Here is a 57,671-nt window from a genome sequence, read left to right as displayed (position 1 = left end):
GCCGACATCCGCTCCGGCCGGGCCGAACGGCTGGAGGGCGAGTTTCCGGTCGAGATCGCGCCGCTCGCCCGCGAGACCAATGCGCTGATCGACGCCAACCGCGAGATCGTCGAACGCGCCCGCACCCATGTCGGCAACCTCGCGCATGCGGTCAAGACGCCGCTCTCCGTCATTGTCAACGAAGCCAATGCGCATGAGCGCGACGCCTTCGCCGCCAAGGTGCTCGAACAGGCCGGAGTGATGCGCAATCAGGTGGCGCACCATCTGGAGCGTGCGCGCATCGCCGCGCGGCTCACTGTCGTCGCCACGGTCACCGATGTCGCGCCCGTCATCGAGGCGCTGCGCCGGACCATGGAGAAGATTCACCGCAACCGCGGCGTTGCCATCGATATCGATGCGAGTGCGGCGGCGAAATTCCGTGGGGAACGCCAGGATCTGGAGGAAATGGCCGGCAACCTGGTCGACAACGCCTGCAAGTGGGCGCGGTCACGGGTGCGTATCGAGGCCTCCGTCCGTCCCGCCGACGCAGTCCGGCCGGCGATGTTGCATATCGTGGTCGATGATGACGGCCGGGGACTGTCGGGCGAGGAGCGGATGCAGGCCTCGCAACGCGGACGCCGCCTCGACGAGACCAAGCCGGGATCGGGGCTTGGACTGTCGATCGTCACCGACCTCGCCGCGCTTTATGGCGGCAGTCTAATGCTTGGAACGGCGCCGATCGGCGGGTTGCGGGCCGAACTGGTGCTGCCCGCGGCATGAAGTGCGTGTCCGGTACGCCGAAGCGCTGGCCGCATCGCCGCAGTCCCGCCCGAATTGCCGGCTCCTGTGCGGCCGGACGCGGAAATCTACCCGGCGGGCGGGCGCCGGAGGGGGCATGAGCCAGACAAATACGCTTTTGATTGTGGTGGCGGCGGCGCTCGCCCTCGGCGCGTGCGACGTGACGAGTTCCGGCGGTCCCGACGGCCAAGGGCTTCTGGCCGGGCTATCAGGTCCGGCGGAACCGGCCGGCGATCCGGCGCGCGAGCGCGCGGCGGCGGCGACCGCGGCGGCGCTCGGCGGGCTGATCGGACCCAAACTCGGCTCGACCCTGGATGACGACGACCGCCGTCTCGCCTATCAGGCCCAGATGGATGCCCTTGAGCGGGGCGCCCCCGGCGCGCCGATTGCGTGGCGTAATCCGGAATCCGGCCGCCATGGCAATATCGTCGCAGGTCCCGCTTACCGGGTGAAGGGCGCGACATGCCGCGGCTACTCCCATACGGTCACGATCGGCGGCCAACTCGAAACCGTGCGCAAAACCGCGTGCCGGAGCGGCGACGGCAAATGGGCCGCGGTGGGCTGATCCGGCTGCGAGGCTGTATTAAAAGCCGTGCCTATCCTTATGTTGAAGCACGCCCTTTTTGAGATGTGGGTGTAACCCTTGGCGGCTGACGCGACGCTTTGACGGCAGAGGCGAAGTTTTCTGTTTGGGGGGCGACGGGTCTCTGTTCACGCCGAGCGGTATCCGTGTTCGGTCATGCCTCGGGAGACCCTCGCTTCGCAGACGCTCCGGCCTTCCTCAACGCATCCTTAATACCGCTCCTGTTATGACATGCCACGGGCCCTTCCGGCGCCCGCGCGATCGTTCGCGTCAAGATTTAAAGGCATGGACCAGGCCTCGATCGAACGGCTGAGGAATTATCTCGCTGAGCTTCCTCCGAAGTCGCAGGCCGTGCTGCTGCGGGAATTCGAGCGCGCCGTCGCGCGTGATGAAGACGTCGCGGTCGCCAGCTTTGTGCTCGGGGAACTTCGCAGGATCGTCCGCTGCCCGGACGATAGTGTGCGACCACGGCGCGAGGATCCGGCCCGGCTTCTGTTTCGTCCGCTGGAGCCGTTTCTCATCGAGGACGAGTCCGCGCCGCGCTCCGGGCAGATCCGACGCACCTCGCTCACGCCGGTCTGGCAATGGCTGGCGCAGGACGGCGCTCCCGATGCCGTGCGTGCGTTCGAGGCTGCGCTCGCGACTGAAGTCGCAGCCGCGTCCGACATCGAGGCGGCAGCTTGGACCTTGCAGGCAGCCGCCGCGGCCGCCATCCAGCGGGTGGCCGATAGCACTGATCGTCAGCGGAAGCTCGGCCGCATCGGCGCGCCCAGCGTTGCCGAAGATTTTGCTTCCATAGGAGCGGTCCTGAACGCTCGCGAAGCCCTTGAGACCCTCATTATCCGGCTGCCGGGTTTTATGCGGGTCCTCGGGGAGCCTCAGATTGCTCTTCTGATGCCCGCGCTCAATGTTCCTTCCCTGCTGACCCCGCTGGCTGCCCCGTTCGCGCTGTCGCTGGTGATGCAGCGGCTGGCCGCGTCGTGGCAGGTCATTCGCCTGGCGATCAAGTTCTCAGGCTCCGACGACGAATTTCGGGTGGCGGCGACGCCTTATGGCGCGGCGGTCACGCTGGTGCTTGAGGATTTGTCGCGGACCGCAGCCGGTCTGCGCGACGACATCCGCCGCGGCCGTTTCGAAAACGTGTCCGAGCATTTGAAGGCGGTGCACGATGGCATCCGGGGCCTGCGAACCGAACTCGATATCCGCGCCGATTCAGCCTGGGGCCGCCAGCTCGCGGCGATCAGAATCGATATTTCCAACGGCCTGCAATCGGAAATCGACAGCGTTTCCGGCCGGGTGCGGCGTCTGCTCCGCCAGCGGCCCGACAAGGACATTCCGCCCGGCGCGCGGATCGACCCGACCGAGGTGGAGGAAACCGCCGCGCTGATCGATTTCGTCGCGGTGTGTCGGACCTACGCCAGCGAACTGGCAATCAATGAAGTCACGATGCGTACCTACTCGGAGTTGCAGCAATACGTCGAGCGGGCCGCGCAAACCCTGGTGGAATCGCTTCGCAATGGCGATGAGCGCGCCCGCACATTCCGCCAGCAGCAGGTCAAGGCGACGATTCGTTTCTGCGAGATTCTGTTCGGCCATGACTATTCGACGCTAATGAGCCGGGCGGCCGAGAACGCGCTGGCGGCGGAGCCCAAGTCGTCGCGGGCCGGCTAAGCCCGTCAAGCGCACGTCTAAACCCGAACTTTCACTGAAATCAGAGGGTTGCCGGTGCTTCCCGCCGATTGTGCCGCAATTGTCAATTGCGTCCATTGTCCAGTCATGGTGTAACCCGCCCATCGGCCCGGCCGTTTCCTGCGCCGGGCTACGGGAACGCTGACGAGATGACGCTGTGGTTTGTGTTCGCGCTGATGACCGCTGGAGCGGTCTTTGCGGTGCTATGGCCGCTTGGCCGTTCGGCGAGACCGCAGACGCCAGGGGGCAGCGAGACCACCGTTTACCGGGATCAACTGGCCGAAGTCGGGCGTGATGCCGAAGCCGGTCTGATCGGCGCGCCCGAGGCGGCGGCCGCGCGGGTCGAAATCGGCCGGCGGCTTCTGGAGGCCGCCGATGCGGAAGAAGACCATCCGTCGCACGCGTCCAAACCCTGGCCGCGCCGCGCGGTGGCGGTCGGCGCGCTCGCCGGGATCCCGCTGCTGGCGCTCCTGATCTACCTGCCGCTCGGATCGCCGCAACTGCCCGATTTCCCGCTGGCGGAGCGCCTTCAATCAGCCGATGCATCGCAACCGCTCGAGAACCTCGTGGCGCAGGTCGAATCTCATCTTGAAAAGCATCCTGCCGACGGCCGTGGCTGGACCGTGCTGGCGCCGGTGCTCGCAAAACTCGGCCGCTTTGAGGACGCTGCGCGCGCCTACCGCAACGTAATCACTTATACGGGTGAAACGGCTCAGCTCCGCGCCGATCTCGGCGCCGCGCTCGCGGGGGCTGCCAACGGCATTGTCACCGCTGATGCGAAAAGCGAGTTCGAGCGCGCGGTCGCCCTCGATCCCAAGGATGCGAAGGCGCGCTTTTTCCTCGGAATGGCGGCCGAGCAGGACGGCCGCACCGCCGACGCCGTCACGATATGGAAGGCTCTGCTGGCCGACGCGCCTGCGGAAGCGCAATGGCGCGGCGCCGTGCAGGAGGCGCTGGCTCAGTTCGGGGACGGCGCGCCGCGTCCGACGGAAGAGGCGGTGGCTGCGGCCAGCAACATGAACGAGGCCGATCGTTCCGCGATGATCCACAAAATGGTCGACCGGCTTTCCGCGCGTCTGAAACAGGACGGCAACGACGTCGAGGGATGGCTGCGTCTGGCTCGCGCCTATATGGTGCTCAAGGAGCCGGAGAAGTCGCGCGTCGTGCGTGACGATGCCCGCCGTGCGCTCGAACGGAACGAAGCAGGGTTGCGCCAGCTCAACGAAGGGCTCAAGGCGCTCGGGATAGATGGATGATCAAGGTGTTCGCTTTCCGCGCAGGTGAAACGGCATGACACGCAAGCAGCGGCGGTTGACGATGATCGGCGGAGCCCTCGTGGTGCTCGGAATAGCGGCCGCGCTGGTGCTGAACGCGCTGCGCGACTCCATCGTGTTCTTCTCGACGCCGGTGATGGTCGCCGAGCACCACATCAAGCCCGGCCAGCGCTTCCGGTTGGGCGGGCTGGTGGAGACGGGTTCGCTGGTCCGCGGCGACAATCTCGCGGTCACATTCAAGGTATCCGACGGCAGCGCGACGCTTCCGGTCGCCTACAAGGGCATCCTGCCCGATCTGTTCCGCGAGGGGCAGGGCGTGGTCGCCGAGGGCGCGCTCGACGGTTCGGGCGTATTCCATGCTGACACCGTGCTGGCAAAGCATGACGAGACCTACATGCCGAAGGAGGTCGCGGACGCCTTGAAGAAGCAGGGCCACTGGAAGGACGACTACGGCGAACAGGCCTCCAGCAAGCCAGGTGAGCAGGCCTCCGGCAAACAGGGAGTGTCGCAATGATCGCCGAGGCGGGACATTATGCGTTGGTGCTGGCGCTCGGGCTTGCGCTGATCCAGTCCACGATTCCGATCATCGGCGCGAAACTGCACGACGGAGCGCTGATGAACGTCGCGCGCTCGACCGCGCTGGCGCAACTGGTGTTCGTCGGCGCATCTTTTTTCGCGCTGGTGACGCTGCACGTCGTGTCCGACTTCTCGGTCGTCAACGTGTTCCAGAATTCCCATTCGCTGAAGCCGATGATCTACAAGATCACCGGCGTCTGGGGCAATCACGAAGGCTCCATGCTGCTGTGGGTGACGATCCTCGCGCTGTTCGGCGGGCTGGTCGCCGCGTTTGGCAATAATCTCCCGCTGTCGCTGCGCGCGCATGTTCTGGCGGTGCAGGCCTGGGTCGCGACCGCCTTCTACCTTTTCATTCTGCTGACATCGAATCCGTTCGCGCGGATCGCCAGTCCGCCGATGGAGGGCCGCGATCTCAATCCTGTGCTGCAGGACATCGGGCTCGCGGTGCATCCGCCGATGCTTTATCTCGGCTATGTCGGATTCTCGATCGCGTTCTCCTTCGCCGTCGCCGCCCTGATCGAAGGACGCATCGATGCCGCCTGGGCGCGCTGGGTCCGGCCGTGGACGCTGATGGCGTGGATCTTCCTGACGCTCGGAATCGCGATGGGGTCGTACTGGGCCTATTACGAACTCGGCTGGGGCGGCTGGTGGTTCTGGGATCCGGTGGAGAATGCATCGCTGATGCCGTGGCTGGCCGGAACGGCGCTGCTGCATTCCTCGATTGTGATGGAAAAGCGCAACGCGCTGAAGGTATGGACTATCCTGCTCGCGATCCTGACCTTCTCGCTGTCGCTGCTTGGCACCTTCCTGGTGCGCTCAGGCGTGTTGACATCGGTTCATGCCTTCGCCACCGATCCGACGCGCGGCATCTTCATCCTGCTGATCCTGTGCACCTTCATCGGCGGCAGCCTGTCCTTGTATATCTGGCGCGCCTCCGCCCTGAAGCAGGGCGGGCTGTTCGCGCCGATCTCGCGCGAGGGCGCGCTCGTGCTCAACAACCTGTTCCTGACCACGGCCTGCGCCACCGTCTTCGTCGGCACGCTGTACCCGCTGGCGCTTGAGGTCATCACCGGCAACAGGATTTCGGTCGGCGCTCCGTTCTTCAACCTGACATTTGCTCCCTTGTTCGTGCCGCTATTGATCGCGGTGCCGTTCGGCCCGTTGCTGGCGTGGAAGCGTGGTGATCTGGTCGGCGCCTCGCAACGGTTGATGGCGGCCGGAATCGGCAGCATCATCGCAATGGCCGTGCTGTGGGCATGGACGCGCGGCGGCAGCACCTTCGCGCCGCTGGCGATCGGATTGGCGGTGTTCGTGATTCTCGGCGCGCTGAGCGATCTTGCCGAGCGCATCAACCTGTTTCGCACATCGCTTCCGGTATCGTTTCGCCGCGCCAAGGGACTGCCGCGCTCGGCCTGGGGCACCGTCTTCGCCCACGCCGGCCTCGGCGTGGCCCTGATCGGCATCGTCTGCGAAACCACCTGGAACACCGAATTCATCGCCTCCATGAAGCCGAACGACGTGGCGCAGGTCGGCGGCTACAGCCTGACCTTCGAGGGCACGTCGCAGCGGCAGCAATCCAACTATCGCGAGCAGACGGCGCGGTTTACCGTGAGCCGGGGCGGGGAGCCGATCGCGGTGATGACGCCTTCGAAGCGCAACTTCACCACCCGCGCAGCGTCGACCACGGAAGCCGCGCTGCTGACACGCGGCGCAAGCCAGCTCTACATTTCGTTGGGAGATACCGGCGCCGACGGCTCGGTTGCGGTGCGCATCTATCACAAGCCGATGGTGCTGCTGATCTGGTTCGGGCCGGTTCTGATGGCCTTTGGCGGCGTGCTGTCGTTGTCCGACCGCCGCCTGCGGGTTGGCGCGCCGAAGCCAGCGAAGGCTCTCCACGCCCTCCAGCCGGCGGAGTAGCGTTGTGTATGAGGTGATGCAAAAGACGCCGTTGCGGGGACGACTCAGCGCGGGTCAGAAGTTCGCGCGCATATTTGGCGTTCTTTTTCTCCTCGCGCTCACGATGGCGGCTCCCGCGCATGCGGTGCAGCCCGACGAGATCATGTCCAACCCCGCCCAGGAAGCGCGCGCGCGCAACCTGTCGCGCGAATTGCGCTGCATGGTGTGTCAGAACCAGTCGATCGACGATTCCTCGGCGCCGCTGGCGCGCGACCTCCGTCTACTGGTGCGCGAGCGCATCGCAAAGGGCGACAGCGATCAACAGGTGTTGGACTTTCTGGTCGCCCGTTACGGCGACTTCGTGCTGCTGAAGCCGCCCTTCGAGAAGAGCACGTTGCCGCTCTGGCTGCTGACCCCGCTGGTTCTGCTGGGCGGCGGACTCGCGCTCTGGGGATACAGCCGACGACGTTCGAAGGCGATGCAGGCGGCCGCGGATGCGCCGCCGCGACTGAGCGAGGAAGAAGAGGCAAGACTCGCGAAGCTGGTGGCCGACCCCGGTGAACCCGGTTAGCGCTTCGCCGCCATCATTCGCGCCGCCGCGGCCGGGATGGACGCCAGGACCGATGGCGTTATCGTTCAGCGACCGTCTGCTGCTGTTGCGACCGCAACTCGGAATGCCCCGGTAGGGGCGCGGAAAGTTCGCGCACTTGCCGTTTGGTCGCTGCAAGCCAGTGTTCAATGCCATGCAGTTGGGCTTCGAGTCCGGCCTTGACGGAAGGGCTGCTGATTAAAGTCAGATCCGCCCGTATCCTGGAATGCCTGCCCTCAAGAAGCGCGATTGCATGAGTCAGGCGGCCTATTGCTATTTCGTGAAGCGCAGCGAATTTCTCCCTGAGAAGCTCCGGCTTGAGCGGGGCACGACAGTCCCCTTCGACAGATAGAGCGTGCGACCGAGGTTCGGCAGCCTCGCTTTTTGAGATTTTCACCGTTTCACGGAAACGGTGAAAATCTCTGTATTTTTGTTCTGACGCGTTTTCTTCACGCGAACCGGCGCCTACTTCGCTTGAAAACGCTTTAGGGCCGCTCGTTCTGAATGCGACGACATTCGACATCGGAAAATGATCCTTCTACGCCACGATCCACATCGAGGCGCCATAAAGCTCAACGCACGCGATCGATCTTCTAGTATCAAACCTCAAGCGGCCGCGATCGCCGCAGCCTCTGCCGCAGCGCGCTGCATGCTGGCCGACATCTCGCCTGTCACGGTGCTCTGCTCCTCGATGGCGGCAGCTGTCGATGTCACGTATTCGCTGACGCTGTTGATCGCGAGCTTGATGGTATTGAGCGCGCCCGCCACGTCCGCGGAAATATCGTTGAGGCTGCCGATCTCGTGTCCGATCTTGTCGGTCGCCTGCTTGGCCTGATTGGCAAGATTTTTGACTTCCGCAGCCACCACGGCAAATCCACGGCCTGCTTCGCCGGCACGTGCCGATTCGATCGTCGCGTTCAGCGCCAGCAAATTGATCTGACCCGTGATGTTGTTGATCAGTTCGATGATTCCGCTCATCGACTGGGCGGCATCCGTAAGCCGCTTTGCCTGCGTATCCGCCGCGGCCACTTGCTCGACGGCGCCGACGGCACCCTCCCGCGACTTGCTCATGGCTTCCGAAATCTCGCGCACGGAAGCGTTCAACTCCTCGGCTCCAGCCGCAACTGACTCCATCATTCCGCGAACGCGTTCGTTGCCCATCCGGACAAGAACCTGCTTCGTGACATCGGCAGCATATTTCACCACCTTGAAGGGCTTGCCGCTCAAGTCGAGAATGGGATTGTAGGAGGCCTGGATATAAACCTCCCGGCCTCCCTTGCCGATACGTTTGAATTCTCCGGCCTGATAGCGTCCCTGATTGAGGTTTGCCCAGAATTCGCGATAGGCCGAACTGTCGCGCTCGGCCGGCTCGACAAACATGCTGTGATGCATTCCCCTGATCTCGCCCAGGACATAGCCCAGCGCGTTCAGGAAATTTGCATTGGCGGTGAGGATCGTGCCGTCCATGTTGAACTCGATGACCGCCTGCGATTTGTTGATGGCATCGATTTGTCCGGCGAGGTCGCTGAACTTCCGCTTCTGATCGCTGACGTCGGTCGCGAGTTTTACGACCTTGAGCGGCTTTCCCTTGTCGTCGAACACCGGGTTGTAGGAGGCGAGCAGCCAGAGTTCCTTGGCACCCTTTCCGATCCGCCTGTACTCGCCTGCCTGATATTCGCCGCGGTTAAGATTCGACCAGAACTCGCGATAGGCTGCGCTCTCCCGCTCCGCCGGATCGACGAACATGCTGTGGTGCCGTTCTTTGATGTCGGACAGCGTGTACTCGACCGCATCGAGGAAGTTCTGGTTCGCGGTGACGATCTTCCCATCCATCGTGAATTCGATGACGGCCTGGGCGCGACTGATCGCGTCGGACTGCGCGGCGTAGCCGAGGTTTTGCAGCCGCTGGCCGGCGTCGGCCCATTCCACGACGATTCCACGACGCTCGCCGCGCTCCATAAGCGGGGTTGCCAACAGATCGAAAACCCGGCCGCCGATTTGAACCATGGCGTGATAAGGTGACGTCAGGTTTTCCAGCAATTTTCGCTGATGCGCAGGATTCTTGTGAAAGATATCGATGTTGCTGCCGATCAGGCCGTCAACTTTGAAATTTGGCAGTTCCGTCCTGATATCGGTCTCGGCTTCCCTCAAAAGCGAGACGACCGCATTGTTCATGTAAACAATGTTCAGATCGCGATCCGCCACCATCACCTTCGCGGTTATGGCGTCGGTGGCCAAGGATTTTGCAATAGCGGCCTGCGCCTTCGAATGGTTTCCAGATCGGCGGATAAACACAACGTACTCCATTGTTCTTTTATAATACTTTCGTCGCCGGTGACCGCACTACGTCGCCCGCGATCCGGTGATGCGTGGGGCGGCTCACGGCAGCCGACGATGCCAGTGTTGGTGATTCAGAAGTTCGCTTCATTCTCCCTGCGAGCGCTTCAAGCGTACGCACGGGGCGAATTTCAGCTTCGGCTAGGCAAAACTACGTACAGATAATTTAAAATTGTCCGCCGGGTGATGCGCAATAATATTGATGCAGGTTAATTCGCTTCTTCGAAATCGAGGTCGCCGACGGAGCACAAGCGCTTCGCTTCTGTTTGCTCACGCGTTCTTGCCGGGCTCACTCGCCTGCAACGTTGTGTTCGGTTTCAACCATGCATTGCAGGTAATTTGATACTGTCGACAGTCCTCATCAACAATCTAAATTGGATGAGGGGCGTTTTGATTCTCCATAGGCTTGGAATGTTTTTCAATAAAATGCCATCGCCATCTGCAGTGCCCATTAATGCGGATTACGACCGAACCCGTCGGAATTCAGTTTAGACGCGTGCTCGGGTTATCGTGAATTCAAGCACCTTTACCGTTGTGGTTGCTGCTGCGCGCGTTCGCGCTGTCGATATCCTATCATCTGAATTTTTTAGAGCTACTTATGACGACCCTTTGGTCCTGTGCCGGTTGCCCAAACGGGGAAAGCGGCTTTTGTCGTGCGATCCAGCAAAATCCAGAAGCTGAACGTCCGCATGAAAAGCCGTCGTGGATACGTCATGCTGTGATCCCGGCAGGGCGACAGCTTCTTTTTCGCCGGTCGGCGCCTCCTGAACTTGTGGTTCTTTGCGAAGGCTGGGCGTTTCGCTTCATCCAACTTCCGAACGGCCACCGCCAGATATTGAATTTCCTGCTGCCCGGAGACCTGCTTTCGGTTGGTTCGGTATTTAACGAGGACAATCACTTCGCCGCAGAAGCGCTTACGACAATTCAAGTATGCAAGATGCAGGGCGAAGAGGTCAGGAAACGGCTTGAAGGAAATCCCGCGGCCATGCTTGCCCTGGCCAAGCATTGCTTGACGGATTTGAAAGCGCTTGACGAGAAAATCACCATTTTGGGGCGATATTCGGCGGAGCAGCGCATCGCATATTTATTTCTACATCTCATCGCGAGGATCGGGGACAGAAAAGTCATTCGCGATGAGAGTTATTCGTTTCCGCTGCGTCAGCGGCATATTGCTGACGCGCTGGGTCTGACGCCTGTCCATGTCAGCCGAACGATCAGTGCTTTCCGCGATCAGACCATTGCCGATCTGTCCGGTGGTGTCTTGAAAATCCTGAACATGCAGGATCTGGAGCAACTGGGTTCGATCCAGTTCTAACATTCACATCCGGTTTCAGCCGGTGTTTTTGCGAAGGCTGGAGGCGCGGGACCAGGAGCAACTATCAGTTTCCTGGTGGAGCGGATCTGACATTGGCATTGCGAGACCGCGGAAGTGGGTAGTGGATGTCAAATCGACTCCGCCAGGTGCACGGCCGTACGGCCCCGATCCGATTGAACGAGTCTGTTCGAACAAGTCTGTTCGAATGAGCCCTGCTCGAAAACCAGTCATGCGCCAAACAGCCGCACGAGGCGTCCGTCATGTTACCAAACATTAATCTCCCGGCCAGCGCGCGGTAAGGCGCAAATCCTCATCTTCAGGACATGAAGTGCCTGCCTTCGGCGCCATATCAATCTGCTTCTGGAGATCCCGCATGACCGTCAGACCCGACCACACGCCGCCCGCACCATTCAAGCCCGCCCGCCGCTTTGGGATCACCGCTCGCAAGTTCGCGTTGATGGCGTCCGTTGGCGCGGGCCTGGGTCTGGCTGCATACGGGTTCCTCCCCCCGATGACCAAAGCCGATCTCTTCACCAGTCCCGCTTATGCGCAGGTCAACCATGACGTGAGCAAGGTCGCCCAACCGATCGGCTTTGCCGACATCGTCGAGCGGGTGAAGCCGTCGGTGATTTCGGTCAAGGTCCGGATGAAGGATAAGGTTGCCAGCGGCGATGACGATTTGGAGTCGCCGTTCCAGCCTGGTTCGCCGATGGAACGGTTCTTCCGCCGCTTCGGGGGACCGGACGGCCTGCCGCCGGGCTTGCGCGGCCGGCACGGACATGGCGTCGTGACCGGGCAGGGCTCCGGCTTCTTCATTTCATCCGACGGCTACGCCGTGACCAACAACCATGTCGTCGACGACGCCGACAAGGTGGAAGTCACGACCGACGACGGCAAGACCTACACCGCAAAGGTGATCGGAACCGATCCGCGTACTGACCTTGCCTTGATCAAGGTCGATGGTGGCTCGAATTTCCCGTTTGCCAAACTGTCGGATGACAAGGCGCGGATCGGCGACTGGGTGCTTGCGGTCGGCAATCCGTTCGGCCTCGGCGGCACCGTGACCGCAGGCATCGTGTCGGCCAGCGGCCGCGACATCGGCAACGGCCCCTATGATGATTTCATTCAGATCGATGCGCCCGTCAACAAGGGCAACTCCGGCGGCCCGGCCTTCAACATGAAGGGCGACGTGATCGGCGTCAACACCGCGATCTATTCGCCGTCCGGCGGCAGTGTCGGCATCGCGTTCTCGATCCCGGCCAACACCGTCAAGAATGTCGTCGCGCAGCTCAAGGACAAGGGCTCGGTAAGCCGCGGATGGATCGGCGTCCAGATCCAGCCGGTAACGTCGGATATCGCCGAGAGCCTCGGCCTCAAGAAAGCCGAAGGCGCGCTGGTGGCCGAGCCGCAGGCCGACAGCCCGGCGGCCAAGGCCGGCATCCAGTCCGGCGACGTGATCACGGCTGTCAATGGCGCTACCGTCAAGGATGCGCGCGAACTGGCGCGGACCATCGGCGGCCTCGCGCCGGGGACGTCGATCAAGCTGAACGTCCTGCACAAGGGTACGGACAAGGTCGTCAACCTGACGCTCGGCACTTTGCCCAATACCGTGGAAGCGAAGGCCGATCGGAACGGCAATGATCGCGGGTCGCTGCATGGCAGCGACATTCCCAAGCTCGGGATGACGGTTGCCCCGGCGGCGTCTGTTGCGGGTGCCGGCACGGCCGGCGTCGTAGTCGTCGATGTCGATCCGAAGAGCGTGGCTGCGGATCGTGGCTTCAGGGAAGGGGACGTGATCCTCGAGGTCGGAGGAAAGAGCGTCTCCAGTTCGGCCGATGTGCGCGACGCCATCAAGGCGGCGCGCGCGGACAACAAGGACAGTGTTCTGATCCGGGTTCGCTCCGGCGGCACGCCGCGTTACGTCCCGGTTCCGATCGGGAAGGGCTAGTGGTCTGATTCTCCTATCAGGTCATGCCTGATCAGGACCACATGGGACCCCTGCACATGGGACCCCTGCAAGAGTTGGAAAGCGTCGCCGGCATCAGTCGCCCCCGCTGACGGCACTTTCCGGGGGGCGGGCGGAAAAGCCCGTCCCCCTTGGCCACCTTCCGATGGAAACAGCCCCCCTTCGTCGGAAGGACTAGGGCGGTGGAGTTGCCCCAAGCTCCACCGCCCGCTTTTTCCCGGATTGCGGGGTCTATCTCGCAGCCTTGCGCGTGGGCGACGGGCGCGCCATGGTCATGGAAAGACAACATCTTGGGCAACTCCAACAACCAGATGCGCCTGCTGATCATCGAGGACGATCGCGAGTCCGCGGACTATCTCGTGAAAGCGTTTCGCGAGGTCGGTCATGTCGCGGAGCTTGCCGGCGACGGCGAGGAGGGACTCGCGCTTGCCGACGGCGGGGACTACGACGTGCTGGTGATCGACCGGATGCTGCCCAAACGCGACGGGCTCTCCGTGATCGGCTCCCTGCGCGACAAGGGCAACCGGACACCGGTGCTTATCCTCTCTGCGCTCGGCCAGGTCGACGATCGCATCAAGGGTCTACGCGCCGGAGGCGACGACTATCTGCCGAAACCCTATTCGTTCGCCGAATTGCTGGCACGGGTGGAAGTGCTGTCGCGCCGCCAGGGCGGCCGCGAGGAGACCGTTTATCGTGTCGGCGATCTCGAACTCGACCGGCTGTCGCATCGTGTCGCGCGGGGCGAGGAGGAGCTGACGCTGCAGCCGCGCGAGTTTCGCTTGCTTGAGTACCTCATGAAACATGCGGGGCAGGTCGTGACCCGGACCATGCTGCTGGAGAACGTCTGGGACTATCACTTCGATCCGCAGACCAACGTCATCGACGTGCATATTTCGCGGCTGCGTTCCAAAATCGACAAGGGATTCGAGCGGCCGCTGCTTCATACCGTTCGTGGCGCGGGTTACATGATCCGCGATGGCGTACGGTAACGCCGGTGACGGCGCTCGGTAAGCTGTTTCGCACCACGGCGTTTCGTTTGACGCTGGTCTATCTGCTGCTGTTCGCTCTGTTCGCGGCGTCCCTCCTCGGATATTTCGCCTGGAACACTCGTCGCCTGATCACCGATCAGATCACGGCGACGGTGGACGAGGAAATCGGCTTGCTTACCGGCGTCTTTAACCGTCGCGGCTTGCGCGGCCTTGTCTTTGCGATCGAGAATCGCGCGTTGCGGCCGGGCTCCAACCTCTACCTGGTGACGACGCCGGCCGGGCTGGCGGTCGCGGGCAATGTCGGTTCGCTTCAGCCCGGCGTCATGGAGACCATCGGCTGGAGCGAGACGGCCTACCGCCGGCTCGACGAGCAGGACAAGACCGACCATCTCGCACTGGTCAATGTGACGGAACTGTCCAATGGATTTCGCCTGCTGATCGGCCGCGATCTCGAAGAGCGTCATCGCATTTTCGGCGTCGTGGCTTCGGCCGCGCAGTGGTCGCTCCTGATCGTCGTGATCCTCGGACTTGGCGGCGGCACCTTCGTGGCGCGCCGCGTGCTGCGCCGGATCGATGCGATGACCGGGACCACCCGGCGCATCATGGCCGGCGACCTCGGCGGGCGGCTTCCGGTCGGCCGCTCGGGCGATGAACTCGACCGGCTTGCGGAGAACCTCAATGTGATGCTCGAACGCATTGAAGCGCTGATGAACGGGCTGAAGGAAGTCTCCGACAACATCGCTCACGACCTGAAGACGCCGTTGACGCGGCTGCGCAATCGCGCCGAGCAAGCACTCGCCAAATCCGGCAGCGAGGGTGACTATCGCGCCGCATTGGAGCAAACCATCGAGGAGTCCGATGGCCTGATCCGGACTTTCAACGCGCTCCTGATGATCGCGCGAGCGGAATCAGGGCAGGCGCGCGATAACATGGCGGATTTCGACGCCGCCGACGTCGCGCAGGGCATCCACGAACTCTACGAGCCGCTGGCCGAAGACAACGGGCTCAGCCTCAACGTGCGATCCGAGCCCGCGCCGCTGCATGGCAATCGTGAACTGATAAGCCAGGCGCTTGCAAACCTGGTCGAGAACGCAATCAAATACGGTCAGCCGAAGCCGGTCGCCCAGCCGCTCGGCGCGGATGCGGCCGCAGCCGACAGGACGATCCTGATCGAAGCCCGCCATGACGGCGACCGCATCATTCTCGCGGTAACCGATCACGGCTGCGGGATTCCCGACGCCGACCGCAAGCACGCTGTCGAACGCTTCGTGCGGCTCGAGACCAGCCGGACCCTGCCGGGATCCGGGCTCGGCCTGAGCCTGGCATCGGCGGTGGCCAGGCTGCACGGCGGCGATCTGACGCTCGACGATGCGCATCCCGGCTTGCGCGCGACGCTGTCGATCCCGGCGCGAAACGGTGAGGGGCTTGCGGCGCCGACGCCGGACGTGCAACAGATTGGCGCATGATTTCAGCCGCGAAGGACGACGCGGACCGGGCCCGTCTGGCGGCGCGTCTTGCGGACGTGCCCAAGGTGTTGGCGCCCGCCGAAGCCGAACGCCGTCTTGAGGACTGGCTGTCCGAGCTGACGCCGGAGCAATCCGCTGCAATGCGGGCTCTGACTGCGGCATTTCCTCCGGTCCTGGCCATCCTGCTCGGTGTCGCGGAGTCATCGCCCTATCTTTTCGACCTGATGCGCGCCGATCCGGACCGGACGCTGCGGCTGTTTCGCGACGAGCCCGAAGGCGCTCTCGCGCGGCTGATCGCGCAGATATCGGCAGCCGCGGAGGCCGGCGATGAAGCCGAGGCCATGCGGCAGCTTCGCGTCGTCAAGGCGGAGGCGGCGCTTTTGATCGCGCTGTGCGACATCGGCGGCGTGTGGCCGGTGATGCAGGTCACGGCGGGGTTGACCGACATCGCCGGTGCCGCGGTCCGGAGCGCGTTGCGATTCCTGTCGCGGCAGGAGATCGCGCGGGGTCGCCTGCAACCCGCCGACATCGACCGGCCCGAGGACGGCAGCGGCCTTGTGGTGCTTGCCATGGGCAAGATGGGCGCGGGCGAACTCAACTATTCCAGCGACATCGATCTGATCGTGTTTTTCGATCTCGCCGCGCCGACGCTTGCGCCCGGGATCGAGCCGCAGCCGTTCTTCGTGCGCCTCACGCAGTCGCTTGCGCGCATGCTGCAACAGAGAACCGGCGACGGCTATGTCTTCCGGGTCGATCTGCGCTTGCGCCCGGATCCCGCCTCGACCCAGGTTGCCGTCTCGACTGCCGCCGCGCTCGACTATTACGAGCGCGAAGGGCGGACGTGGGAGCGCGCCGCCATGATCAAGGCGCGGCCCTGCGCCGGCGATCGCAAGGCTGGGGAGACGATGATCGCGGAGATATCGCCCTTCGTCTGGCGCAAGCATCTGGATTTCGCCGCCCTTGCCGACGTCCACGACATGAAGCGGCAGATGCAGACCTTTCGCGGGCAGAGCGAGATCGCTGTCGAAAATCACAACGTCAAGATCGGACGCGGCGGCATTCGCGAGATCGAGTTCTTCGCGCAGACCCAGCAGTTGATCGCCGGCGGACGCCATCCCGAATTACGGGTGCGCCCGACGCTGGACGCGTTGAATATTCTCACCTCGAACAACTGGATCACGGAACAGGCGCGGGACGAACTGACCGCGGCCTATCTGTTTTTGCGCAAGGTCGAGCATCGTATTCAGATGATCGCCGATGAGCAGACGCACACGTTGCCTGCCGATATCGAAGCGATGGAGCGTTTCGCACGTTTCCTGGGATTTGACGATCGGGCGGCCTTTGCCGACGAATTGCTGGTGCATCTGAATTGCGTGCAGGGACATTACAGCCGGCTGTTCGAAGGCGATCCGGCGGGCACCGCGAAATTGCCGTCAGTAGAATATGCCGCCGGACCTGACGACGTGCGGCTTCTCGATCATCTGGTAAAGCTCGGATTCAAGCAGCCGAGAATGGTCGCCGACACCATCCGGCAATGGATGGCGGGCGAATATCGGGTGCTCAAGGTGCAAGCGACGCGCACTGCGTTCGAAGCATTCGTGCCGGCATTGATCGAGGGGCTGGCGCGCGCCGAGGAGCCGGACAGCGCGGTGATGGCGTTCGACCAGTTTCTGCAGGCGCTGCAGCGCGGCGGCCGGCTGATTTCGCTGCTCAGCCAGAACAGGGATCTGGTTGCGCTGGTTGCGCTCGTGCTCGGAGCGGCGCCGCGGCTCGCCGACATGCTGGCGCGCCGGCCCCAGATCGTGGACGGGCTGATCGATCCGCGTTTCTTCGGCGCCATGCCCGACCGGCAGGAACTGTCTGCGCGGCTGGCGGCCACGCTCGCGGACGCCGATTCCTACGAGGAATTTCTCGACCGGATGCGGCTGTTCGGCCAGGAAAGCCTGTTCCTGATCGGCACCCGCATTCTGTCCGGCACCGTGTCGGCGCGGCAGGCGGGGCAGGTGTTCGCCGACGTGGCCGAGGGCATTGTCGACACCGTGCACGGGCTGGTGAAGGACCAGTTCTCCGGTCAGCACGGCCGGATCGCGGCGCAGGAGACCGCGATCGTTGCAATGGGCAAGCTCGGCAGCCGGGAGATGACCGCATCGTCCGATCTCGACCTGATCCTGCTGTACGATTTCGATTCCGAACATCCCGACTCCGATGGCGCGCGGCCGCTGCACGGCGCGCAATACTTTGCGCGCTTCACCCAGCGTCTCATCAGTGCTTTCACCACGCGGACCAACTACGGCGTTCTTTATGATGTCGACATGCGGCTGCGACCGTCCGGTCGCGCCGGCCCCGTCGCGTCGCATATCAACTCGTTCGCCGACTACCAGGAGCACGAAGCATGGACCTGGGAGCACATGGCGCTCACGCGCGCGCGGGTGATCTCCTCGTCACCGGTGTTTCGCAACCGGATCGAACGCGTCATCCGGACCATTCTGACGCGACGGCGCGATGTCGGCCTCATCGCCAGCGACGTCGCGGAAATGCGCCGCGCGATCGCGCTGGAAAAAGGCGAGCAGGACCTCTGGGATCTGAAACACGCCGCCGGCGGCATGGTCGATATCGATTTCATCGCGCAGTATCTTCAACTCGTCCACGCGGCGGACAAGCCGGATATTCTCAGCGTCAACACCCGCCAGGCGCTCAACAACGCGCAACGGCTGGGTGTCCTGGCGTTGCCGGATGCGGAAATTCTGCGGCCCGCGGCGCGACTCTATCACGACCTGACGCAGGTTCTGCGCCTATGCGTCAGCGATAAATTCAAGCCGGAAACGGCGGGCGACGATCTGCTGCGGGTCATGGCGCGGGCCGGGGACGCTCCGGATTTTTCGGCGCTCGAGGCGCGTGTCCGCGACACCCAGGCAGACGTTCGCGGCGTATTTCTCAGGCTGATGGAAGGTAAGACTTAAGCTGCTGCACAGGCCGGTTGCTCCTGGCAGCCGCGCCGGGGCAGGGTGACGTAGATCACCGTGCCCGTTCCGGGCTTCGAGCGAAGCCGCATCGACCCGCCATGTAGGTTGACCAGCGACTTGGCGATCGCCAGTCCGAGCCCGGATCCCGCCTGGGTTTTGGTCAGCTGACTTTCGACCTGCTCGAATGGCTTGCCGAGTTTTTGCAGCGCGTGTGACGCGATGCCGATGCCGGTGTCGGCAATCGTCAGGGCAATTGAATTTTCGAAGGCGCGGCTGCGCGTCATGATCCGTCCGCCGTCCGGCGTGAACTTCACCGCATTGGACAACAGGTTGACGATGACCTGCTTGACCGCGCGCCGGTCGGCGATGATGGACATATCATCGTCGATCCTGACGTCGAGGGTCAGGTTCTTGTCGTTGGCGCGACCCGAGACCACGCGCAGCGATTCCTCCACCGTGCCGACGAGGTCGAGCGGTTCCATATCGAGCTTCATGCGGCCGGCTTCGATCTTCGACATATCCAGGACATCGTTGATCACTTCGAGCAGATACTGGCCGCTGGTCAGGATATCGTGGCAGTATTCGTTGTACTTCTCGGAGCCGAGGTCTCCGAAGACGCCGTTGCTCATGATCTCGGAGAAACCAATGATGGCATTGAGCGGCGTGCGCAGTTCGTGGCTCATGTTGGCGAGGAATTTTGACTTCGCCCGATTGGCGTCCTCGGCGCGATCCTTCTCCTCGGCGTATTTCCGCGCAAGGTCCGCAAGTTCGATCGCCTGTTTTTCCAGCGTCGCCTGGGTCCGCTTGAGATCGATGACGGTCGCCCGCAGCCGGAGGTCGTTCTCGACGAGCTTCTGCTCATGCTCCTTGATCCTGGTGATGTCGGTTCCGACCGACACGTAGCCGCCGTCTTTGGTGCGGCGCTCGCTGACGTGAAGCCAGCGGCCGTTTTCCAACTGCGCGTCGAAGGTCCGCGCGCCGGGGGTGGCCGTGCCGGTATCGGGTTGTCGCGCCCTGATTTCAGGCATGCGGCCGACCTCGATCACGGTCTCGTAGGCGGTGCCGGGAGTGACGGCGCTGTCGGGAAGTTTGTGCAGCCGCTGGAAGTGGGAATTGCAAAGCACCAGGCGATCCTCGGCATCCCACAGCACAAAGGCCTCGGGGATTGTTTCGATCGCGTCCCACAGCCGCAGGTCGGCTTCGATGGTCTTCTCGGCGAGGCTCTTTTGTTCGGTGATGTCGACGGCGATCCCGATCAGGTGAGCGCCCTGGCCGCCAGCGCCTTGACCGAGTTCGCAGCGCACGCGCAACCAGATCCAGTGCCCGTCGCGGTGCTGCATCCGGAAACTCTGGTCAATATGACCGATCTTTCCCGCGATGAGCTGGTCTGCGATTTCGAACAGGTCGATGTCGTCGGAGTTCACCAGCGAACTGACCTCGCCGAAGGTGAGCAGGTCGCTGCGGCTTTCCAGCCCGAGCATGGTGAACATCGATTGCGACCAGAAGATCCGCCCGCGCGACAGATCCCAGTCCCAGAGGCCGCATCGGCCGCGGTTGAGCGCGGTATCGATGCGGCCGCGAACGGCATCGTTGATGAGATCGCCCTCGCGCGCGCGGGTGGACTGCCAGTGAAACGCGAAGCCCAGGATCAGGACCACGAAGCCGGTGGTGGCCGACAGCGTGATCGACAGCGCCGTATCCGGGCGCCAGATTGAATCGGTCTTTTCCTGGATGACGGTGACCTGGCCCAGCAAGGATCTGACGACGCGCTGGGTCGCAAACGCGCTGCTGCCGTCGAGCAGGATGATGTCGGCGATGCTCGCGGGCGATGTGCCGCGCAAGGCGGGCGATTGCGCGGTGCTGACGAGTTCCAGAATCCGGCTGTTCTCGTCTGCCGCCGCTTCGAGCGGGACGCGCGCGAGAACCCGCTGATCGGCGCCGGTGACGATGACATGGCGGCCGGAGGCGATCGCCCAGGCGGGAACGAGTTCCGGCAACAGGTTCTGAAGACGCTCGACGGAGGCGGGGCGGTCCTGGCGGATCACGCCGACATGCTCAAGCCGTTCGGCCAAGAGGTCGGCGAGCGCCAGCAGATCGTGTTTTGTCATTGCCTGCTTTTGCCGGGTCTGATCGATGACCTGCACCATGGCGCCGACACATATCGTCACCAGGAAAGCAATGATCAATGCGGGGACGGCGCGGCGAAGCGCGGGCTCCGCGACCAGCAGCCTGTGATAGGCAGGTTTTGCGATCGATTGCGCCAATCCTTTGATCGAATCGGATTGAGCGCAAGCGCTCGCCACCTGAGCGCGCGCCATACCCTAAGCCCCCGTGAGAATTCCGTACATCGATCGGGAAGGGCAGCCCCGCCCTTCCGAATCGCCACGATTTGAATCCACTTTTTCGGTGCTGTCGAGAGTCAACGATTCGTTAATAGGAAATAAATTTTGTCCAACGGAGAATCGTGAGGCTTCGTCGCGCTCGCCCGTGAGTCCGAAACGGGAACGCCGCTCTGCGGCAGCGATCAGCTTCCGCGCGGCGGCTCCGCGTGACTGATGACGCGCTTGACGCTGGGGAAGGCGCGGCGCAACGCGCGTTCGATCTCGTCGACCTGGGCATGCACCCTGGCGACGCTCATCGACGGCGCGGCACGGCAATGGAAGTTGACGATCTCGCCCGCGTCGCTATTGCGGACGCGCACGTTGTGAATGTCATGGATCGCGCTGCCTGCGGCGAAACCGGACAGGGCCTTTCGGATGATATCGATCCGTGCGGGAGCGGCGTCCGTCCCGAGCGGAAGCTCCGGCTCCAGCGGCTCGATGTGCGTGTCCACCTCGGCCTCCGCGCCGAACTCGAGGCGGATGTCGTGCTCCAGCCGATGCGCGATCGCATGGGCGTCCACCAGCGCCATGTCGCCGTCGACCTCCAGGTCGATGCTGACCGTCAGTTTTGCTCCGAGGTCGTGCACGGTGACGTGGTGAATCGCGAGCCCCGAATTGCGGGCGATCACCATGATGCGCTCGCGGACGCTTTCGTTGTCGTGCGCGACCGGTATCGCGGTGAATGTCAGATCGGCCTCGCCGAGAGCGGCGGACACGGCGTCCTGCGCCTGCTGCTTGATGGCGTCGATGCGGTCGATCGGATAGGTTCGCGGCACCTTGGCGATCACGTCGACAAAATGCCGGGGACCGACCATTCGGACCCGCAAACGCTCGACATCAATGACGCCCGGTAACAGCCTGATCGCGGCGCCGGCCCGCTCGGCGGCGCCTTCCGGCGCGCGATCCAGCAGGGTTTCCACTGTGGCGCGTCCGAGCCGCAAGCCCAGCACGGAGATCAGAACGGCGACGCCGATCGCAGCCGCGGGATCGCCCCACGCATAGCCCAGTCCGGACAGCGCAAGCCCGATGATGACGGCGACCGATCCGAGGACGTCGGAAGCGAAGTGCAGGGCGTCGGCTTCCAGCGCCTGGCTGCGGGTGTCGAGCGCGGTCCGGTGCAGCGCACGGGCACGCCAGAAATTGACGGCGATGTCGACCGCCAGCACGACGAACGGAATGGCGGAGAGCGTCGGTGGCGGCACCCCGTCGCGCAAGTGGGCATAGGCCTGCACCACGATGCCACCTGCAAGCACGTAGAGTAGGGCGATGACGCCAAGGGCCGAGAGGCTTTCGATCTTGCCGTGGCCGTAGTGATGTTCGTCATCGGCGGGACGGTCGGAAATCCGCACCACGATCCAGGTTGCGACCGTGGCGATGAGATCGACCGAACTGTGCAGCGCCTCGGAAATCAGCGCCAGGCTTCCGATCGCCACGCCGACCACGAACTTGACCGCCGCCATGCTGGCGCTGGCGACGATGGAGACGGCGGCGACTCTTGTCTTGGAATTGGAGGCGGAGCGTGGCATCCGCGCAGGTTTAGCAGCCCGCCACCTTGGATAAAAGCGCGCGCGATCACGCCATCGCCTCCGCTTGCGCCATTCATTGTTGCGAATTGTTCCGATTTCAGGATGCGCCGAGGAGCTGCGGGTTGAGCCACCCTCTCGGGCTCATCAGGACCTCGATCCGCTCCATCGTGCGGCAAACCAGCCGATCGCGGCAGCGGCGGCGAGGCCGATGGACGCCGCCGCGGCATCGACCAGAAAATCCCCCAGCCGCATATGGCGGCCGGGCGCCCACAGTTGCAGGATCTCGATCTGGCCGATCAGAATGACGGATAGCGCCACGACGAGCAGGCGTCGCCGCGGGAACGCGAGGCCGGCGGCGAGACCAACCAGAATAAAGGCGAGGGCATGCTCACCGCCCTGTCCGAGCGGGGCGTGCGGGCGATAGCGCGGCGGCCCGAGCGTCGCGAAGATGACTGCCCCGATCAGGATGAAAACGCCTATGCGGAAGAGATTTCTCATCGCCGGCGCATAGCACGATTTGCCCAGGCGTAGGGCAAGAACCGGCCGCTGCCCTGGATTTGGGGCGGGCCTGCCCGCCAGGCGCGGCCGGGGCGCTCGAAGTAAGCTGTTATAAATCCCATAAGGCGTGTTTTTTTGGCTGGATTTCGAAATATTGTTCTCCGGGCCGAATCAACAGACAGGATCGATGATGGCAACCCAGATGACGAAATCGCAGCTCGTTGAGAAAGTCTCGGCTCAGGCCGGATTATCGAAGAAGGACGTAAAGGGCGTTCTCGAGGCGCTTGCGACCACGGGCTACAAGGAACTCAAGAAGACCGGCACCTTCATGCTGCCGGGCTTTGCGAAATTCGTGGTTATCAAGAAGCCGGCGACCAAGGCGCGCAAGGGCACCAACCCCTTCACCGGTGAGCCGATGACCTTCAAGGCGAAGCCGGCTCGAAAGATTGTCAGGGCGCGGCCGGTCAAGGCTGCGAAAGACGCGGTGTGATGCAGGGGCCCTTCGGGGCCCTTGTGCTTTGGGTCCCTTATGTTTTGGGTCCCTTGTGTTTTGGATCCGCCTCCCTCGGGTCGCTGCTTGTCCTCGGCGAGTCCCTGGGGGCTGGCTGGAGTGACCCGGCTTTTGTCGGCAAAACACCGCGATCATCACTCACGGCGATCATCACCCGTAACGATCATCACGCCGCGATCATCACATGACCGTGCACGGCGCGCACCCCTGCACAACAGGCAGGACAACCCTTACATCGGGCTAAAGGGCATAGGACGAAAATCGGAGTTACAAAGTTTTCCGGCCGTGGTTCTATTCAGCCGATGGAATAAACCGCCTCGGAGGATCCCGTGTCTACGATCAGGTTGACCGTCAATGGCAAACCGGTCTCTGTCGAGGTCGAAGACCGGACGCTTCTCGTTCACCTGCTGCGCGACCATCTGGGACTGACCGGCACGCATGTCGGCTGCGATACCAGCCAATGTGGCGCATGCACCGTTCATATCGACGGCCGTGCGGTCAAGTCCTGCACGGTCCTGGTCGGGCAGGCCAACGGCACGAGCATCACGACCATCGAAGGTATCGCCAACGGCGACGAACTGCATCCGATGCAGGCGGCGTTCCGCGATAATCACGGACTCCAGTGCGGCTTCTGCACGCCCGGCATGATCATGGCTTCGATCGACATCGTGCGTCGCCATGGCGCTGGGTTGACCGAGGACATTCTGCGCCAGGAGCTTGAAGGCAATATCTGCCGCTGCACCGGCTATCATAACATCGTCAAATCGGTGCTCGATGCGGCCGGCCGGATGACAGCGGCGCAGGCCGCGGAATAACGGCCCGGAGCGGTCGCTCGGGAAACTCTGGTCGCGCCGGATTCGATGGAAGAGGCGTGGCATCACTCCGAAGGGAGCGAATGATGGGAATCGAGGGAATCGGCGCCCGCGCGCTGCGCAAGGAAGACAAGCGCTTCATTACCGGCAGGGGCCGCTACGTCGATGATATCCGCTTGCATGGCATGACCTATGCGGCGTTCGTGCGCAGTCCCTACGCCCACGCCAAGGTGAGCGCGATTGACACCGCGCCGGCGCTTGCGATGCCGGGGGTGGTTGCCGTCCTGACCGGCAAGGAACTGGTCGACGACAAGATCGGCAACCTGATCTGCGGCTGGATGATCCACTCCAGGGACGGCTCACCGATGAAGATGGGGGCGTGGCCCGCGATGGCGCCGGAGACCGTGCGTTTCGTCGGGCAGGCCGTTGCCGTCGTCATCGCCGAGACGCGCAATCAGGCGCGCGACGCGGCTGAAGCTGTTGTCGTGACTTACGAGGAGCTTCCCGCGGTCGTCGATATGCGCGAGGCGGTCGCGAGCGGCGCGCCGCAGCTTCATCCGGAGGCGCCGGGCAATGTGATCTTCGATTGGACGCTTGGCGATGAAGCCGCAACCGAGGTGGCCTTCAACGCGGCCGCCAATATAGTCTCGCTCGACATCACCAACAATCGTCTGGCGCCAAATGCGATCGAGCCGCGCGCCGCGATCGCCGAGTATGATCCGGCGGAGGAGCACTTCACGCTCTATACCACTTCGCAGAATCCGCATGTGGCGCGGCTTGTGCTCTCGGCGTTCTACAACATCGCGCAGGAGCACAAACTGCGCGTGATCGCGCCTGATGTCGGTGGCGGCTTCGGCTCGAAAATCTTCATCTACCCCGAGGAGATGGTGGCGCTGTGGGCCGCGAAGAAGACCGGCCGCCCGGTGAAATGGACCGCCGACCGCACCGAGTCATTCCTGACCGACGCGCACGGCCGCGATCATCTGACCAGGGCCGAGATGGCGTTCGACAAGGACAACAGGATCACGGGATTGCGCGTGAAGACCCATGCCAATCTCGGCGCCTACATGTCGCTGTTCTCCTCGTCGGTGCCAACCTATCTCTACGCCACGCTGCTGTCGGGCCAGTACGACATTCCCAATATCTTCGCCGAGGTGATCAGCGTCTATACCAACACCGCGCCGGTGGACGCCTATCGCGGCGCGGGCCGGCCCGAGGCGAGTTACGTTGTCGAGCGGCTGATGGAAACCGCGGCGCGCCAGCTCAAGGTCGATCCGACCGAACTGCGGCGCAAGAACTTCATCACCCAGTTTCCGCATCAGACGCCGGTCATCATGGCTTATGACATCGGCGACTTTAACGCGTCGCTCGATGCGGCGATGAAGGCGATCGATTATGCCGGGTTCGCGGCGCGCAAGGCCAAGGCAAAGAGCGAGGGCAGGCTGCGCGGCATCGGCGTGTCCTGTTATATCGAAGCCTGCGGCATTGCGCCGTCAAAGGCCGTCGGCAGCCTCGGAGCCGGCGTGGGCTTGTGGGAATCCGCGGAGGTGCGCGTCAATCCGGTGGGTACTATCGAGGTGCTGACGGGGTCGCACAGTCACGGCCAGGGGCACGAGACGGCATTCGCGCAAGTGGTCGCCGGCCGGCTCGGAATTTCAATCGATCAGGTTCAGATCGTGCACGGCGACACCGACAAGGTGCAGTTCGGCATGGGCACCTACGGCTCGCGCTCGGCGGCCGTGGGCTTGTCGGCCATCGTCAAGGCGATGGAGAAGGTCGAGGCCAAGGCGAAGAAGATCGTCGCGCATCAGCTCGAGGCTTCGGAAAACGACATCGTCATCGAGGAAGGCCAGTTCAAAGTTGCCGGCACCGACAAGGCGATTGCGCTGCCGATGGTCGCGCTGGCCGCCTACACCGCGCACAACCTGCCCGACGGCATGGAGCCGGGGCTGAAGGAGAGCGCGTTCTACGATCCGACCAACTTCACGTTTCCGGCGGGCGCCTACATTTGCGAGGTCGAGGTTGACGCCGATACCGGCAAGACGTCGTTCGTCAACTTCGTCGCGGCGGATGACTTCGGCCGCCTCATCAATCCGATGATTGTCGAAGGGCAGGTCCATGGCGGCCTCGCGCAGGGCATCGGCCAGGCGCTGCTGGAGCACGCGGTCTATGACGAGAACGGTCAGTTGCTCACGGCCTCGTTCATGGACTATGCGATGCCGCGCGCCGAAGACCTGCCGTCCTTCAATATCCAGCACACCATGACGGAGTGTCCGGGCAATCCGCTCGGCGTAAAGGGTTGCGGCGAGGCCGGCGCGATCGGTGCATCTGCCGCCGTCATCAACGCCATCACCGACGCCATCGGCAACAACGATCTTGCGATGCCGGCCTCGCCCGACCGCGTCTGGCACGCGATCCACGGCTGAACGACGGGCAGGGAGACGCGGCCATGTATCAGACCACCTATCATCGCCCCGCCAGCATCGACGAAGCCGTTTCGCTGTTCGCCAAGGCTTCCGATCCGAAATATCTCGCCGGCGGCCATACGTTGCTGCCGGTGATGAAGCAGCGGCTGGCGGCTCCCTCCGACGTGATCGATCTTGCCGGGATCAGTGAACTGATCGGCGTGGAGGCGTCCGGTGACACGCTCACGATCAGGGCGGCCACCACCTATTATGACATCATGACCAACGCCGATGTGAAGAAGGCGATTCCGGCGCTGGTGCATCTGACGTCGTTGCTCGGCGATCCCGCAGTCCGTTATCGTGGCACCATCGGCGGATCGATCGCCAACAACGATCCGGCCGCCGACTATCCGGCGGCCGTCCTGGCGCTTGGCGCGACCGTGAAGACCAACAAACGGTCGATCGCAGCCGATGATTTCTTCAAAGGACTGTTCACGACGGCGCTGGAAGACGGCGAGATCATCACTGAAATAGGCTTCCCGATTCCGGAAAGAGCCGGCTACGCCAAGATGCGTCATCCGGCTTCGCGTTTCGCGTTGACGGGCGTCTTCGTCGCCAGGATCAAAGGCGGCGACGTGCGCGTGGCTGCGACGGGCGCGTCGCAGAATGGCGTGATGCGGGTCCGCGCGATCGAGGCGGCGCTCAATGCCGATTGGTCTCCATCGGCGCTGGACGCGATCGGGATTTCGGATGCGGACATGATCGCCGACATTCACGGATCGGCGGCCTATCGCGCCAATCTCGTCAAGGTTATGGCCCAGCGCGCCATCCGGCAGGCGGGCTGATCCGGTCGCTCCGAACTCCCGCGCAGTTATGCCGTCCACGCTCGGCGCATGCCATCCGGCGATTGTCAGGCGTTATGCTAATAGCCAAAAAGATATATTGACTATGCATCTTAATCGAGCGAGTATTCAGTTCGTCAGGGTGATTCTTTGAGGCCCTGAATTCGAGGATCGGCCGAAGGCAGGCTCGTTCCCGGTGGCCCATCGCGATGCATGGTCCATCGTTCTGGAAAGTGGCGATCGCAAGACAGTTCAAGGTGGCTTGACCCACACAGCGGTCGGAGATGACCGTCCTGCCACCTTCGTCGACACAGGGATCTTCCGCAGGGATCGCTTGTCGACCGCGCCGGCGGCTCTCGCTCCGCCGGCGCCTCCTTTTGAGCAGGCCGTCGCCATGTTCTCGCTGGCAAGGATCGCTACCCCGGCAGGGGAATAAGCCAGATAGCATCGACGTATTTCCCGGGTGGTGCGTCTCAAACGAGACCTACGCCATGCGTTGTGAAACGCTGCGCATGAAGCCTTTTAGGGATAGCCGTGCAGCATTAATCGATCCGCGCGAACTTCCCAGCTTTCGAGCCGGTTGAGGAAACTCATCCCCAGAAGGTTGGTTTTCATCTGGCCGCGCGGAACAACGAGCGCGGGCACGGATCGCTCGACGAGCTTTCCGACCGCAAGCCGGTCGAGCGTCAGTCGCGCCGCGCGCGCCCGCCCGCCCGCCGTCTCGACGTCGACGTCGTAGTTCAGCAATTCCAACGGTAATCCCGCCGCTTTCGCGGTCTCGTAGGTGAGGACGACGGAGGTTGCGCCGGTGTCGATGATCATTGCTGTTTTCACGCCATTGATCTTGGCATGCAGCGTAAAATCCCCGTTCTGGGCACGGGGAATCTGGACGCTGCGCTCGGTTCCCGCACTGGCCTTGCGCAGCATGGTCGAGACCAGACGTCCTGCCGCAGATATCCGCGCGGGATCGCCATAGGCGACCACGGTTCCCGCCGTCGCCGCCAGCATGCCCAGCACCAGCAGGATACGGATCACAGCGCACCTGCCGGAGCGGGGGTGCGTGGCGGTTTTTCGCCCGCATCCCGTTCTGGAATATCAGAATCGATCACGTCCACGACTTTGTATCGATTCGATCCCGAATTATCGTGATCCGGGTTTTTGGTGACGACTGGTTGATTCAAGAAGCTCGGCATGGGCGTCTCGATGCTCATTCGGGATGACGACGATCAGTCATGCGCTGCCCTCGTCTAAAGACCCGTGCCGGCGTTCATGATCGGCTTGTTCCGCAGGTGGCGTCTTTCCTCCGCTGCGCGATCGGCGGTTCGTTCGGGTTGGAGCGGCGGAGCATCCTCCGCCATCGGCGCCAGAGCGGACATCACGCGCTCGGGCGGAAAAGTGACGATGACCTCAGTGCCGATGCGGAGCCTGGACCGCAGGGTGAACGTGCCGCCGTGCATGTCGATCAGGCTTTTTGCGATCGGCAAGCCGAGGCCCGCGCCTTGCTCGGCCGATTTGATCGAATTCGACCCTTGCCCGAATGACGCCAGCACGATCGGGATTTCGTCTTCAGCGATCCCCGAGCCGTTATCCTTGACGCTGAGGTACTGCCCGCCGGATGCGGTCCATCCGACCTTGAGCCAGATCTCCCCGCCCTGTGGCGTGAACTTGATCGAGTTTGACAACAGGTTGAGCACGATCTGGCGCGTGGCGCGCTCGTCCCCCCAGATTCGCGGCATGCCTTGTTCGAACACCTCGTGAATGGTGATGCCGCGGCTGGACGCCCGCAGCTTCAGGAGGTGATGACAGTCCTCGACGACATGGACCAGGGACACCGCTTCTTCGTTGAGTTCATAACGGCCGGCCTCGATCCGCGACAGGTCGAGGATCTCGTTGATCAGATTCAGCAGGTGAACACCGGAATTATGGATGTCGGCCGAGTAGGTCTTGTAGGCCGGGACCGCATGTTTGCCGAAAATCTCGCTCTTCATCACCTCGGAAAATCCAAGGATGGCGTTGAGCGGCGTCCGCAGTTCGTGACTCATTTGAGCCAGAAATCTTGATTTTGCGACGTTGGCCGATTCCGCGCGATGCCGCGCTTCATCGGAAATGGCCTTGGCCTGCTCGAGTTCGGCGATCAGGGCATCCTTCTCCGCGCGTGCTTCAAGTGTCGCCAGCGTGGTGGAATGCAGGCGATGCGCGAGCAATGCGAAGTATCCTTCCGCGGCCAGCGCGAGAACGGCCAGGATGTAGTCATTGAAGGTGCCCGCGATTGCGAACTTCAGCGCGACCGCTGTTGTCACGGGAGCGGTCGCGGCAAGCGCGGCAATGGGCAGGCTGGCGGCAAGCATGCTCGATACCGCCACGATCAGCAGCATCAGGAACATCATCAGGGTATTGGCAACCAGGTTCGAACCGGAAGGCTGAACCAGGATCGTCATCCAGCATAGGCCGTACAGGAGATCGAGCAGGATGAAGCGCGCGCGCCATCTGCGCGTGCTGTTGTGGGGCGAGGTCTCGTTGAGGAAATTGTTGCAGTTGTAGATGATGAGACCATGGACGCAGAGCATCACGAATGTCCATGCCGCAGCCGTGGCTGGCTCGATCCGGAAACCGAACAGCACGCCGGCGGCGACCACGAGCAGCATCACCACGAACGAGGCCGACAGTCGCGTTTGCGCATATTGCCGGAGCAGTTCGTGATCGAACGCCGGGCGTGTTCCGCTGGTCGAGGTCAAGCGGTCGCGCGCTTCGCGGACCCGCTGCGTGGCGGCGCGCCGATGGCGTGCGGAAGGTACAATCGCGGGCGCGACCGGAACCTGGGCAACTTCAGGTTTATCGGCGGGGGTACTCATCAACCAGACACGAATCCTGCACGCGGCCGCGCGAGCCTTTGCTCGCCTATCTTTGGCGCTAAATCATTAAGGGCTGCCTTAAAGTGCAGGACAATCCGGTTAACGGGTGGTTAAATCCTCCTGGAAACAGGACTTGCTGCGGCGAATGGACCGGATCGGTCCATCATAAATCCGGCGCCCGTTAACGCTCAAGCCGCGCCAGGAGACTTGACGTGTCCCAGCGGCAGCCTCCCATTTTCTCGACTTCTGCGTAAAACGCATCCACTAGGCTTGTGACCGGAAGGCTGGCGCCATTGCGGCGGGCTTCCGAGAGGCAGATCGAGAGGTCCTTGCGCATCCATTCGACGGCGAAGCCGAAATCGAACCTGCCTTCGTTCATCGTCCTGGAGCGGTTGTCCATCTGCCACGATTGAGCGGCGCCCTTCGAAATCACCTCGACCACCGAGTTGATGTCCAGTCCGGCCTTCCTGGCGAAGTGGATGCCCTCCGACAGCCCTTCCACGAGGCCGGCAATGCAGATCTGGTTGACCATTTTGGTCAACTGACCCGCGCCCGCCGGGCCGAGCCGTTTGCACATCCTGGCGTAGGCCGCGATGACCGGTTCGGCGGCGGCGTACGCATTTTCCGTTCCCCCGCACATGACTGTGAGAGCGCCGTTTTCAGCGCCGGCCTGGCCGCCGGAGACCGGGGCGTCGACAAAACCGAAGCCGCGCCTGGTCGCTTCGGCATCGAGTTCGCGCGCGATCTCTGCCGAGGCGGTCGTATGATCGACAAAGGTAGCGCCTCGCTTCATTCCAGCAAACGCGCCGCCGTCGCCAACCGTGATCGCGCGCAAGTCGTCGTCGTTGCCGACGCAGGCCATCACGAAATCCTGACCCTCGGCTGCCGCTTGCGGCGTCGGCGCGGTTTTGCCGCCGAATTTTCCGGCCCATGCCTCGGCCTTGGCCGGCGTTCGATTGAACACCGTCACCTCGTGGCCCCTTGCGGTGAGATGTCCTGCCATGGGAAACCCCATGACGCCGAGACCGAGAAATGCGACTTTAGCCATATCTGAACCTTATCATGTCCGAACCGTGTTCAAAAAACTGCGGTTTTGCCGTCATCGCGGCCAGGCCTGTTTGACGGGCGTTTTGCGGGTGGGAGCGGGGTGGGTGCGTCGCGATCAAATCTGGTGGAGCGGATTTTGACTTTCGCGGCCCACTTGACCGCGAGTTAGCGGTGCGAATGTCAAATCCAAACTCCGTGTTCGTCGATTCTAACATTTGTAAAAAGAACGCTCTGCAAGGGAATGCAAATGTTAGGATCGAACCCGGTGGCCTGCCATCCAGCATAGCCCTTGGGGCCGGAGCGGCAAAGGCGGGAATATCCAGAAGCGCGGGCCGCAACGGCAATGCGATAGGACAGGAGAGGGTTGTCGCCGGCAGAATTCCAAGACGGTGTGAAACGCGTTAGAGCATGATCTCTGAAAGTGGAAACCGGTTTTCGGAAAAGATCATGATCAAGCAAAGATAAGCGACGGGTCTGATTCAACGCTGTTGAAACAGACGCTGGAATTGAACCGGTATCGATTGTCAGTCGACAGGAGCGGCGCGACATGAGCGTGGGCACGCTTGATCACTTCAACATCCGGACCCGCAAGCTTGCCGAGACGGTGCGCTTTTACGAGGAGATCCTCGGTCTCACCAAAGGCGCCCGGCCGGACTTCGCTTTTCCGGGCGCATGGCTCTATAGCGAGGGCAAGCCGGTGGTTCATCTCGTCGACATCTCCCCGACGTCCGAGCCGCAGAAGCCGGATTCGGGTGTGGTCCATCATATCGCCTTCGCCAGCCGCAATTTCGAGAGCATGAAACAGCGTCTGGAATCAAAAGGCTTCGCTTTCAGGGCTCGCGAAGTCCCCGGCGGAGCCCTGTGGCAGATTTTCGTCAGCGACCCGAACGGGGTAATGATCGAACTGAACTACGATGCGGCGGCTGAACGGGAGCGGCCTCCGCAGGCTTCGAGCCCGGACCTGCCGTTGGATTAGTCAAGCACGGACATTGACCGGGGTGAGGCGGGTCGCCATGTTGAGTCTGTTTCGTCGCCAGTGACCCAGTTCAACATTTGCCCCCGTCGCGACAGGCATTCCTGCAAATGTCAGATCAAGGGACCGCTGGCAAATCTGGTTTCCAGTGGAGGATTTGATGTTCGCTGCTCGCGCTCGCTGCAAGCCGGCTACCGAATGTCAAGTCCACTCCACGAGCGAGCCGATCCCGGAGTGACCACTTGACCGTAACGCCGCAACAGGTTCTCGATCGGCTGGCTGGTGTCCTGTCTCCGCGCGGCGTGGCGCTGACCGATGCCGGCGTACTGTCCGAGATCGCCGTCACTGGCGACCGGGTGTTGTTCTCCATCGACGTCGAGGCCTCGGAGATCGGCGCATGGGAGGACGTTCGCGCCCGGGCGGAGGCCGCCGTGCGCGCCATCCCCGGCGTGTCGGTTGCCATGGTCGTCTTGACCGCCGAACGCAAGGCCGGCGACGCCGCCCCCACGCCGCGGTCCACGCAAGGGATTCCGCATGTCTCGGCACATCGCGCGCCGCAAAAGCCGGCGTCACAGTCGCCGATGTCGCGACAGTCGGATATTCCCGGAGTTGCGGCCGTCATAGCCGTAGCCTCCGGCAAGGGGGGGGTCGGCAAATCGACCACCGCGCTCAATCTCGCGCTCGGCCTGCGGGCTCTCGGTCTGCGCGTTGGCCTGCTCGATGCGGATATCTATGGACCCTCGATCCCGAGACTGACCGGTATTCGGGAAAAGCCGCGACTGAGCGACGAGAAAAAAATGATCCCGATCCAGCGTTTCGGCCTCGCGATCATGTCGGTCGGCTTCCTGGTCGAGGAAGAAAGCGCAATGATCTGGCGCGGCCCGATGGTGACGTCCGCGATCAGGCAGATGCTGCGGGATGTCGCCTGGGGCGAACTCGACGTTCTGGTCGTGGACATGCCGCCGGGGACCGGAGACGCGCAACTGACGCTGGCGCAGACCGTGCCGCTCAAGGGCGCCGTCATCGTTTCGACGCCGCAGGATTTGTCGCTGATCGACGCGCGGCGCGGGATTGCGATGTTCAGGAAGGTCAACGTGCCGGTTCTTGGCATCGTCGAAAACATGAGCTTTTTCCAGTGTCCGCATTGCGGGACGCGAAGCGATATCTTTGGTCACGGGGGCGCGCGACATGAGGCGGAACGGCTGGGCGTGCCGTTTCTGGGCGAAGTCCCGCTTCACATGTCGATTCGCGAGACCTCCGACTCGGGTCATCCGGTGGTGGAGAGCGAGCCGGACGGACCGCATGCGGCGATCTATCGCGTCATTGCCGGGCGTGTTCGCGACCAGCTTCACAGTGTGATCGCTGCGGCCTGAACAGCGTCTGCCGGAATTCGTAAGAAACGTCGTCATAGGGAGTGTCTGAATGAAACGCCGCGATTTTCTGAAAGCTTCGGCGGCCGGCTCCGCTGCCGCGATCGTAGCCTCGCCGGCAATCGCGCAATCGGCACCCGAGATCAAATGGCGCATGACGTCGAGCTTCCCGAAGTCGCTCGACACGATCTATGGCGGTGCCGAGTTTTTCGCGAGGCAAGTCGCGGAAATGACCGACAACAAGTTTCAGATCCAGCTCTTCGCCGCCGGCGAGATCGTCCCCGGATTGCAGGCGCTCGATGCGGCCGCCAACAATACCGTCGAGATGAGCCATACCGTTTCCTATTATTATGTCGGAAAGGATCCGACCTTCGCGATCTTCGCGTCTGTCCCGTTCGGCCTCAATGCGCGTCAGCAGAATTCCTGGCTCTATCAGGGCGGAGGGAACGAACTCGCCAATGAGTTCTTCAAGAAGTTCGGAGTCATCGGTTTTCCCTGCGGCAATACCGGCACGCAGATGGGCGGCTGGTTCCGCAAGGAGATCAAGACGGTCGCCGACCTGTCGGGCCTGAAGATGCGAATCGGCGGCATTGCCGGGCAGGTGCTTCAGAAAGTCGGCGTCGTGCCGCAACAGCTTGCGGGCGGCGACATTTATCCCTCGCTCGAAAAGGGCACGATCGATGCGGCCGAGTGGGTCGGCCCATACGACGATGAAAAACTGGGCTTCCAGAAAGTCGCGAAATACTATTGCTATCCCGGCTTCTGGGAAGGCGGCCCGACGATCCACGCTTTCTGCAATCTGGAAAAGTGGAACACCTTGCCGAAAGCCTATCAGGCCATCGTGATGAATGCGGCCGCCAACGCCAACACCTGGATGACGGCGCGCTACGACATGCAGAATCCCGCCGCTCTCAAGCGGCTCGTCGCTGGTGGCACCCAATTGCGGCCGTTCAGCAACGAGATCCTCGAGGCTTGCCTGAAGGCGACGAACGAATTGTGGGGTGAGATTTCGGCGAAGAACCCCGACTTCAAGAAGACCATCGAGATCATGCAGGCCTATCGTTCGGACGGATACCTGTGGTGGCAGGTGGCCGAGTATACCTATGACAGCTTCATGATCCGGTCGCGTACGCGCGGTTGACGGCGCACCCAAGCAGTTCGGGCGCGAAGCACTCATAGAGCCTTCCCGCTTCTGATGGAATCAGAAGCGGGACTCTATGATTTTTCTTCCCGCGAACCGGTCTCCACGTCGCTCGAAAAAGCTCTATTGCTGTGGTGTCAGTGGTGGACCGAAATCGAGCGGCGCGACGTCGATATCGGGAATCTCGATCCTGATCTTGTCGAGATCGACGGTTGCCGGTTTGCCGAGCAGGCCTGTCACCGTGGCGGGAAACGCGATCACGAGCACGACCATGATGATCTGCAATCCGATCCAGGGTACGGCGCCCCAGTAGATGTCGGAGCTTTTCACCTCGCGCGGCGCGACTCCGCGCAGATAGAACAGCGCGAAACCGAATGGAGGATGCAGGAACGAGGTCTGCATGTTGACGCAGATCATGACGCCGAACCAGATCAGGGCGGCGTCCGCGCCGACGATCGGAGCGAGAAGCTTCTGCGCCACCGGGGCGATCATCGGCAGGATGATGAAGGCGATCTCAAAGAAATCGAGGAAAAACGCCAGGAAGAAGATGAAGATGTTGATGAAGGCGAGAAAGCCCCACGCGCCGCCCGGCAGCGAGGTCAGCAGATGTTCGAGCCATTCGCCGCCGGATACGCCGAGAAACACCACAGAGAAGCAGGTCGAGCCGATCAGGATGAACGTCACCATGGTGGTGAGGCGCATCGTCGATTGATAGCCCTGCTTGATGAGGCCTCGAAGCCCGGGAATTCGGACCGCTTCCAGGCAAATCCACACCACCGCGAGATAGGTAACGGCGAACGCGATCTTGAAGACCAGCCCTTCCGCGACGAAGATGCCGACGAGCGTGCCGATGCCGCCAGCGATCGCGCCGACGATCAGGATTTTGCGGCCGGTGGTGCTGAAATCCTTGTGGTGAATGGCCGCAAGAACGATCGCGCCGACGGCGCCCATCGCGCCGGCTTCCGTCGGAGTCGCCAGCCCCATCATCATGGTGCCGAGCACGACGAAGATCAGGACGGCGGAGGGAATGATGCCCATCAGGCATTTCCGCCATAGCGGCCAACCGGTGAGCGTGCGGAATTCCTTCGGCACAGCGGGGACGTGATCGGGTCTGAAGATGCCGAGTAGGAAGGTGTAGCCGGCGAACAGCGCGATCTGGAACAGCGAAGGGCCCCAGGCGCCGAGATACATGTCGCCGACCGACTTTCCGAGCTGGTCGGCGAGAACGATCAGCACCAGCGAGGGCGGAACGAGTTGGGTGATGGTGCCGGATGCCGCCAGCACCCCGGTGATGTAGCGCGTATTGTAGCCGTAGCGCATCATCACGGGCATCGAGATCAGCGCCATCGCAATCACCTGCGCCGCGACCGTGCCGGTGATGGCGCCGAGAATGAATCCGACGAGAATGACCGAATAGCCCAGGCCGCCGCGGATCGGCCCGAACAACTGGCCCATCGAGTCGAGCATGTCTTCCGCGAGACCGCAGCGCTCGAGCACCGATCCCATGAAGGTGAAAAACGGAATCGCGAGCAGCAGTTCGTTGGACAGCACGCTGCCGAACACGCGTCCCGGAATGGCCTGAAGGAAATTCAGGTCGAAAAAGCCGAGATGGATCGCGAGGAAGCCGAAGGAGAGTCCGACCGCAGCCAGCGTGAAGGCTACCGGAAAGCCGATCAACATCGCCAGAACCAGGCCGCCGAACATCATCGGCGGCATCATCTGGAGCGTAATCATTGGGTCGGTCTCTCATACGTCGTATCGATCGTGACGCTGCCTTGCAGCGCCGCAACGCGCTTGATCACTTCCGAGACGCCCTGAAGTGCCAGCATCACAAAACCGGCCGGGATGACGAGCTTGATCGGCCAGCGGACCAGGCCGCCGGCATTTCCCGACATTTCGCCGACCGCGTAGGACTGCATGAAGAACGGCCATGACAGGTAGCTCAGCAACAGGCAGGCGGGAATCAGAAAGAAGAGGGTGCCGATGAGATCGAGCCAGAGTCTGCCGCGCTCGGACAGGAACAGATAGAAGATCTCGACGCGGACGTGCTCATTGCGCTTGAAGGTGTAGGACGCGCCGAACATCACGAGGACGGCGAACATGTACCACTGCAATTCGAGCCAGCCGTTCGAACTGTAGTCGAAGGCGTACCGGACCATCGCGTTGCCGGCGCTCACCAGGACAGCGAGCAGCACGAGGACATTGCAGATGGATCCGATCTTTTCGTTGAGCTGGTCGATGGCCGCGCTCAGGGCCAGAAACGGACGCATCACATCCTCCTCGCGGCCGGCCGCGATTTTGGAAGCCGGATTGCAGAACGGCACGGCGCGCAAGCCATTACAGGACAGGCTACGCGTCAGGCCGCGGAGTTTCGGCGCTTTCATGGAAATGCAGCGGGCCGCCGGCCCGCGTACCATGAAGCCGGCGCACCATTCCAGCGTCGGACTGCCGCCGTCAACCGGAGGCTTGTTGATATCGAGGGAGTTTTGAGCGGCGCCGTCCGCGCGCGCTTATTCGCCTAACCGCCGGTGACGCTCATGTGCCGACTCACGCTTGGGCGGTTGTGGCGGTCGATGATGAAGTCATGGCCTTTCGGCTTCAGACCAATGGCGCGATCGATGGTTTCGTACAGCAGATCGTCGCTGGCGGACGCGCGCAGCGGCCGGCGTAGGTCCGAAGCGTCTTCATGGCCGAGGCAGGTGTGCAGGGTGCCCGTGCAGGTGATGCGGACGCGGTTGCAGGACTCGCAGAAATTGTGGGTCATCGGCGTGATGAAGCCGAGTTTGCCGCCGGTTTCGCTGACCCGGACGTAGCGGGCGGGACCGCCCGTGCTGTCATCCAGATCGGTGAGGGTGTACTGGCTGGCGAGCCGGGCGCGCACCATCGACAACGGCAGATACTGGTCGGTGCGGGACTGTCCGATGTCGCCCATCGGCATGACCTCGATGAGGGTCAGCGCCATGCCCCGGCCGTGCGCCCACTCCATCAGAGATGGAATTTCGTCTTCGTTGAGACCTTTGAGAGCGACCGCGTTGATCTTGACGGCGAGGCCGGCGGCTTGCGCCGCATCGATCCCGGCCATGACCTTCTGCATGTCGCCCCAGCGCGTGATCTCGCGAAACTTGGTCGGATCGAGCGTGTCGAGCGACACGTTGATCCGCCGCACGCCGCAATCCTTCAGCTCGGAAGCGAAACGGGCCAGTTGCGATCCGTTGGTCGTGAGCGTCAGTTCGTTCAGAGCCCCGGTCTGCAGGTGACGCGACAGCGAATGGAATAGCGACATCACGTTACGGCGCACCAGCGGCTCACCACCGGTCAGCCGCAGCTTGCGCACGCCCTTGGCGATGAACGCCGAGCACAGGCGGTCAAGCTCTTCCAGAGTGAGCAGGTCGACCTTCGGCAGAAAAGTCATGTCTTCGGACATGCAATAGAAGCAGCGAAGGTCGCAGCGATCCGTGACCGATACGCGCAAATAGCTGATGGACCGGCCAAACGGGTCGATCATTTTCCGGGCGGAAGCAGAAGCCTCGGTAAGAGCAGAGGTACCGGTCATTCAATTTGCCTTGTTGCAACGGCGCGAGCGGTATTTGTTTCTTTTCTAATCTAGGCAAGTTATGGCCGCCGCACAATGCGTCAGCTCTGCTGCGATGCGCAAGAGTTAACCGGCGGGTGCGGGTTTGAGTGCGGGAGAGGGGATCGGGAAAAAGGCGTTGCCGTCGCGGGCTAAGCTGCCGGCGCCGTGGTGGCGGGCGCAGGCTGCTTTGGATCGGCCCGTCGCTTCAAGCTGCGACGAACTGCCGTGCCCTTCCGTTCGGACCACAAAAGCGCTGGCGGCCGCAATAGCTGATCGCAACCGACATCAACCATGCTGACGAGGTTGAATTCCGACAGATAAATCAGCCTGTTACGTTCAGCATCGGGGTCTGCAACGCCGCGATGCTGTCCGGCAACTCCCTCATATGGCTGATGACGCGGTCGGGTTTGAGTTCCGCGATCGGGGTTTCCGTATAACCGAACGTAACTCCGATGACCGGGATTCCGGCCCGGCGCGCGACTCCGACGTCGGGACCCGCATCGCCCACCATAATGGTGGCCCGCAGGCTCCCGCCCGCGCGTGCGACCGTCTGCTGCAATATCGCCGGATCCGGTTTGGACACGCCAAAGGTGTCGCCTCCGCAGATTGCAGAAAACCGCGAGCTCAATCCCAACTGGTCAAGCAACAGCTTGGCGAGCGATTCCAGCTTGTTGGTGCAGACCGCGAAACGGTACCCTCGCGCCGCCAGTTCGTCGAGCGCCTCGACAAGTCCCTCGAACGGACGCGACGCATCGGCGATATGGGCGGTGTAATAGTCGATGAAGTCGCCCATCATCCGCGTGATGTCGTCCGGCGTCGCGGGATGATCGTCGTGCTCGAGGCCGCGCTCGATCATGCGCCGAACCCCGGCGCCGATCATCGAGCGGGCTGTCGGCAACGACACCGTGCGCAGGCCTTCGCGGTCCAGAACGAAATTGAGCGCGGCGGCGAGGTCGGGCGCTGTATCGACCAGCGTCCCGTCGAGGTCGAACACGACCATTGGAAAAGGGGAAAGTGTCATAATGGCGGATCGGTACCCGCCTCGCGCCAGACATGCAAGAGAAATGCGGCCTCGGCAAATGCTCCAATCCGCCGGCCGCAAACGCCCGATTGCCCTGTTCCTTGCGGATAGCTAGTGTCCCGCCGGGTTTGCATGTCGTTGCGGCAAACCTGGACGTGGACTCCGGACGCTGGGGGTCTGATCCAACCGCGTTGATCAGCCCTCCAGCCTTAATCTCTCTATTGATCGAGCAAGATCTTACCCGAAAACCGATTTCCACTTTTCGGGATCATGCTCTAGAGGGACGCGGGCAAGGCGAGACTGTGCAAGATCGAGGTCTTCATGACGTTGGATGAATTGAAAAGACAGGCTGCGGCGCGCGCCCTTGAATACGTTGAGGACGGCATGAAACTGGGCCTGGGGACGGGATCCACCGCCAGGCACTTTGTCGAGCTTCTGGGCGAGCGCGTCCGGGAGGGGCTGAAGGTCGTCGGCGTGCCGACATCCGAAGCAACGCGAGCCAACGCAGAGCGGTGCCGCATTCCGCTGACCACCCTGGACGATCTCGACCGGCTCGATCTGACGGTCGACGGCGCCGACGAAATCGATTCCGACTTGAACCTGATCAAGGGCGGCGGCGGGGCGCTGCTGCGCGAGAAGATCGTGGCGGCGGCGTCGGAGCGCATGATCGTGATCGCTGACGAGACGAAGTGGGTGGCGAGCCTTGGCAGGTTTCCCTTGCCGATCGAAGTCATTCCATTCGGGCTGGCGGCGACGCGCCGCGCCATTACCGATGCGTTCGCGAAAGCCGGCGTTTCGGGTCAACTGGCCGTCCGAAAGGGGCCGGACGGCCATGCTTTCGTCACCGATGGCGGCCACTGGATTTTCGATGCCAGCCTCGGGCAAATACCCGATGCATCCCAGCTGGCCGGGCTGTTGAATCCGATCCCTGGCGTCGTCGAGCACGGACTGTTCATTGGTCTGGCGCGTGTGGCGATGTTGGCGGGCGCACAGGGAATTCGCGTTGTTGAGCGGCGCTAACGCCGCAATCAGGAGAATCGAGATGAAGGGTCTTTCAAGAATTCTGCCGACGGCTTGCCTTGCCGTGGCGCTGGCGTTCTCAGGCACCGCGCTGGCTCAGCAGACCGCGCAGCCGACGGCCGCCGCCATCGCCTCGGCCAAAGAGCTTCTGACGCTCAAGCACGCGAACGCGATGTACGCGAATGCTGTTCCGGGCATGGTGGAGCGGACCAAGACCACGCTGCTTCAATCCAATCTGAACTACCAGAAGGATCTCAACGAGGTCGCGCTGATCGTTGCCAAGTCGCTGGCGGGTCGCGAAAAGGAGATCGGTGACGGCATGGCGAAGATTTATGCCAGCCATTTTACCGAGCAGGAGTTGAAGGACCTGGTCACCTTTTACAAATCCCCGCTGGGACAGAAGTTGATCACGCAGGAGCCCAAGGCGATCGAGGCGAGCATGGCATTCATGAACCAGTGGGCGCAGCAGTTCGCGGCGGTGGTCAACGGCGAATTCCGCGCGGAAATGCGCAAGCGCGGCAAGGAAATCTGATAAGGAAATCTGACTCCGGTCGGGCTTCGGCATGGCTGATTTCGACGTCGATCTGTTCGTCATAGGCGGTGGATCGGGCGGCGTCCGCGCCGCTCGCATCGCCGCCGGCTATGGCGCGCGCGTCATGGTCGCCGAGGAATACCGGATGGGCGGCACCTGTGTCATCCGGGGCTGTGTGCCGAAGAAGCTCCTGGTCTACGGATCTCACATCCGCCACGACATCGAGGATGCCGCCGGCTTTGGCTGGTCGATCCCCTCCGCCACCTTCGACTGGCCGACGCTGATCGCCAACAAGGACAGGGAGATTGCCCGGCTGGAGGCAGCCTATACGTCCACCGTCGAGAAGGCGGGCGTGCGCGTCGTCAAGGCGAGGGCGGTGTTCGACGACCCGCACACGCTGCGGCTTGCGACGGGCGAGACAATCCGCTCCAAGCATGTGCTGATCGCAACGGGCGGCGCGCCCAACCACGGGCGGTCCATTCCCGGCATCGAGCATGTGATCTCGTCCAACGAGGTGTTTCATCTTGCGAAGTTGCCGAAGCGGATTGCGATCCAGGGCGGCGGATATATCGCGCTTGAATTCGCCTGCATCTTCGCCGGATTCGGCAGCGATGTGACGCTGATCTATCGCGGCGACAATATCCTGCGCGGTTTCGACGACGATGTCCGCGCGCATGTCCGCGCCGAGATGGAAAAGGACGGCATCACCGTCCTGACGGGATGCACTGTCGACAGGGTCGATTGGCACGGCGACGAGTTCACGTCTCATCTGTCGAACGGGTCGAGCGTTGCCTCCGATCAGGTGCTGTTTGCGATCGGCCGGCATCCCAATGTCGCAAACCTCGGGCTTGAAAAGGCCGGCGTTGCCATCAATCCGAAGAACGGCGGCGTCGCCGTCGATGGCTTTTCGCGAACCAGCGTGCCGCACATCTACGCGGTCGGCGACGTTACGCATCGCTTCAACCTGACGCCGGTCGCCATCCGCGAGGGCCATGCGTTTGCGGATACGGTGTTTGGCGACAAACCCACGCGCGTGGATCATGCCGACATTCCGACCGCGGTCTTCTCGCAACCGGAGGTCGGCACGGTGGGGCTGACGGAGGCGCAGGCGCGCGAGCAGTTCAACAGCGTCGATATCTACAAGACGACGTTCCGACCGATGAAGGCGACGCTATCCGGCCGCGACACCCGCATTCTGATGAAGCTCGTGGTGGACGCGACGACGGATCGCGTGCTGGGCTGTCACATCGTCGGCGACGGCGCTGCCGAGATGGTGCAGGTTCTCGGCATCGCGATCAGGATGAAGGCGAAGAAGGCAGATTTCGATGCGACGATGGCGTTGCATCCCACGGCGGCGGAAGAACTCGTGACCATGCGGACGCCGACAGCCCGTCACGTGCGTGAAGCGGCGGAGTGAGGACTTTCAGCGGCGGTTCAAGTCGTTGCGGTCATGCCAATGCCATGCCGGTGATCGAGCATCCGCAGCGGAACCAACCCGGATTCGGCCGAGGCTGACGCACAGGCGAGCCGGACAAGTCCGGTTTATGGAATTACTTTTTTATTTCAATGCCTTGCGTGGCGAAACTTAATGCCAACTGGCGCGACGCGGCCAGCCTGTGTATATACGGGCTCGTCGCCGCTTCCCCGATAAGTGGCGGTTTTTCCTCAGGAGTTTGACCTCATGTCCGAACGGTGGACACCCGATAGCTGGCGGGCCAGGCCCGTGCAGCAAATGCCGGATTATCCGGATGCGAAATCATTGGGCGAAGTCGAGGCACAGCTCGCCACGTTTCCGCCGCTGGTTTTTGCGGGTGAGGCGCGCAATCTGAAGAAGGCCCTGGCCCGAGTCGCAAACGGCGAGGCGTTTTTGCTGCAGGGCGGCGACTGCGCCGAGAGCTTCGCCGAGCACGGCGCCAACAACATCCGCGACTTCTTCCGCGTGCTGCTGCAGATGGCGGTGGTCCTGACCTATGCCGGCGCGCTGCCGGTCGTGAAGGTCGGCCGCATTGCCGGCCAGTTTGCCAAGCCGCGCTCGTCGCCGATGGAGAAAATCGACGGCGTCGAACTGCCGAGCTATCGCGGCGACATCGTCAACGACATCGCCTTCACCGCGCAGTCGCGCGTGCCCGATCCGCATCGTCAGATCATGGCCTATCGGCAATCGGCCGCGACGCTGAACCTGTTGCGAGCCTTCGCGACCGGAGGTTTCGCCAATCTCGGCAGCGTGCATCAGTGGATGCTGGGTTTCATCAAGGATTCCCAGCAGTCGCGGCGCTACAAGGAACTGGCCGACCGTATTTCCGACGCACTCAACTTCATGCGCGCCTGCGGACTCAACCTGGAGAGTCACCCCGAACTGCGGGCGACCGATATCTACACCAGCCACGAGGCGTTGCTGCTCGGCTACGAGCAGGCCCTGACGCGGATCGATTCCACGACCGGCGACTGGTACGCGACCTCAGGCCATTTCATCTGGGTCGGCGACCGCACCCGTCAGCTCGATCATGGCCACGTCGAATATTTCCGCGGCATCAGAAATCCGATCGGGCTGAAGTGCGGCCCCTCGCTCAAGCCGGATGAACTCTTGAAGCTGATCGACGTGCTCAATCCGGACAACGAGCCGGGGCGGCTGACGCTGATCGGCCGCTTCGGCTCGGACAAGGTCGGCGATTACCTGCCGCAACTGATCCGCGCGGTGCAGCGCGAGGGCCGCGTTGTCGTGTGGTCCTGCGATCCGATGCACGGCAACACCGTCACCTCGACCAGCGGCTACAAGACCCGGCCGTTCGACCGCATCCTGTCGGAGGTCAAGTCGTTCTTCAGCATTCATGCCGCGGAGGGCACGCATGCCGGCGGCGTTCATCTGGAAATGACCGGACAGAACGTCACCGAATGTATCGGCGGCGCGCGCGCCATCACGGACGAGGACCTCAACGACCGCTATCACACCGTCTGCGATCCGCGCCTGAACGCCGAGCAGTCGATCGACATGGCGTTCCTGATTGCCGAATTGCTCAGGCAGGATCGGGCGGGCAAGGTCAAGCCGATCCCCGCAGTCGCGGGTTTCTGAGGTGTTGCGCTTATGGCGCGCCACCATCAATAGCTGGAACGGATTGAATTTTGCCATCCGCTCCGAGCAGGCCATCCGGCAGGAATTGTTCGCGCTCCTGCTGGCGTTGCCGCTGGCGTGGCTTGTCGGAGCGACGGCGGCCCGGCGTGTCGAACTCGTGGCGGTGGTTCTGCTGCTTCTGGCGATTGAACTTCTGAATACCGCAATCGAAAAACTGGCGGATCGATTGACGACCGATCACGATCCGCAAATCGGGCACGTCAAGGACATCGGCTCGGCCGCGGTCGGCGTGGCGCTGCTCATCCTCGGGCTGACCTGGGGAAGCGCCATCGTTGAACGCATGGGCCTCCTTTAGTTTGATCGGACGTGTTTTCTTGACCCGAACCGCTGTCCACGTCCCTCGAAACCGCTATAAGCGTGACCATTGCAGCAAGGCGAGGCCGGCGGGCAACGTGCATCCATGACCGTAACCAGCTTCAAGATCACGCTCGGCCAGTTGAATCCGATCGTTGGAGACATCGCCGGCAACGCCGCCAAGGCTCGCGCCGCGCGCGCGCAGGCCGGGGCGGACGGCGCCGCACTGGTTGCGCTTCCGGAATTGTTTATCGCTGGCTATCCGCCCGAGGATCTGGTGCTGAAGCCCGCGTTCCAGGCGGCGTGCCGCGAAGCTGTCGAGGATCTCGCGCGCGAGACCGCCGACGGCGGGCCGGCCATGCTGATCGGCACCCCATGGGTGGACGACGGCAAGCTTTATAATGCTTATGCGCTGCTCGATGAGGGACGGGTCGCGGCGATCCGCTTCAAGGTCAATCTTCCGAATTACGGCGTGTTCGACGAGAAACGCGTGTTCGCGAGGGGACCGGTCGGTGGACCCTTGAAAATTCGGGGCGTGCGGATCGGCGTGCCGATCTGCGAGGACACCTGGGTCGAGGAATCCGCCGAGTACGAAAATGTGGTCGAGTGCCTGGCGGAAACCGGCGCGGAACTTCTCCTCGTCCCCAACGGCTCGCCCTATGCGAAGGGCAAAAGCGACATCAGGCTGTCGATCTCGGTCGCGCGCGTGACCGAAAGCGATTTGCCGCTGGTCTATCTCAATCAGGTCGGCGGCCAGGACGAACTGGTGTTCGACGGCGCCTCTTTCGTGCTGAACGCCGACCGCACGCTGGCCGCGCAGCTTCCTTCTTTCGAGGAAAGCGTCGTCACGCTGCAATGGACCAGATCCGCGGCCGGTTGGCATTGCACCGGACCGGTGGCGTCTCAACTCGAAGGCGACAAGGCCGACTATGCCGCATGCGTGCTGGGCTTGCGGGACTACGTCCGGAAGAACGGCTTTCCCGGCGTGCTGCTCGGCGTGTCCGGCGGCATCGACTCCGCTCTATGCGCAGCCATCGCCGTCGATGCTCTCGGAGCGGAAAGCGTTCGCGGCGTCATGCTGCCGTTCCGCTTCACCGAGCAGGTCTCGCTCGACGATGCCGCGATGCTCGCAAAGGCGCTCGGCATGCGCTACGATGTGCTGCCGATCGCGCCGGCGGTGAACGGTTTTGAAGAAATTCTCTCCGCCACGTTCGCAGGGCTTCCGCGCGATATCACCGAGGAAAATCTACAGTCGCGCGCTCGCGGCACGCTGTTGATGGCGATCTCAAACAAAACCGGCGCGATGGTGGTGACCACCGGCAACAAGTCGGAAATGTCGGTGGGCTACGCCACGCTGTATGGCGACATGAACGGCGGCTTCAATCCGATCAAGGATATCTACAAGACCGAGGTGTTCCGGCTGGCCAGCCTGCGCAACGCATGGAAGCCGGACGGCGCGCTCGGGCCTTCGGGCGAGGTGATCCCGCCCAGCACGATCGCCCGGCCGCCAACGGCGGAACTGCGCGAAAACCAGCTCGATCAGGATTCGCTGCCGCCCTACGATCAACTCGACGCGATCCTCGAACGGCTGGTCGAGCGCGAGGAGCCATTGGCATCGATCGTCGCGGAAGGGTTCGACCGAGAAACGGTCGCACGGATCGATCGCCTGCTGAACATCGCCGAATACAAGCGCCGGCAGGCGGCGCCGGGCGTCAAGGTCACGCGCAGGAATTTCGGCCGTGACCGCCGTTATCCCATCACCAACCGGTTTCGCGATTCAGGCAAACCGTTGCCGAAGCCGGATGAAGACCTCGTCTCACGCGCCGGTCGGGCTTCAGCGGAAGCTTACGAGGGCTGACGGCGGAAAATAAATCAGGATGAATTCGCGTTCTCGTCACGCGAATCGGTGTCGCTCGAAAACGCTATAACGGGCTGTTCAAAAAACTCTTCCAGTCATTCCGGACGCCGCGTCAGCGGCGATCCGGAATCCGGATATTCGACGATAGCCCAAGAATGCTGGATTCCGGGTTCGCGCCGTCGGCGCCCCGGAATGACATCCGTCAAGACTCCAACATCCCATTACAGCAAATCCACTCCACGGGAAAATGCTCTATTGTGCGGGTATGAAGGTCGGTCCGACCGAGCGGATCGGCTTGTTCGAGGGCCCAGGGCCGGTGGGTACCGCGCTCGTCGTCGCAGGCACGCTTGCTGTTGCTGCGGCCGGGTCCTTCTTTTGCGAACCCCTGCTTCCGCCGGGCTGTGACATCTTTTTCGCGCCGTCTTCGGTGACGATGATGTCGCCCTGCTGCGCTGCCGCGGCCTTATCGTCGAGGCCTTTCAGCGCCTCCGACCAGGTCTGGCCCGCGGCCTTGCACGAGCACGATGGATTGAACTCCTGACGGTACCGGAACGCGTTCGGCGACGACGAATAGGGTTGTCCGTTGATCGAGACGGCCTGATTGATGTCCTCGCCGGGATTGCGATAGGCATAGAGGGTGGCGTCCGCCGCCGGACACAGGTTCTTGCAGGTGCGTTCGTCGTCGGCAAAACGGCTCGGCACGGTGGCGAACGAGATCGGGAAATAAAAGCCGTCGCATGAGCGCGCGCAGACGGTTCGATAGGTTCCGGACTGCACGCCGGTATCGGCCGGCGGAAGCTCCGAATTATCGATATGCTCGGGAGAATTGCCGAACAGGTTATCGAAGAAATTGCCCTGGTTGCGCACCGCCGCGGCGTATTGCGGACCGCAATTGTTCTGCGCCAGCGCTATCAGCACCGAGCGGCGCTGGTTGTCGTGGTCCGGACTGCCGATGCCGCTGCTGGCTCGCAGCCGCTCCAGGCTGGTGGTGATCTGCTCGAGATTGGTCCGCATCCGCTGGATCTGCTGAGTGACCGGCCCGCACTGCGGCGACTGACCGTTGAACAGGGAGAAGAATCCCGAACTGTCGCAGCCCGTGCGCCTTGCCTGCGCGGTGACGCGTTCGAGTTCGGCCTGCTGCCGGCCGGCGGCATCCTCATAACGCCGGATCTGGGCGGCTCGCGCCGGATCGCCGCCGCCGCGCTCGATGCTTGCGAGTTGCGCCTCGAGCCGCGGGCAAATCGGATTGGCGCCTGGCGCGCCCTGCGCCATCGCGCTTCCCATGGGGGTCGCGACGCTGAGACCGAGGGCGGCAGCGTAAGCCAGAATTCGCATTGTGCGGCGGGCAAACAAAAGATCAGGCATGATCCGCCATCAGAGCGATCCCGGGGCGATTCTGCAAATGCTACGATGGGGAGGTGTCTTTCGAACGCCGACGCGCCCATCGCGTTGATTTTCACAATCCGGGCGGAGCCTGATTGCGTTGCGAGACGCTGATGCAAGGTCGGACGCGATACCGCGATAGCCGTTCGCCAGCGTGGTCACCTCTTATCCGCCTCTCGCGGCGGCGTCACGTCGTTTCCGGGGCGCGAGTGTGGCGGGCTCAACACAACACTCCTTCATTTGGGCCAACGAGTCAGCGTTGACAGGTGATCGCGACGTATTCGTTGCAGCCGCTATGCCGGCACGAGCCTGTGGATCCTGGAATCGAATCCGTCATCTCGTCGGGCTTGATGCGCCTGTAAGCGGTGGCCTGCACAAAATCGCGTGACCGGCAGTAGGAGTGCGCCGCGTGGGCGCCGCATCTCTCGCCCGAGGCGAGGCACTGGTCGATGCCATAGCCGTCGGCCTGGTTGGCGACGATGAAAACGCGGCTGTCCGCCCGTGCGGTGGCTCCCGCGCCGAGAGCCAAACCTGCCAGAAACATGGCGGCCAGAAAAATGGGGATAATGCGCATGCTGTGCCGGAAAAATGGGAAGCCGTCGACCTTGCGGGCCACGACGAGCCGCCGCGATGTCGCGGCGAAATGAGGCGTTTGTGGGGCGTGGCCTTGACGCTGCACCCCGGCTGTTCCATGGTGCCGGAATGAACGGTGTCCTCGCCATTTGTGCCTTTTGCCGCGAGATTATGCGCTAGCGATTCGCTGGCCGCCGCCGTCTTTATCTCACAAGTGATCCAGACGCCCGGCCAGCGAGCGGAGCGGATTTGACCTTCGCTATCCAGCCGATGGCGATTTCGGAACGGAATTCCATGGAACTGCGCCTTTACGATACCCTGACCAAGGAGAAGCGTGTTTTCACGCCGATCGATCCGTCGAACGTGCGGATGTATGTCTGCGGGCCGACGGTCTACGACTTCGCCCACATCGGCAATGCGCGGCCGGTCATCGTCTTCGACGTCCTGTTCCGCCTGCTGCGGCATCTCTACGGCGCCGACCACGTCACCTACGTCCGCAACATCACCGACGTCGACGATAAGATCAATGACCGCGCGGCGCGGGATTTCCCCGGCCTGCCGCTGAACGAGGCGATCCGCAAGGTCACGGAAAAAACCGCCGCGCAGTTCCAGGCCGACGTCGCCGCGCTCGGCTGCCTGCCGCCGACGCATCAGCCGCGCGCCACCGAATTCGTGTTGCCGCGCGCCGACGGCCGGACCGACATGGTGACGCTGATCAAGCAGCTGATCGCGCGCGGCCACGCCTACGAGGCCGGCGGCGAGGTGCTGTTCGACGTGCAGTCGATGCCGGACTACGGCGCGCTGTCGGGCCGCAGGCTGGAGGAGCAGAAGGCCGGAGCGCGGGTCGCGGTGGACGCGCACAAGAGAAACCCGGCCGATTTCGTGTTGTGGAAGTTGTCATCGGAGCACGAGCCCGGCTGGGACAGTCCATGGGGCAGGGGGCGGCCCGGCTGGCATATCGAGTGCTCGGCGATGAGCGCGGCTTATCTCGGCGGACCTGATGGCAAAGACGTCTTCGACATCCATGGCGGCGGCCTCGACCTGATCTTCCCGCATCATGAAAACGAGATCGCGCAGTCGCGCTGCGCCCACGGCACGCCTGCGATGGCGAACACCTGGATGCACAACGGCTTCCTGCAGGTCGAAGGCGAGAAGATGTCGAAGAGTTTGGGCAACTTCTTCACCATCAACGAATTGCTTCAAACCAAGAAATTTGGATCAAACCAATGGCACGGGTATGTGCTTCGCTTGGCCATGCTGATGACGCACTATCGTCAGCCGATCGATTGGACAGTTGATCGATTAGTGGAAGCTCGGAAACTCCTCAAAGAATGGATCGATATCGCATACGGAGCGGAGCCGGAAAGCGACGATCCGCCAAAGGAGATTATCGATCCGCTCCTCGATGACCTGAACACTCCGGGGATGATTACAGTTCTGCACGCGCTGCATCGAGAGGCCGTCCGGCTGAACGTCGAAGCTGCTCGAAAACTGAATTCAGCACTCAGATTTCTTGGAATTTGGAACGGAGAGAAGACCAGTGAAATCTATAGTTTTGGGTACGAGGTAAAAACTGAGGTCGAGCTATTGCTTGCCGCTCGCACCGAAGCTCGCGCGCGAAAAGACTTCAAGGAATCCGATCGCATCCGCGACGAACTCGCCGCCATGGGCGTGGTGCTGAAGGACGGCAAGGACGCCGACGGCAAGCCGGTGACGACATGGGAGATCGCGCGATGAGGGTGCGGCCGAGCCTTCCCTCTCCCGCAAGGGGAGAGGAAAGTAAGGAGGTGTTTTGACGCGATGGGGCAGGCGCTTCCAAAACCCGCGCTGCGGCCGATGTTGCCAGCCGACGTTGCCGTGCTGGCGGCGATCTTCGTCGCCAGCATCGAGGAACTCACCGGCGACGACTACAGCGAGGCGCAGCAGGTCGCCTGGGCGAGCGCAGCGGACGATGAGGGCGAGTTCGGCGCGCGGCTTGCGAAGCAACTGACGCTGGTGGCGACGCTGCAGGGCTCGCCGGTCGGCTTCGCGTCGCTGAAGGGCACGGATTGCATCGACATGCTCTATGTGCATCCGGCTGCGGCGAGGCAGGGCGTCGCGACCGCGTTGTGCGATGCGCTGGAGAAACTTGCCGGCGCGCGCGGCGCTACGGCGCTGACCGTGGAGGCCAGCGATACCGCGGAACGGTTTTTCGCAAGCCGCGGTTACGTCGCCATGCAGCGCAATTCGGTGACGCTCGGCGACGAGTGGCTGGCCAACACCACGATGAAGAAGACGCTGGCCGCTGGAGGCTCGTCATGAGCCGCGAGCGCCTTTATCTGTTCGACACTACGCTGCGCGACGGCGCCCAGACCAACGGCGTCGACTTCACGTTGCAGGACAAGCAGATCGTCGCGAAGATGCTCGACGACCTCGGCATCGACTATGTCGAGGGCGGCTATCCCGGCGCAAATCCGACCGATACCGAACTGTTCTCGCAAAAGCCCGCGCTCGCCCACGCCAAATTCACCGCGTTCGGCATGACGCGACGACCGGGCCGCTCGGCGTCCAACGATCCGGGGCTGGCCGCGCTGATCGAGGCCAAGGCGGATGCGATCTGTTTCGTCGCCAAATCGTCCGCCTATCAGGTGCGCGTCGCGCTCGAAACCACGAACGACGAGAACCTGGCGTCGATCCGCGACAGCGTGAAGGCCGCGGCGGCAGCCGGCCGCGAGGTCCTGGTGGACTGCGAGCATTTCTTCGACGGCTACAAGCAGGATCCGGCCTTCGCGCTCGCCTGCGCACACGCGGCCTACGACTCCGGCGCGCGCTGGGTCGTGTTGTGCGACACCAACGGCGGCACCATGCCGAACGAGATCGAGACGATCGTGCGCGAGGTCGCGACTCAGATTCCCGGCGACCATCTCGGCATCCACGCCCATAACGACACCGAACAGGCGGTCGCCAATTCGCTCGCGGCGGTGCGCGCGGGCGCGCGCCAGATCCAGGGTACGCTGAACGGCCTCGGCGAACGCTGCGGCAACGCCAATCTCTGCTCGCTGATCCCGACGCTGAAGCTGAAGAAGGAATTCTCCGACGCCTTCGAGATCGGCGTGACGGACGACAAGCTCGCGACGCTGACGCAGGCGTCGCGCACGCTCGACATCATGCTGAACCGCGCGCCGAACCGCCACGCGCCTTACGTCGGCGAAAGCGCGTTCGTCACCAAGACCGGCATTCATGCGTCAGCGATTCTCAAGGATCCGACGACTTACGAACACGTCGCGCCGGAATCGGTCGGCAATCGCCGCAAAGTGCTGGTGTCGGATCAGGCCGGGCGCTCCAACGTGCTTGCCGAGCTGGAGCGGGCGCACATTGCGTTCGACAGGAACGATCCGAAACTCGCTCGGCTGATCGACGAGATGAAGGAGCGGGAGGCGGCGGGCTACGCCTACGAATCCGCCAACGCGTCGTTCGATCTGCTGGCGCGGCGCACGCTTGGCCGCGTGCCGGAGTATTTCGATGTCGAGCAGTTCGACGTCAATGTCGAGCAGCGCTACAATTCCCACGGCAAGCGCGTCACCGTGGCGATGGCGGTGGTGAAGGTGAGGGTCGATGGCCGGACACTCATCTCCGCCGGTGAAGGCAATGGCCCGGTCAATGCGCTCGACGTCGCGTTGCGCAAGGACCTCGGCAAATACCAGAAGTATATCGACGGGTTGAAGCTGATCGATTATCGCGTGCGGATCCTCAACGGGGGCACCGGCGCGGTGACGCGCGTGCTGATCGAGAGCGAGGACGAGGAGGGCGAGCGCTGGACCACGATCGGCGTGTCGCCCAATATCATCGACGCGTCGTTCCAGGCGCTGATGGATTCAATTTTCTACAAACTGGTGAAGGCCGACGCGCCGGCGTGAGCAACGCGGAGTGCGTTTCCTCAGGAACGAACCGTCTCGCCGGACGGGTCACCGAGGCTACAGCCGGTCGGCGACGTCGGCCGGCATCTCCTTCGAGGCATCGCGCGCGAGGGTCGCGGCGGCGCGAAGTTTCGGCAGGATATCCTCCACGCGCTCGGCTTGCAGAACGTTGACCGCGAGCGTCGGCCGGATGAAGGCGGTGGAACGCATGTGAGCGAGCAGCGCCAGCAGCGGCTCCCAGAAGCCGTCGACATTGGCCAGCAGGATCGGCTTGCTGTGCCGTCCGAGTTGCTGCCAGGTGAGTTGCTCGACCAATTCCTCCAGCGTGCCGACCCCGCCGGGCAGGGCGATGAACGCATCCGACCGCTCGAACATCAGTCTCTTGCGCTCATGCATGTCGCGCGTGACGATCATCTCTTGCACGCGCGCCAGCGCATGTTCACGCGAGGTCAGGAAGTCCGGAATGATGCCGGTGACGGTGCCGCCGTTGTCGAGGACGGATGTCGCGATGGCGCCCATCAGGCCGACCGAGCCGCCGCCATAGACCAGCCCGACCTTGTTTCGGGCGAACGCTTTACCAAGGGCGACGGCGGCTTTGACGAAGTTGGGATTTGTACCGGGGCCTGAGCCGCAATAGACGCAGACCGTTTTAATGATGCTCATGAGAATCGATGTGGCCCCGCACAATTACGGCGTCAAGGCTCGGCTATTGCCGACGCCGGGTCAAGCCTGGCGGCTGCCCTCCGAAACGAAAGATTTGCCTGTCAAGGGTGTACGCGGCATCCAAACGCTCTATATGACAGTCGATATATGACCTCGATCAGACGATATTTCCGGCTGCGGACGCCGTTTTCCGGTTCGGGCGCCATCGATGCGTAGCGCCGTTCCGCATCCGGCCGACCCGCCGGCAAAACCTTCCGACGACCCGACCCGAAGCGCGACGCTCGGCAGGGCGCTCCTGCATCTGTGGCCCTATATGTGGCCCGGCGATCGCGCCGACCTCAAGATGCGCGTCGTGTGGGCGATGCTGCTGTTGCTGGCGGCTAAGGTCGCCACCCTGATCGTTCCGTTCACCTTCAAGTGGGCGATCGACGCGCTGAACGGCGCGGGTAGCGCGCCCGTGCAGCCCGACAACTGGGCGATGTGGCTGATCCTGTCGCCGCTCGCGATGACGCTGGCCTACGGCTTCGTCCGCGTGCTGATGGCGCTGCTCACCCAATGGCGCGACGGCATCTTCGCCAAGGTCGCGATGCATGCGGTGCGCAGGCTCGCCTACCAGACCTTCGTTCACATGCACGAACTGTCGCTGCGGTTTCACCTCGAGCGCAAGACCGGCGGCTTGACCCGCGTGCTCGAGCGCGGCCGCAACGGCATCGAAGAAATGGTGCGGCTGGTCATTCTTCAGCTCATTCCGACCGCGGTCGAAGTCGGGCTGCTCACTGCCGTGCTGCTCTGGCAATTCGACTGGCGCTACGTGCTGGTGACGCTCTTGACCGTGGTGGTCTACATGGCCTTCACCTACAGGGCGACGCAGTGGCGCATCGAAATCCGCCGCCGGATGAATGAGTCCGATTCCGACGCCAATGCGAAGGCGATCGACTCGCTGCTGAACTACGAAACCGTGAAATATTTCGGCGCCGAGTTGCGGGAAGCGAAACGCTACGACCGCTCGATGGAGCGCTTCGAGGCCGCCAGCGTCTCCACCTATACGTCGCTGGCTGTTTTGAACGGCGGACAGGCGGTCATCTACACCGCCGGGCTGACGACGGTGATGATCATGTGCGCGGTCGGCGTGCGACAGGGCACGCACACGGTCGGCGATTTCGTGATGGTCAACGCCATGATGATCCAGCTCTATCAGCCGCTCAACCTGATGGGCATGGTCTATCGCCAGATCAAACAGGCGATCATCGATATCGAAAAGATGTTCGCCGTGCTGACCCGCAATCCGGAAGTGAAGGACCGCGCCGGCGCGCAGCCGCTGCGCGTCGGGCATGGTGCGGTGCGGTTCGAGGATGTGCGGTTTTCCTATGATCCGGAGCGTCCGATCCTCAAGGGTGTGACCTTCGAGGTGCCCGCGGGAAAGACGGTGGCGATCGTCGGACCGTCGGGGGCGGGCAAATCGACATTGTCGCGGCTGCTGTTTCGCCTCTATGACGTGACCGAGGGCCGTATCCTGATCGATGGCCAGGACATCCGCGACGTCACGCAGGTGTCGTTGCGGGCGTCGATCGGCATGGTGCCGCAGGACACCGTGCTGTTCAACGACACCATCCGCTACAACATCCGCTACGGCCGCTGGAACGCCACCGACGAAGAGGTCGAGGCCGCCGCCCGCACCGCGCAGATCGACGACTTCATCCGGATGTCGTCCAAAGGCTACGAGACGGAAGTGGGCGAGCGCGGATTGAAATTGTCCGGCGGGGAGAAGCAGCGTGTGGCGATTGCGCGCACTATCCTGAAGGCGCCCCCGATCCTGGTGCTGGACGAGGCGACCTCGGCGCTCGACAGCCACACCGAGCATGAAATCCAGGAGGCGCTGGACCGGGTTTCACGCAACCGGACCTCGCTGGTGATTGCGCACCGGTTGTCGACGATCGTGGCCGCGGACGAGATTATCGTGCTCGATCAAGGCCGAATTGCCGAGCGCGGCACGCATGGCGAGCTTTTGGCGGCGAACGGGCTTTACGCCAGTATGTGGAATAGACAGCGGGAAGCCGAGGCGGCGCGGGAGAAACTGGCCCTGATCGGCGATGACGACGATGCGCCGAATCGGGCTCCTCCGCCCGTGGACGATCCGCTGGTAGCGCCGGCCGCCGCGGCAGAGTAGAATACCTCCAAGATCGATTTCCCGAATCAGGCTTCGGGTTTTCGCCGCGGCGCTGGCTTGCGGATTGGGGTTTTCTGTGCAAGACGCGCGTTTCCGTAAAGCCCGCCTTCAGGTTCATCGTAGATCATCAGGTTTTCAAATCCATGGATCGACAGACTCTCTTATCCATAGCGAAATCCATTCGCGCCATAGCGAAATCCATTCGCGCCAGCGCGAAATCCATTCGCGCCCAGATTTCACCTATTCATCCGAAGGGTTATCCCTTCGTCGGCGGCTTCGCGCTCGCCAGCCTTATCTTCTTTTGGATCTGGACCCCGCTGGGCTGGATCGGAACGCTGTTGACGATTTGGTGCGCACTGTTTTTCCGCAATCCGGCCCGTGTGACGCCGGTTCGCGAGGGTCTCGTCGTGTCGCCGGCGGACGGCCGCGTCTCGATGATTGCGCCGGTGGTGCCGCCTGCCGAACTCGAACTCGGCGAGCTGCCGATGGTGCGTATTTCGATCTTCATGAGCGTGTTCAATTGCCACGTCAATCGCAGCCCGGTCGCGGGAAAGATCGAACGGATCGTCTATCGTCCCGGCAAATTCATCAACGCCGATCTCGACAAGGCGAGCGAGGACAACGAGCGCAACGCGCTGGTCATATCGACGCCGAACAACGGCCTGATCGGAGTTGTTCAGATCGCCGGGCTGGTCGCGCGCCGTATCGTCACGTTCGTGCATGACGGACAGACGATCGAAACCGGCGAGCGCTTCGGGCTGATCCGTTTCGGCTCGCGGTGTGATGTTTACCTGCCGGAGGGAACGCCGCTGCTGGTGTCCGAAGGACAGACCGCGATCGCCGGCGAGACGGTGCTGGCCGACTTCCAGCTCGGGGAGGGCGCCCGGACTTTCCGCAGCAACTGACCGTTCGGACGGCTGGAGCCATTCCGCTTCTGATAAAATCAGAAGCGGGCTCCATGATTTTGATTTGGCGCGTTTTCTTCACGCGAACCGGTATCCGCTCCGCTCGAAAACGCTATGGTGTCCTGGTTTCCGAAGTTCGCAGGCCTCGCGGCAACCTTTGATGCGAACTTCGGCATCGCTGGGACACTAGCAACCTTATGATTCTCGTGTAGTTTGGGTTCAGAAGTACGCTTGGCGGTCTCGCCCGGACAATGACGCGAACGTCTGACCCACCGCACTTGCCGGGGGTGCGGCCCCCGCCGGGCCTTGCTATATAGGAGGCGTGAAAACGCCATACGATCAGAAATCATCCGAGATGCGTCGCCGCCGGTTTCGTCCGATCCCGGTGCGGATGCTTGTGCCGAATTTCATTACGCTGCTTGCGATTTGCGCAGGACTGACGGCGATCCGGCTTTCGACCGAGGGGCGGATGGAGCTTGCGGTGGCCGCGATCGTGTTCGCGGCCGTGCTCGACGGGCTCGACGGCCGGGTGGCCCGCATGATCAAGGGCCAGTCGAAGTTCGGCGCCGAACTCGACAGCCTCGCCGACTTCGTCAATTTCGGTGTCGCGCCCGGCCTGATCCTCTACTTCTGGCAGTTGCACGACCTCCACAATGTGGGCTGGATCGCATCGATGATATTCGCGATCAGCGGCGGTCTGCGGCTCGCGCGCTTCAATGCAACGATGAACGACCCGAACAAGCCGGCCTTTGCCGCGAATTTCTTTACCGGCGTGCCCGCGCCGGCGGGGGCGATCGCGGTGCTGCTGCCGATCTATCTGGCGTTCCTGGGCGTGCCGCAGCCGCCCGCGGTGCTGACGGCGTTTTATACGTTGCTGATCGCGATTCTCATGGTTTCGCGGCTGCCGGTCTTCTCCGGCAAGATGATCGGCATGCGCGTGCCGCCGGAACTGGTGCTGCCGGTCTTCGTCACCGTGGTGTTCGTCATCGCGCTCCTGATCAGTTATCCCTGGGTTGTCCTCTCGTTCGGTTCGATCATTTTCCTGATGAGCCTTCCGGTCGGCTGGAAGTCCTACCGCGACCAGGAGGTCAAGGCGGCCGTGCAGGAGACCTTTCCTGATGCGCCGTCGGCCTCCGACACTGCGTCGCCGGTTGTGCCACCCGCCGAAGCGAAGCCGCCAAACCTTCCGATCCGGCAGCGCAAGCAGGACAACCGGCCGTCACGGCCGCACTGAGAAACTGCCCTTGCTACGATCACCGGCGCAGACGAGGAGAGTTCGTCGGTGCGAGGGCGTGCTCGCGCCGTAGCGGGCTCGGCTCGGCTGTCCGCCGCTCAAGCTGGTCGGACGAGATCGGCAACCCCTGCGTCATATCGGCATCAACGTCTCTGGAATTTCGGCGAAAAAAATCGTGGCCGGGACAAGCCCGGCCACGACGATGTTTCTATCAGACGCAAATCGCTTCCGTCGCCTTGGGTTCTGTCGAACCTTCGTGAACGACGGCTCAGTGCGCCGGCACGGTCTCCGCGATCGCGGCAGAAACCGGTTTGACATTCCGGAAACCGACTCGCGAGAACGAGACGTAGAACGCGGCGATATTCATCAGCGCCCAGATGACGAAGCCCATCGTATAGCCGCCCATCAGGAACTTGCTGGCGGCCAGGATGGAAGTCATCGTGAAGCCGCAGGCCGCGCCGGCGGCCTTGGCCAACCCGCTGACCGCGCCCACGTGGACGAAGTAGATCGGGATCAGCTTGATGACCGCTGCCGCGGCCGCGCCCGATACCAGGGCAAGGCTGAATATGACAAACAACTGAACGGTCAACGAAATCTGCATGGCCATCAGCACGGCGAGGATCGACATCGCGCCGAACATCCA

The 57,671-nt window shown here is 62.7% G+C and carries 48 protein-coding genes (1 of these 48 running past the window's edge); 31 read left to right on the top strand and 17 right to left on the bottom strand.

The window, feature by feature from the left end:
* From BGO16_RS08300 to BGO16_RS08270, 7 genes are all read left to right on the top strand, one after another.
* On the top strand, positions 1 to 759 hold the 3' portion of the coding sequence (locus tag BGO16_RS08300) for a sensor histidine kinase (protein ID WP_292618146.1). 639 nt of this gene lie to the left of the window's left edge; the window shows 759 of its 1,398 coding nt (coding positions 640-1,398); its start codon lies off the left edge, out of view; it ends in the stop codon at positions 757 to 759.
* Positions 760 to 874: 115 nt separating this feature from the next.
* Positions 875 to 1,342, top strand: a complete 468-nt coding sequence (locus tag BGO16_RS08295; RefSeq protein ID WP_292618145.1) for an RT0821/Lpp0805 family surface protein — start codon at positions 875 to 877, stop codon at positions 1,340 to 1,342.
* A gap of 303 nt (positions 1,343 to 1,645) precedes the next feature.
* Positions 1,646 to 3,031 (top strand): hypothetical protein, encoded by a 1,386-nt coding sequence (locus BGO16_RS08290; RefSeq protein ID WP_292618144.1) that lies wholly within the window; start codon positions 1,646 to 1,648, stop codon positions 3,029 to 3,031.
* A gap of 167 nt (positions 3,032 to 3,198) precedes the next feature.
* Positions 3,199 to 4,305: a c-type cytochrome biogenesis protein CcmI gene (gene ccmI / locus BGO16_RS08285; RefSeq protein WP_292618143.1), complete on the top strand. Its 1,107-nt coding sequence runs from the start codon at positions 3,199 to 3,201 to the stop codon at positions 4,303 to 4,305.
* Positions 4,306 to 4,339: 34 nt separating this feature from the next.
* Positions 4,340 to 4,837, top strand: coding sequence for a cytochrome c maturation protein CcmE (ccmE, locus tag BGO16_RS08280; protein WP_292618142.1), 498 nt, complete (start codon positions 4,340 to 4,342; stop codon positions 4,835 to 4,837).
* A complete protein-coding gene (locus BGO16_RS08275) occupies positions 4,834 to 6,816 on the top strand; it encodes a heme lyase CcmF/NrfE family subunit (RefSeq protein WP_292618141.1) in 1,983 nt (660 codons plus the stop codon). The genes ccmE and BGO16_RS08275 overlap by 4 nt, the downstream gene beginning before the upstream one ends.
* A gap of 4 nt (positions 6,817 to 6,820) precedes the next feature.
* Positions 6,821 to 7,366 (top strand): cytochrome c-type biogenesis protein, encoded by a 546-nt coding sequence (locus BGO16_RS08270; protein WP_292618140.1) that lies wholly within the window; start codon positions 6,821 to 6,823, stop codon positions 7,364 to 7,366.
* Between the two features lie 58 nt (positions 7,367 to 7,424).
* On the opposite strand, the gene BGO16_RS08265 is transcribed toward BGO16_RS08270, so the two are convergent.
* Positions 7,425 to 7,907, bottom strand: coding sequence for a hypothetical protein (locus BGO16_RS08265; protein ID WP_292618139.1), 483 nt, complete (start codon positions 7,905 to 7,907; stop codon positions 7,425 to 7,427).
* Between the two features lie 83 nt (positions 7,908 to 7,990).
* Entirely contained in the window at positions 7,991 to 9,592 is a 1,602-nt protein-coding gene (locus tag BGO16_RS08260; protein ID WP_292618167.1) for a PAS domain-containing methyl-accepting chemotaxis protein, read from the bottom strand.
* A gap of 661 nt (positions 9,593 to 10,253) precedes the next feature.
* Here BGO16_RS08260 and BGO16_RS08255 point away from each other — a divergent pair.
* From BGO16_RS08255 to BGO16_RS08235, 5 genes are all read left to right on the top strand, one after another.
* Positions 10,254 to 11,036 (top strand): Crp/Fnr family transcriptional regulator, encoded by a 783-nt coding sequence (locus BGO16_RS08255; RefSeq protein ID WP_292618138.1) that lies wholly within the window; start codon positions 10,254 to 10,256, stop codon positions 11,034 to 11,036.
* A gap of 373 nt (positions 11,037 to 11,409) precedes the next feature.
* Positions 11,410 to 12,984, top strand: coding sequence for a Do family serine endopeptidase (locus BGO16_RS08250; protein ID WP_292618137.1), 1,575 nt, complete (start codon positions 11,410 to 11,412; stop codon positions 12,982 to 12,984).
* A gap of 329 nt (positions 12,985 to 13,313) precedes the next feature.
* The gene (locus BGO16_RS08245) at positions 13,314 to 13,991 is read left to right on the top strand and encodes a response regulator transcription factor (protein ID WP_292618166.1); all 678 of its coding nucleotides are present in this window, start codon (positions 13,314 to 13,316) and stop codon (positions 13,989 to 13,991) included.
* A 5-nt stretch (positions 13,992 to 13,996) separates the two neighbouring features.
* Positions 13,997 to 15,457, top strand: a complete 1,461-nt coding sequence (locus BGO16_RS08240; protein ID WP_292618136.1) for an ATP-binding protein — start codon at positions 13,997 to 13,999, stop codon at positions 15,455 to 15,457.
* Entirely contained in the window at positions 15,454 to 18,417 is a 2,964-nt protein-coding gene (locus BGO16_RS08235; protein ID WP_292618135.1) for a bifunctional [glutamine synthetase] adenylyltransferase/[glutamine synthetase]-adenylyl-L-tyrosine phosphorylase, read from the top strand. Before BGO16_RS08240 ends, BGO16_RS08235 begins: the two co-directional genes overlap by 4 nt.
* On the opposite strand, the gene BGO16_RS08230 is transcribed toward BGO16_RS08235, so the two are convergent.
* The 3 genes from BGO16_RS08230 to BGO16_RS08220 all read right to left on the bottom strand — a co-directional run bounded on the left by BGO16_RS08230 (position 18,414) and on the right by BGO16_RS08220 (position 22,825).
* Positions 18,414 to 20,738, bottom strand: coding sequence for an ATP-binding protein (locus BGO16_RS08230; protein WP_292618134.1), 2,325 nt, complete (start codon positions 20,736 to 20,738; stop codon positions 18,414 to 18,416). The genes BGO16_RS08235 and BGO16_RS08230 overlap by 4 nt on opposite strands.
* Before the next feature lie 206 nt (positions 20,739 to 20,944).
* Positions 20,945 to 22,327 (bottom strand): cation-efflux pump, encoded by a 1,383-nt coding sequence (locus BGO16_RS08225; protein ID WP_292618132.1) that lies wholly within the window; start codon positions 22,325 to 22,327, stop codon positions 20,945 to 20,947.
* Positions 22,328 to 22,471: 144 nt separating this feature from the next.
* Entirely contained in the window at positions 22,472 to 22,825 is a 354-nt protein-coding gene (locus BGO16_RS08220; RefSeq protein WP_292618131.1) for a VanZ family protein, read from the bottom strand.
* Positions 22,826 to 23,015: 190 nt separating this feature from the next.
* Between BGO16_RS08220 and BGO16_RS08215 the strand changes: the two genes are divergently transcribed.
* From BGO16_RS08215 to BGO16_RS08200, 4 genes are all read left to right on the top strand, one after another.
* Positions 23,016 to 23,315, top strand: a complete 300-nt coding sequence (locus tag BGO16_RS08215) for an HU family DNA-binding protein (protein WP_292618130.1) — start codon at positions 23,016 to 23,018, stop codon at positions 23,313 to 23,315.
* A gap of 350 nt (positions 23,316 to 23,665) precedes the next feature.
* On the top strand, positions 23,666 to 24,151 hold the full coding sequence (locus tag BGO16_RS08210; protein ID WP_292618129.1) for a (2Fe-2S)-binding protein: 486 nt from the start codon (positions 23,666 to 23,668) through the stop codon (positions 24,149 to 24,151).
* Positions 24,152 to 24,234: 83 nt separating this feature from the next.
* The gene (locus BGO16_RS08205) at positions 24,235 to 26,574 is read left to right on the top strand and encodes a xanthine dehydrogenase family protein molybdopterin-binding subunit (protein WP_292618128.1); all 2,340 of its coding nucleotides are present in this window, start codon (positions 24,235 to 24,237) and stop codon (positions 26,572 to 26,574) included.
* Positions 26,575 to 26,597: 23 nt separating this feature from the next.
* Positions 26,598 to 27,398 carry a xanthine dehydrogenase family protein subunit M gene (locus BGO16_RS08200; protein ID WP_292618127.1) on the top strand — a complete coding sequence of 267 codons (801 nt, stop codon included), beginning with the start codon at positions 26,598 to 26,600 and terminating at the stop codon, positions 27,396 to 27,398.
* Positions 27,399 to 27,917: 519 nt separating this feature from the next.
* Here the strand turns inward: BGO16_RS08200 and BGO16_RS08195 are convergent.
* From BGO16_RS08195 to BGO16_RS08180, 4 genes are all read right to left on the bottom strand, one after another.
* Complete coding sequence (locus tag BGO16_RS08195) at positions 27,918 to 28,430, bottom strand: TIGR02281 family clan AA aspartic protease (protein ID WP_292618126.1); 513 nt, start codon at positions 28,428 to 28,430, stop codon at positions 27,918 to 27,920.
* Positions 28,427 to 28,588, bottom strand: coding sequence for a hypothetical protein (locus tag BGO16_RS08190; protein ID WP_292618125.1), 162 nt, complete (start codon positions 28,586 to 28,588; stop codon positions 28,427 to 28,429). The genes BGO16_RS08195 and BGO16_RS08190 overlap by 4 nt, the downstream gene beginning before the upstream one ends.
* 54 nt (positions 28,589 to 28,642) lie before the next feature.
* Positions 28,643 to 30,247 (bottom strand): HAMP domain-containing sensor histidine kinase, encoded by a 1,605-nt coding sequence (locus BGO16_RS08185; protein ID WP_292618124.1) that lies wholly within the window; start codon positions 30,245 to 30,247, stop codon positions 28,643 to 28,645.
* Positions 30,248 to 30,428: 181 nt separating this feature from the next.
* Positions 30,429 to 31,295: an NAD(P)-dependent oxidoreductase gene (locus BGO16_RS08180; protein ID WP_292618123.1), complete on the bottom strand. Its 867-nt coding sequence runs from the start codon at positions 31,293 to 31,295 to the stop codon at positions 30,429 to 30,431.
* Positions 31,296 to 31,841: 546 nt separating this feature from the next.
* Between BGO16_RS08180 and BGO16_RS08175 the strand changes: the two genes are divergently transcribed.
* From BGO16_RS08175 to BGO16_RS08165, 3 genes are all read left to right on the top strand, one after another.
* Positions 31,842 to 32,270, top strand: coding sequence for a VOC family protein (locus BGO16_RS08175; RefSeq protein ID WP_292618122.1), 429 nt, complete (start codon positions 31,842 to 31,844; stop codon positions 32,268 to 32,270).
* Between the two features lie 239 nt (positions 32,271 to 32,509).
* Entirely contained in the window at positions 32,510 to 33,640 is a 1,131-nt protein-coding gene (gene apbC, locus BGO16_RS08170) for an iron-sulfur cluster carrier protein ApbC (RefSeq protein WP_292618121.1), read from the top strand.
* Between the two features lie 49 nt (positions 33,641 to 33,689).
* Positions 33,690 to 34,778 carry a TRAP transporter substrate-binding protein gene (locus BGO16_RS08165; protein ID WP_292618120.1) on the top strand — a complete coding sequence of 363 codons (1,089 nt, stop codon included), beginning with the start codon at positions 33,690 to 33,692 and terminating at the stop codon, positions 34,776 to 34,778.
* Between the two features lie 123 nt (positions 34,779 to 34,901).
* Here the strand turns inward: BGO16_RS08165 and BGO16_RS08160 are convergent, their stop codons facing one another.
* The 4 genes from BGO16_RS08160 to BGO16_RS08145 form a co-directional block, all read right to left on the bottom strand.
* Positions 34,902 to 36,512, bottom strand: coding sequence for a TRAP transporter large permease subunit (locus BGO16_RS08160; protein ID WP_292618119.1), 1,611 nt, complete (start codon positions 36,510 to 36,512; stop codon positions 34,902 to 34,904).
* The gene (locus BGO16_RS08155) at positions 36,509 to 37,048 is read right to left on the bottom strand and encodes a TRAP transporter small permease subunit (RefSeq protein ID WP_292618165.1); all 540 of its coding nucleotides are present in this window, start codon (positions 37,046 to 37,048) and stop codon (positions 36,509 to 36,511) included. The genes BGO16_RS08160 and BGO16_RS08155 overlap by 4 nt, the downstream gene beginning before the upstream one ends.
* 248 nt (positions 37,049 to 37,296) lie before the next feature.
* The gene (gene moaA / locus BGO16_RS08150; RefSeq protein ID WP_292618118.1) at positions 37,297 to 38,331 is read right to left on the bottom strand and encodes a GTP 3',8-cyclase MoaA; all 1,035 of its coding nucleotides are present in this window, start codon (positions 38,329 to 38,331) and stop codon (positions 37,297 to 37,299) included.
* Between the two features lie 343 nt (positions 38,332 to 38,674).
* Positions 38,675 to 39,373, bottom strand: a complete 699-nt coding sequence (locus BGO16_RS08145; protein WP_292618117.1) for an HAD family hydrolase — start codon at positions 39,371 to 39,373, stop codon at positions 38,675 to 38,677.
* A 321-nt stretch (positions 39,374 to 39,694) separates the two neighbouring features.
* On the opposite strand from BGO16_RS08145, the gene rpiA reads away from it, so the two are divergent.
* The 6 genes from rpiA to BGO16_RS08115 all read left to right on the top strand — a co-directional run bounded on the left by rpiA (position 39,695) and on the right by BGO16_RS08115 (position 46,207).
* A complete protein-coding gene (gene rpiA, locus BGO16_RS08140; protein ID WP_292618116.1) occupies positions 39,695 to 40,393 on the top strand; it encodes a ribose-5-phosphate isomerase RpiA in 699 nt (232 codons plus the stop codon).
* Between the two features lie 22 nt (positions 40,394 to 40,415).
* The gene (locus tag BGO16_RS08135) at positions 40,416 to 40,925 is read left to right on the top strand and encodes a DUF2059 domain-containing protein (protein ID WP_292618115.1); all 510 of its coding nucleotides are present in this window, start codon (positions 40,416 to 40,418) and stop codon (positions 40,923 to 40,925) included.
* Positions 40,926 to 40,956: 31 nt separating this feature from the next.
* On the top strand, positions 40,957 to 42,342 hold the full coding sequence (gene gor / locus BGO16_RS08130) for a glutathione-disulfide reductase (protein ID WP_292618114.1): 1,386 nt from the start codon (positions 40,957 to 40,959) through the stop codon (positions 42,340 to 42,342).
* Positions 42,343 to 42,606: 264 nt separating this feature from the next.
* Positions 42,607 to 43,995: a class II 3-deoxy-7-phosphoheptulonate synthase gene (locus BGO16_RS08125; RefSeq protein ID WP_292618113.1), complete on the top strand. Its 1,389-nt coding sequence runs from the start codon at positions 42,607 to 42,609 to the stop codon at positions 43,993 to 43,995.
* A 1-nt stretch (position 43,996) separates the two neighbouring features.
* The gene (locus BGO16_RS08120; RefSeq protein ID WP_292618112.1) at positions 43,997 to 44,350 is read left to right on the top strand and encodes a diacylglycerol kinase; all 354 of its coding nucleotides are present in this window, start codon (positions 43,997 to 43,999) and stop codon (positions 44,348 to 44,350) included.
* A gap of 105 nt (positions 44,351 to 44,455) precedes the next feature.
* Positions 44,456 to 46,207, top strand: a complete 1,752-nt coding sequence (locus BGO16_RS08115) for an NAD+ synthase (protein WP_292618110.1) — start codon at positions 44,456 to 44,458, stop codon at positions 46,205 to 46,207.
* A 252-nt stretch (positions 46,208 to 46,459) separates the two neighbouring features.
* Here the strand turns inward: BGO16_RS08115 and BGO16_RS08110 are convergent, their stop codons facing one another.
* Together BGO16_RS08110 and BGO16_RS08105 are read right to left on the bottom strand one after the other, a co-directional pair.
* Positions 46,460 to 47,572: a DUF2865 domain-containing protein gene (locus BGO16_RS08110; RefSeq protein WP_292618109.1), complete on the bottom strand. Its 1,113-nt coding sequence runs from the start codon at positions 47,570 to 47,572 to the stop codon at positions 46,460 to 46,462.
* 271 nt (positions 47,573 to 47,843) lie between these two features.
* A complete protein-coding gene (locus BGO16_RS08105; protein WP_292618164.1) occupies positions 47,844 to 48,134 on the bottom strand; it encodes a hypothetical protein in 291 nt (96 codons plus the stop codon).
* A gap of 323 nt (positions 48,135 to 48,457) precedes the next feature.
* On the opposite strand from BGO16_RS08105, the gene cysS reads away from it, so the two are divergent.
* The 3 genes from cysS to cimA all read left to right on the top strand — a co-directional run bounded on the left by cysS (position 48,458) and on the right by cimA (position 52,059).
* On the top strand, positions 48,458 to 49,900 hold the full coding sequence (cysS, locus tag BGO16_RS08100; RefSeq protein ID WP_292618108.1) for a cysteine--tRNA ligase: 1,443 nt from the start codon (positions 48,458 to 48,460) through the stop codon (positions 49,898 to 49,900).
* Between the two features lie 63 nt (positions 49,901 to 49,963).
* Positions 49,964 to 50,464, top strand: coding sequence for a GNAT family N-acetyltransferase (locus BGO16_RS08095; RefSeq protein ID WP_292618107.1), 501 nt, complete (start codon positions 49,964 to 49,966; stop codon positions 50,462 to 50,464).
* Entirely contained in the window at positions 50,461 to 52,059 is a 1,599-nt protein-coding gene (cimA, locus tag BGO16_RS08090; protein WP_292618106.1) for a citramalate synthase, read from the top strand. Before BGO16_RS08095 ends, cimA begins: the two co-directional genes overlap by 4 nt.
* Before the next feature lie 57 nt (positions 52,060 to 52,116).
* Here cimA and BGO16_RS08085 read toward each other — a convergent pair whose 3' ends face one another.
* A complete protein-coding gene (locus BGO16_RS08085; RefSeq protein ID WP_292618105.1) occupies positions 52,117 to 52,722 on the bottom strand; it encodes a TIGR00730 family Rossman fold protein in 606 nt (201 codons plus the stop codon).
* A 208-nt stretch (positions 52,723 to 52,930) separates the two neighbouring features.
* Between BGO16_RS08085 and BGO16_RS08080 the strand changes: the two genes are divergently transcribed.
* From BGO16_RS08080 to pssA, 3 genes are all read left to right on the top strand, one after another.
* Positions 52,931 to 54,889, top strand: a complete 1,959-nt coding sequence (locus BGO16_RS08080) for an ABC transporter ATP-binding protein/permease (protein ID WP_292618104.1) — start codon at positions 52,931 to 52,933, stop codon at positions 54,887 to 54,889.
* A gap of 143 nt (positions 54,890 to 55,032) precedes the next feature.
* The gene (locus tag BGO16_RS08075) at positions 55,033 to 55,794 is read left to right on the top strand and encodes a phosphatidylserine decarboxylase (RefSeq protein ID WP_292618103.1); all 762 of its coding nucleotides are present in this window, start codon (positions 55,033 to 55,035) and stop codon (positions 55,792 to 55,794) included.
* A gap of 355 nt (positions 55,795 to 56,149) precedes the next feature.
* A complete protein-coding gene (gene pssA / locus BGO16_RS08070; RefSeq protein ID WP_292618163.1) occupies positions 56,150 to 57,028 on the top strand; it encodes a CDP-diacylglycerol--serine O-phosphatidyltransferase in 879 nt (292 codons plus the stop codon).
* A gap of 268 nt (positions 57,029 to 57,296) precedes the next feature.
* On the opposite strand, the gene BGO16_RS08065 is transcribed toward pssA, so the two are convergent.
* Complete coding sequence (locus tag BGO16_RS08065) at positions 57,297 to 57,656, bottom strand: hypothetical protein (RefSeq protein WP_292618102.1); 360 nt, start codon at positions 57,654 to 57,656, stop codon at positions 57,297 to 57,299.
* Positions 57,657 to 57,671 lie beyond the last annotated feature (15 nt).

The sequence above is a fragment of the Nitrobacter sp. 62-23 genome, assembly GCF_001897285.1.
Classification (GTDB): domain Bacteria; phylum Pseudomonadota; class Alphaproteobacteria; order Rhizobiales; family Xanthobacteraceae; genus Nitrobacter.
The sequence above is the reverse complement of the archived record's forward strand: the minus strand, read 5'-3'. Positions and strand labels throughout refer to the sequence as shown.

What these genes read in the sequence shown, in the direction of transcription:
- cysS (WP_292618108.1), top strand. Translation starts at nt 48,458, where the DNA reads ATGGAACTGCGCCTTTACGATACCCTGACCAAGGAGAAGCGTGTTTTC.
- BGO16_RS08115 (WP_292618110.1), top strand. Translation starts at nt 44,456, where the DNA reads ATGACCGTAACCAGCTTCAAGATCACGCTCGGCCAGTTGAATCCGATC.
- BGO16_RS08065 (WP_292618102.1), bottom strand. Translation starts at nt 57,656, where the DNA reads ATGTCGATCCTCGCCGTGCTGATGGCCATGCAGATTTCGTTGACCGTT.
- BGO16_RS08260 (WP_292618167.1), bottom strand. Translation starts at nt 9,592, where the DNA reads ATGGTGGCGGATCGCGATCTGAACATTGTTTACATGAACAATGCGGTC.
- BGO16_RS08215 (WP_292618130.1), top strand. Translation starts at nt 23,016, where the DNA reads ATGGCAACCCAGATGACGAAATCGCAGCTCGTTGAGAAAGTCTCGGCT.
- BGO16_RS08250 (WP_292618137.1), top strand. Translation starts at nt 11,410, where the DNA reads ATGACCGTCAGACCCGACCACACGCCGCCCGCACCATTCAAGCCCGCC.
- BGO16_RS08110 (WP_292618109.1), bottom strand. Translation starts at nt 47,572, where the DNA reads ATGCCTGATCTTTTGTTTGCCCGCCGCACAATGCGAATTCTGGCTTAC.
- ccmE (WP_292618142.1), top strand. Translation starts at nt 4,340, where the DNA reads ATGACACGCAAGCAGCGGCGGTTGACGATGATCGGCGGAGCCCTCGTG.
- pssA (WP_292618163.1), top strand. Translation starts at nt 56,150, where the DNA reads ATGCGTCGCCGCCGGTTTCGTCCGATCCCGGTGCGGATGCTTGTGCCG.
- BGO16_RS08135 (WP_292618115.1), top strand. Translation starts at nt 40,416, where the DNA reads ATGAAGGGTCTTTCAAGAATTCTGCCGACGGCTTGCCTTGCCGTGGCG.
- BGO16_RS08265 (WP_292618139.1), bottom strand. Translation starts at nt 7,907, where the DNA reads ATGTCGAATGTCGTCGCATTCAGAACGAGCGGCCCTAAAGCGTTTTCA.
- cimA (WP_292618106.1), top strand. Translation starts at nt 50,461, where the DNA reads ATGAGCCGCGAGCGCCTTTATCTGTTCGACACTACGCTGCGCGACGGC.
- BGO16_RS08125 (WP_292618113.1), top strand. Translation starts at nt 42,607, where the DNA reads ATGTCCGAACGGTGGACACCCGATAGCTGGCGGGCCAGGCCCGTGCAG.
- moaA (WP_292618118.1), bottom strand. Translation starts at nt 38,331, where the DNA reads ATGACCGGTACCTCTGCTCTTACCGAGGCTTCTGCTTCCGCCCGGAAA.
- BGO16_RS08205 (WP_292618128.1), top strand. Translation starts at nt 24,235, where the DNA reads ATGGGAATCGAGGGAATCGGCGCCCGCGCGCTGCGCAAGGAAGACAAG.
- BGO16_RS08235 (WP_292618135.1), top strand. Translation starts at nt 15,454, where the DNA reads ATGATTTCAGCCGCGAAGGACGACGCGGACCGGGCCCGTCTGGCGGCG.
- BGO16_RS08085 (WP_292618105.1), bottom strand. Translation starts at nt 52,722, where the DNA reads ATGAGCATCATTAAAACGGTCTGCGTCTATTGCGGCTCAGGCCCCGGT.
- BGO16_RS08245 (WP_292618166.1), top strand. Translation starts at nt 13,314, where the DNA reads ATGCGCCTGCTGATCATCGAGGACGATCGCGAGTCCGCGGACTATCTC.
- BGO16_RS08180 (WP_292618123.1), bottom strand. Translation starts at nt 31,295, where the DNA reads ATGGCTAAAGTCGCATTTCTCGGTCTCGGCGTCATGGGGTTTCCCATG.
- BGO16_RS08105 (WP_292618164.1), bottom strand. Translation starts at nt 48,134, where the DNA reads ATGTTTCTGGCAGGTTTGGCTCTCGGCGCGGGAGCCACCGCACGGGCG.
- ccmI (WP_292618143.1), top strand. Translation starts at nt 3,199, where the DNA reads ATGACGCTGTGGTTTGTGTTCGCGCTGATGACCGCTGGAGCGGTCTTT.
- BGO16_RS08200 (WP_292618127.1), top strand. Translation starts at nt 26,598, where the DNA reads ATGTATCAGACCACCTATCATCGCCCCGCCAGCATCGACGAAGCCGTT.
- BGO16_RS08185 (WP_292618124.1), bottom strand. Translation starts at nt 30,247, where the DNA reads ATGAGTACCCCCGCCGATAAACCTGAAGTTGCCCAGGTTCCGGTCGCG.
- BGO16_RS08290 (WP_292618144.1), top strand. Translation starts at nt 1,646, where the DNA reads ATGGACCAGGCCTCGATCGAACGGCTGAGGAATTATCTCGCTGAGCTT.
- BGO16_RS08155 (WP_292618165.1), bottom strand. Translation starts at nt 37,048, where the DNA reads ATGCGTCCGTTTCTGGCCCTGAGCGCGGCCATCGACCAGCTCAACGAA.
- BGO16_RS08145 (WP_292618117.1), bottom strand. Translation starts at nt 39,373, where the DNA reads ATGACACTTTCCCCTTTTCCAATGGTCGTGTTCGACCTCGACGGGACG.
- BGO16_RS08080 (WP_292618104.1), top strand. Translation starts at nt 52,931, where the DNA reads ATGCGTAGCGCCGTTCCGCATCCGGCCGACCCGCCGGCAAAACCTTCC.
- BGO16_RS08295 (WP_292618145.1), top strand. Translation starts at nt 875, where the DNA reads ATGAGCCAGACAAATACGCTTTTGATTGTGGTGGCGGCGGCGCTCGCC.
- BGO16_RS08275 (WP_292618141.1), top strand. Translation starts at nt 4,834, where the DNA reads ATGATCGCCGAGGCGGGACATTATGCGTTGGTGCTGGCGCTCGGGCTT.
- rpiA (WP_292618116.1), top strand. Translation starts at nt 39,695, where the DNA reads ATGACGTTGGATGAATTGAAAAGACAGGCTGCGGCGCGCGCCCTTGAA.
- BGO16_RS08075 (WP_292618103.1), top strand. Translation starts at nt 55,033, where the DNA reads ATGGATCGACAGACTCTCTTATCCATAGCGAAATCCATTCGCGCCATA.
- BGO16_RS08225 (WP_292618132.1), bottom strand. Translation starts at nt 22,327, where the DNA reads ATGCCACGCTCCGCCTCCAATTCCAAGACAAGAGTCGCCGCCGTCTCC.
- BGO16_RS08220 (WP_292618131.1), bottom strand. Translation starts at nt 22,825, where the DNA reads ATGAGAAATCTCTTCCGCATAGGCGTTTTCATCCTGATCGGGGCAGTC.
- gor (WP_292618114.1), top strand. Translation starts at nt 40,957, where the DNA reads ATGGCTGATTTCGACGTCGATCTGTTCGTCATAGGCGGTGGATCGGGC.
- BGO16_RS08160 (WP_292618119.1), bottom strand. Translation starts at nt 36,512, where the DNA reads ATGATTACGCTCCAGATGATGCCGCCGATGATGTTCGGCGGCCTGGTT.
- BGO16_RS08095 (WP_292618107.1), top strand. Translation starts at nt 49,964, where the DNA reads ATGGGGCAGGCGCTTCCAAAACCCGCGCTGCGGCCGATGTTGCCAGCC.
- BGO16_RS08190 (WP_292618125.1), bottom strand. Translation starts at nt 28,588, where the DNA reads ATGCCGAGCTTCTTGAATCAACCAGTCGTCACCAAAAACCCGGATCAC.
- BGO16_RS08165 (WP_292618120.1), top strand. Translation starts at nt 33,690, where the DNA reads ATGAAACGCCGCGATTTTCTGAAAGCTTCGGCGGCCGGCTCCGCTGCC.
- BGO16_RS08175 (WP_292618122.1), top strand. Translation starts at nt 31,842, where the DNA reads ATGAGCGTGGGCACGCTTGATCACTTCAACATCCGGACCCGCAAGCTT.
- BGO16_RS08230 (WP_292618134.1), bottom strand. Translation starts at nt 20,738, where the DNA reads ATGGCGCGCGCTCAGGTGGCGAGCGCTTGCGCTCAATCCGATTCGATC.